This window comes from Flintibacter hominis (assembly GCF_014287965.1).
Classification (GTDB): domain Bacteria; phylum Bacillota; class Clostridia; order Oscillospirales; family Oscillospiraceae; genus Lawsonibacter; species Lawsonibacter aceti.
Genome location: NZ_JACOPO010000001.1, coordinates 1 through 54,651 on the forward strand (window position 1 = coordinate 1; position 54,651 = coordinate 54,651).

A 54,651-nucleotide genomic window follows, 5' to 3' on the forward strand; every position below is an offset into this window, starting at 1 on the left:
TAATCAGTGGGTCCCGGGTTCGAATCCCTGAAGGCGCACCACACGGCCCGTTGGTCAAGCGGTTAAGACGGCGGCCTCTCACGCCGCAAACATGGGTTCGATTCCCGTACGGGTCACCAAGTTTTCTCTACAATTTGATATGGTTTTAGTCACTTCGGTGATTAAAATAGTAGGTGCTGATTAGGGCGAGGGTCCACCCGTTCCCATTTCGAACACGGAAGTTAAGCTCGCTTCTGCCGAAAATACTTGTCTGGAGACGGACCGGGAAGATAGGTAGTGCCTACACAAAGTAGGACAGTTAAATAACTGTCCTGCTTTTTTATTATAGTATTTTGCGGTATCTCAAGTCGGTAAGGACAGTGTCAGGCGAGAGGCTGACCTTAATACCATATCCATCCCAAGTGAAATCGTGTTTTTCATAAAACCGCCGGGCTCTGCTGTTTTCCTGGAGCACATAGAGAAAGCATCCGGGATATCCTTCCCGTTTTAGGCGTGCGAGGATCTCCCTCAGGAGCAGAGAGCCATATCCAGAGTGCCAGTGCGCTGGGTGGACATAGAGAGAAATCAGTTCTCCCCACTGGGCCAGACTGGGTAAGCCTTTGGGCTGAAGCTCCGTCCGCACAGGGCCATATACTCCACAGCACAGGGGATGCTCACCATTGTACAAGATGAGCCCTTGAAGTTTTCCAGTACCGCAGTTATCATGAAAGAAGGGCACCCAGCGGTCATCCAGAATCTCACGGTCCAAGTAGTCTTTGGGAATAAGGCCGTGATAGGCTGCCCTCCAGCCCAATGCGTGAAGGAGAGACATATCTTTGTAATGTGTTTCCGTATGGGCTTCTAAAAAACGCAGTTGCGTCATAGCGGCTCCTCCCTTGTATGGTCTTAATTTGTTAACGAATTGATACGTATCCGCTGTCTTCCACAATCTGCTGGCCCTGTTCAGAGAGAATCCAATCCAGGAAGGCATTCAGATTTGGATTACTCTCCCTAGGATCTGGAGCTCCAATTGGAGCGGCAGTGATGGCAAAAAAGGAGTCGGCGATAGGGTAGCTGCCGTCCCGGATAGACTCCTTAGTTGGGGATACGCCATCCAGGGCCAGCAGACGTATTTGATCGTTGGCCGCCATTTCCGAGGCGTAGAAGCGGAAGGAAAAGCCAATAGAGTTTTTATAGTTCCGATAGCTGGCCACCTGCTGGATAATACCGCCCATGCCGCCCACCCGGTCCTCTTTCTCCGGCTCTATCAGGGGAAGACCATCCATCAGGCGGAGGAGGGCTGACTGGCTGCCGCTGTTTTCCAGCCGCTGGAAGGGGCGGATGGGCTGATTCTTCCCGCCTACCTGATTCCAGTTGGTGATCTGGCCGGTGTAAATACCCTGTATCTGCTCAACCGTCAGTCCCTCCACGGGATTCCTGCTGTTGACAAAAAAGACGAAGGCTTCCCGGCCAATGGGGGTCAGGTGGAGCTCTTTTGCGGCCCGCCTGGCCATCTCCAGCTGCTCCTGGGAGGGGGCGGCGGCGAAGATCAGGTCAGTGCGGCCAGTGATGAGCCGCTCGTAGGCGTTCACAGTGCCGCTGCAGGTGATAGAGCCATAGCCTTCCGAGGTATTGTCGTACAGGGGATATTCCCCCTGGGGATAGACCGCTTGCACAAAGCCGGCATAAACCGGATACAGGGCGGTGGCGCCATCCAGGCGCAGAAGGTCCTCCCGGTGAAAGCGCAGGGTGGACTGCTCCTCCAGGCTGACAGCTTTGGTGCCCTCTGAAAAGGGCTCGTACTGCCAGAGAAGCAGGTCACGGTCGTCCACCGTGGGGACGCTGCTCCGCCAAAGGCCGAAGGCGCAGTAAGCGCCGCAGCCGATGGTAACAGCCGCCAGACACAGTGCAACCCCCTTTCTCCACCGCCGGGGAAAGAGAATGGCAAGTACCGCGCCTGCCAGAAGGCTGGGCAGGAGGACCCAGGACGCCCGCTGGACATAGGTGGGAGCCATGAGGGAAATATAGATCAGAAGAATCGCTAAGAGGAATCCGAGAAAAAGGCCGATGAATATAGCTGCGAATACCCGGCAGATCAGTTCCTTCCAGTTGACCTTCATAAGCCGCGTCTCCTTTCTGTTCCAAATCAGATATGGGTTAGATAGGAATCGACATCAAACTCCTCTAGGACACTGTCTTTCCGCAGGTACAGGGGATGGTGGGGATGTCCCTTTTTTGAGCGTTTTCCGGCAGACCACCAAGAGGCGTGATAGTCGCGGCCCAGCTGGACCATATCCCGGACGCAGAGAGGCAGATAGTCCCGTTTTTCAATGATCGTCCCCCAGGCCGCCCATACAGAGGGTGAGCCGGACCGGTCCAGGGACAGGGCGTATGCGAAGGCCCTCATATTTTCATGATGGAGGGTGTGATTGCAGGTTTGCTCCATGTGGTCCGGGTCTGTGGCCCGCTGGGCGTAAACATTGAACATAATAAAGCTGTCATACCCGTTATGATGGGCGATTCGTTCCACCGATTTCAGGGTGTTGTCCAGGGCATCCGGAGCTGCCGTGGAGGGATTGACACCTACACAGATCAGGGGGCGATCCCCTCTGGTTCCAAGGATGTATCGGTACTCAGAATAAAAATTGGGCACATAGAGCCAGCGGGAGGAGTCATAGTCGGGATTGGGCTCTTGAGCCTCCTCTAAGGCCTGGTCGAAGGAGATGAGCTCCAGCTGGGTGGTCTGGCAGGCAGGTATATGCATGGGGTATCCTCCTTTTTCTCTCTATTTTTATTATAACAGAGAGGCAAATAGAGGACAAGGGAAGAAAAAGTCTCCCAGTCCCTGCAAATATTTTCCTTGACAACGGGATAAAATGTTGCTATGATAGAAATATAAATAGGAATAATTCTTATTAAAAGTAAGGAGGAACTCATATGAACCGCAAAGCATTCAGCCGCATCAACTATGGCCTGTTTATCGTAGGCGCCGAGTTGGACGGCAAGCCTCAGGGCTGTATCGTCAACTCTCTGCACCAGGTCACATCCTCTATGCCCTTCAAGTTTTCCCTGACAGTAAACAAGAGTAACGAGACCTTCAAAGCCATCGAGGCGAAGGGGAGCTTTGCCGCCACGGTACTGGCCAAGGATACCCCAAAGGATCTGGTCAATCTGTTTGGCTATAAGTCCGGCCGGGTAGTGAACAAGTTTGATGGCTTCGACGTAGAGCGGGATGGGGCAGGAAATCCCTATGTGAAGGATCACGCTCTAGCCCGGTTTAGCTGTAAGGTAGTGGAGAAGCTGGATCTGGGCACCTATATGCTCTATATCGCTGAAACGACGGAGGCCGAGGTGCTGGGCGAGGGGCCTGCCCTGACCGTGGACGACTTCAAGAACGACGGGGGCTCTACTCCGCCCACCGCCACTGTGGTCCGAACCCTGGAGGGCAACGAGGGCTGGAGATGCACCATCTGCGGCTATGTGGCGGAGAAGGAAACTCTGCCCGACGGCTATCAGTGCCCTATCTGCCGGGCCAACAAAGACAAATTTGTAAAACTGTAAAAGGATAAAAAGGAGCTGTCCCAGGCGGACAGCTCCTTTTATTATTCATTTGTGGTTCGATTCAGTAGAAGAATGGCCAGGAAGATGGCCCCCATGCCCAGCAGTTTATAGAAGGTGACTGACTCATGGAACAGGCAGATCCCCAACAGGGCGGCCACAAAGGGCTCTACAGTGGCAAGGATGGCGGCTTTCCCCGCCTCGGTGTACCGGAGCCCCTCAGTGTACAGCAGGTAGGGCAGGATACAGCACAGCACCCCGATGCCCAACCCGCCCAGAATAGCCCGCCAGTCCGCCAGCGCCTCCAGATGGCGGGGAAGACCAGACAGGGGCAGAGAGGCCAGGGCGGCAAAGAGAAAGGTGTAGAAAGTGACCGTAGAGGAGGCGTATTGCCTAAGGGCCAGCTTGCCAAAAATTGAATACAGAGCGTAACCAAATCCGGCTCCTAATCCATATAGTATCGTCAGATAGGACACAGACTGCTGGCCCAGCGGGAGCAGCCCGGTGACCAGGACACAGCCTGCAAAGGTCAACGCAAGGGCGGCCACCTTGTGGGACGTGATTCTCTCTCGAAAAAAGAGGGCGGACAGAAGGGTGACGAAGACGGGGGAGGTATACAGCAGCACCGCCGCCACGGACATGGAGCTGGTGGAGATGGCGGAGAAGTAACACCAGTTGAAAAAGACCAGGGAGCAGACACCGGAGCCAAAGAAGTAGTACCAGTGCCGGGGCTGGATTTTCAGCGCTTTACGGTCCGTAGCGGCTAGAAAGAGGCCGTAGAGCAGAGCGGCTACCGCACTGCGGAGAGCCACTCCATCCATAGAGGAGAGACCGGCGGCGGTGAGCAGCTTCAAAAAGACGCCGATACAGCCCCAGAGGGCAGCGGCGGCGATAATGTTCCAGACAGCTTTTTTCTCCATGGGACTTGCCTCGATTCCTATCATTGGCTATACTAGGGACATATTACCAGAACTCCGGGGGAAAAAACAAGATGAAATATCCCAATATCCGCGCCGGTACTTTTCTAGCCCGGCCCAACCGCTTTGTTGCGCAGGTAGAGGTGGAGGGGAACCTCCAGGTCTGCCATGTGAAAAATACCGGCCGGTGCCGGGAGCTGCTAGTCCCTGGATGCCGGGTCTATCTGGTGGACAGTCACAATCCGGTCCGTAAGACCCGCTTTGACCTGGTAGCGGTAGAGAAGGAGGGGCCGGCAGGCCCTCTCCTGATCAATATGGACTCCCAGGCGCCCAACAGAGTATTTGGGGAGTGGGCGGCCGCCGGAGGGCTGGGGTTTGTCCCCACACTGCTTCGACCAGAGATGACATATGGGAATTCTAGAATCGATTATTACTGGGAGTTTTTGAATGGAGGAGAAAAGACCTTCGATTCTACCCGTGGGTTTGTGGAGGTGAAGGGGGTCACCTTAGAGGAGGACCGGATCGCCCGGTTCCCGGACGCCCCCACCCTGCGGGGCGTGAAGCATTTGGAGGCGCTGGTGGCGGCCCGACAGGCGGGATATGGGGCCGCCGTCTGCTTTGTGGTCCAGATGGAGGGGATGCGCTGGATGGAGCCAAACGATGCCACTCACCCCGCCTTTGGGGAGGCTCTGCGCCGGGCGGCCCGGGCGGGGGTGGAGGTGATAGCGCTGGAATGTGGAGTGACTCCGGATACCCTTCGGATCCTGCGGCCTATTCCGGTAAAGCTGTAAAAAACAGGCTGTGGAGTGTCCTCTCCACAGCTTTTTGTATGCTCATTTGAAACAATGGGGGACGTGAGGTGAGGGAGGATTCAGATTTCCCGCCGACCCTCCAGGGCCCGCATTAAAGTCGCGTCGTCCGCATACTCCAGATGGCTGCCCACAGGGATGCCATAGGCCAGCCGGGTCACCTTTACCTGGAACGGCTTGAGCAGACGGGATAGATACATAGCGGTGGCCTCTCCTTCTGTGTCGGGGTTGGTGGCCATGATGACCTCAGCCACACCGCCGGCGGCTACCCGCTCCACCAGGGAGCGGATATGCAGGTCGTCAGGGCCCACCCGATTCATGGGAGAGATGACCCCGTGGAGCACATGATAGACGCCGCCGTACTCCCGGCTGCGCTCCATAGCCACCACGTCCTTGGGATCGGCTACCACGCAGACGGTGGACCGGTCCCGCTTCTGGCTGGCACAGATGGCGCAGGGGCCCTCCCCCTCGGTGAGATTCTGGCATACGGGGCAGCAGTGGATCACCTTTTTGGCCTCCAGGATGGCCTGGGCGAAGGCGGACGCCTCCTCTTCAGGCAGGGACAGGACATGGAAGGCCAGCCGCTGGGCCGACTTTAGACCAATGCCGGGCAGCTTGGCGAAGTGTTCTACCAGATTTTCAAGGGCGGGGGGAAAATACTGCATGACGGAGACCTCCAGGAGAGATAGGGAGCGGGATTAAATTTCTTTTTCAAAGGTGATGACCAGCCGGTAAGCCATAGCGGTTTCCCAGAAGGTGACGGCCTTGACAGTCCAGCTCTCCCGAGCCATTTCATTCATCTGGGCTTCAGCGTCCTCTGGGGTCTTAGCGGTACGGACAGCGTAGGATTTCATAAAAGGGCTCCTCTCATACCCGCAGGGCGGCGATGGCGGCGGGGATATCCTCCTTGCCGTAGACGGCGGAGCCGGCTACCAGTACGTTGGCGCCCGCCTCCACTACCAGAGGAGCGGTCTTGGGGGCAATGCCGCCGTCCACCTCTAGCTCACAGGTGGGATGATACTTCTCGATGATGGCCCGGACCTGGCGGATGGTCTCCAACTGGGACTCCATAAAGGACTGGCCGCCGAAGCCGGGCTCCACAGTCATGACCAGCACCATATCCAACTCCTCAATATAGGGCAGGATGGCGTTGGCAGAGGTGATGGGCCGCAGGGCCACCGCCTTTTTTACCCCACATTCGCCCATGACCTTCAGGGCCTGGGCGATTTGGGTGGGGTGGTCGGCCTCCAAATGGACGGACAACAGGTCGGCTCCGGCCTTGGCGAAGTCCTCGATGTACCGCACCGGCTTGTCGATCATCAGATGGACGTCCAAAAACATGTCTGTACACTGGCGGATGGACTTTACCACCGGGATGCCAATGGTAAGGTTGGGGACAAAGCAGCCGTCCATCACATCCACATGGAGATAGTCCGCGGACGACACTTTTTTGATGTCCCGCTCCAGATTGACAAAATCGGCGGACAGAATAGAGGGAGCGATCTTTACCATGGTTGATGACCTCACTTTCAAACTTCGACGGAGAGACGGGATAGGAGCGGCTGGCGCGATGGGGCAGTTTGTGGCCCGGGCGCATAGGATACAGGGCGGAGAAGGGAGGCCTATGGCTCTCCCGGGTGCCCCGGGGGAGGCGGATCGCTCCAGGCCGATCCCACGGCCAAAACCGTCCGGTTCAGCCCGCTGGCCCGCCGCTTTTCAGATATCCGCCCGCCGGAGGCCCGCCTCCGGCGGGCGGCAGAGAAGACTCAGGTATAGAAGTCGCCGGTATCCACCTCAGACACCTGATAGCCGGCCTGCCGCAGAGCATCCAGGATCTGGGCCTTGTGGTCGTGCCCGAAGGCCTCCAGAGTGACACGCAGCTCCACACCGGACTGGCGGTTGATGTTGACGAACTGGTTGTGCTCCAGCTTAATGATATTGCCGTTGTTTTGGGACAGTACACCGGCCACTCGCATCAGCTCACCGGGGCGGTCGGGAAGCTGGACGGCAAAGGTGAAGATACGGCCCCGGCAGATGAGCCCGTGCTGGACCAGAGAGGCCATGGTGATGACATCCATGTTGCCCCCGGACAGGACGGACACTACATTTTTCTCCTTGCAGTCCAGGTGGCGCAGAGCGGCGACGGTGAGCAGCCCCGCGTTCTCCACCACCATCTTGTGCCGCTCCATCACATCCAAAAAGGCCTCCACCAGCTCGCCGTCGTCGATGGTGAGGATGCGGTCCACATTTTGCTGGATATAGGGGAACACCTTGTCCCCCGGAGTTTTGACGGCCACGCCGTCCGCAATGGTGGTAGCGGAGGGGAGGGTGACGATGTGACCAGCCTCCAGACTGGCCTTCATGGAGGCGGCCCCAGTGGGCTCAACCCCCACGACCTCAACCTGGGGGTTGAGCAGCTTGGCTAGCGTGGCCACGCCGGCGGCCAGCCCGCCGCCGCCGATGGGGACCAGGATCACGTCCACGTCGGGCAGGTCCTGGAAGATCTCATAGGCGATGGTGCCCTGACCAGTGGCCAGTGTCAGATCGTTGAAGGGATGGACATAGGTTAATCCCTGCTCCTCCGCCATCCGGGCGGCCAGCTCGGCTGCGTCGTCAAATACCTCGCCATGGAGAATGACCTGGGCGCCGTAGTCCTTGGTGTTGTTTACCTTTACCAGAGGAGTAGTGGTGGGCATGACGATAGTGGCGGCCACGCCGGCCGCCTGGGCGGCGTAGGCCACGCCCTGGGCATGGTTGCCGGCGGAGGCGGTGACAAGACCACGGGCCTTCTCCTCATCCGTCAGAGTGCTGATCTTAAAATAGGCCCCCCGAAGCTTGTAGGCCCCGGTGACCTGCATATTTTCCGGCTTGAGATAGACGTAGTTGCCGCAGGTCTTGGACAAGTAGGGGGAGTAGATCAGAGGGGTGGGCCGAAGAACACCCTGGAGTGTGCTCCGGGCGTTTTTAAACTGTTCCAGGGTAAGCATAGGAGGTTCTCCTTTTTATCAAATCAATTCTTTAAAATCATACTCAATCTTGGGGGAGAAGTCAATGAGATAGGGCAAAAAAGGAGGGCGATTTTGGGAGAAAGTGCCCTTCGCCTTGACACTGCTCCACTCCCGGTTGTACAATAAGACTATCTATATCCGAGTTTTGCTGCCCCGCCGGGGCGATGGAGGAAATTATGGCCAAGCATATCAAACCCTCGGTACTGCCCATTTATCTGGTGGGCGTGGTCTGGCTGGGCTATGCCCTGCTGTTTCCGCTGAAGTCGGCGGCTTCCTATGGGATCTGCGCGGTCCTCTCTCTGGTCGCCTTTATCGCTGGGAAGGCCGTCTTTCCCGACAAGGCCTTTGAGCTGGCCGGTGAGAAAGAGGACAGGCCCAAGGAGGAGCCTAAAAAGGAGAAGACCACCGGCGACCCGGCTATTGACGCGCTCATCCGGGAGAGGGACAGGGCGCTGTCAGAGATGCGCCGCCTTAACGACGCCATTGTGGACGAAAAGATATCCGCTCAGATCGACCATTTGGAGGATGTCACCGGAAAGATCATCGACCAGGTGGTGTCGCAGCCCAAAAAACTGCCCCAGATCCGCCGATTTATGGACTACTACCTGCCCACGACACTGAAGATCCTGAACGCTTATGATCGGATGGACTCCACCGGCATCGCTGGGGACAATATCAGCACCACCAAAGCCAAGGTGGAGCGCATGATGGACACCATTACCCAGGCCTTTGACAAGCAGCTGGACGCCCTGTTCGGTGAGGAGGCCCTGGACATCTCCACTGATATCACTGTGATGGAGAACCTGCTGGCCCAGGAGGGGCTGGGGGGAATGACTATGGGGGGCTCATCCAAGGAGGACGGTCCCAAGCTGGAGCTGTGAGGAGGAGAATATGAGCGCGGATACCAAGCAGTCCAGGATGAACCGGGCCCTGATTTGGACCTTTCTGTGGGTTTTGTGGCTGGGGGGCGGGCTGCAGAACCGGATGCTGGTCCCCGGCGCCCCCTACTTCTGGCTCAATCTGATCATCACACTGGCTGGGGTGGTTTTCGTCGGGTTTCACTGGTAACCGTTATTTCACCTTCAAGGAGGAAAAAACGGGCGGCAAATGAAAGGAGAGCAGCATGGCCAATTACCGCGAATTTATAAGCAAGCGCGAATGTCTGGTTAACGCTGTACTCTGGTCTGTGATCCCGGCCTTGCAAATCGGGCTTCTGCTGTTTTTTCCTGATAGACTCAGCGGAAACATGTTCTGGTGGTATGTAGCCCTGCTTCTGCTCCAGAGCTTGAGTTGCGCCTTCCATTGGCGGCGCTGGCTGGCCTATGATAAGAGCCCCAGGAACGATTGAGGTATGACTACTTTCATTTTAGGAGGAACCCAATATGAGTGACGAACTGAACCTGACACCCAAGCTGACCCTGGACCCCAGCGGGGCGGCCGCTGCCCAGCCGCCCGCCGCCCCGGAACTGACCTTGGACCCTGCCCCCGCCCCCGGCACTGCCGCTCAACAGGAGGAGCAGGCGGCCCTCCAGGCTCAACGGGACGCCAACGCCGTCAAGCTGGATGAGTCCATGCTCACCGAGGCGGAGCGGAAGATGGTGGATGAGTTCTCCCAGAAGATCGACGTCACCGATTCCAACCTGGTCCTCCAGTACGGGGCCGCGGCCCAGAAGAACATCGCCGCCTTTTCCGAGAGCGCCCTGAACAATGTAAAGACCAAGGACCTGGGCGAGGTGGGCGAGGCGCTGTCCTCCCTGGTGGTGGAGCTTAAGACCTTTGGCGAGCCGGAGAAAAAGGGCATTGCCGGATTCTTCCAGAAGCGGAAGAATGAGCTGGAGGCCATGAAGGCCAGCTACTCCAAGGCGGAGACCAACGTGAACAAGATCGTCAAGGTGCTGGAGAATCACCAGGTGGTCCTGATGAAGGACATCGCCATGTTTGACCAGATGTATGAGCTGAACACCAAATATTACAAAGAGCTGACCATGTATATCATTGCCGGCAAGAAGCGGCTGGAGTATCTTCGGACCCACGACCTGGCCGATTTGAAGAAAAAGGCGGAGGAGAGCGGCGCCCAGGAGGATGCCCAGGCCTACAACGACCTGGCTAACCTGTGTTCCCGCTTTGAAAAGAAGCTTCATGACCTGGAGCTGACACGGATGATCTCCATACAGATGGGACCCCAGACTAGACTGCTCCAGAACAACGACACGTTGATGCTAGAGAAGATCCAGTCCTCTCTGGTCAATACCATCCCCCTGTGGAAGAGCCAGATGGTGCTGGCTCTGGGCTTGGAACACGGGCGACAGGCCACGGCTGCCCAGACAGCTGTCACCGACATGACCAATCAACTGCTCCAGAAAAACGCCGATCTGCTGAAGATGGGCACCATCGAAACCGCCAAGGAGGCGGAGCGGTCTGTGGTTTCCATCGAAACACTGCAGCATACCAACCAGCAGCTTATCTCTACCTTGGATGAGGTGATGAGGATTCAGACCGAGGGCAGCCAGAAGCGGAAAGAGGCGGAGGCGGAGCTGGGCAGGATCGAAGGGGAGCTAAAGCAGAAGCTTCTTGAGCTAAGGGGCTAAGAGGTCCTGACGGAACAAAGAGCGGAGGCGCCGAAGGATCGCGCAGTTTCTGTGGGGCGGATCTCGAATGCGCCCCTACATAAATGACAAGGGGTTCCTATATGAAATTTTTTCAAAAGACCTGGGTAGCCTGGTTGTGCACAGCCGCGATGATCGGGGCGGCGGTGGTCATCGGCCTGAACAAGGAGAGCGCCGCAGTCCCGGAGCCGGGAGAGGTGGGGCTGGATACCAGCCTGTCCACCGCCCAGTTTGCGGATTATATCTGGGACCAGGCCGGCGTGCTCTCCGATAGCCAGGAGCGGGACATCTGCCTGTATAATGCCAACTGGGTCCAGCGATATGACAGTCTCATCGCGCTGGCGGTGGTGGACGGGGTGTCCGGCGATATTGGCGATTACGCCTATTCCTTGGGGGAGGAAATCGAGCTGGCCAGCAGCGACGGCATCCTGGTCATCGATGTGAAAAATACCAATGGCTATTTGGCCGTGGGGCCGGACTATCCCATGACAGACCAGCAGGTCACCAACTATATGGACCAGTCCCTCTATGAGTATGTGGCGGCGGGAGAGTACGGAGAAGGGGTGCTCAACCTCTTTGCCGATGTCAACCAATTTTATGTGGATAACTACGGCCTGGGCTATCTGGACAACGCCAATCACTATGGCGGCGCCCAGAGGACCGGGGGGCTGGTAATGATGCTGGTCATTCTTCTGGCCATCGTGCTGGTGGCGGCCACCTTGATTGACAGCGCGCGCTATACCGCTTATCGTCAGCGATATTACGGAGTGATCAATCCGCCCTATGTGTTCCGGCCTATTCTGTTCTGGCACGGCCCCTCTTACGGCTGGTACCGCCGGCGGTGGCGTCAGCCGCCCCCTCCTCCTCCGCCAAGGGGGCCTAGAGGGCCCGGCGGTGGAGGCTTCAGCGGCTTTTCGGGTCCGGGCGGCGGCTCCAGAGGGAGCGGTTTTTCCAGTGGACCGAGAGGCGGCGGCTTCTCCGGTGGTTCCCGCGGCGGCGGCTTCTCCTCCGGCTCTTTCCGTGGAGGTGGCTTCGGTGGCTCCCGGGGCGGAGGATTTTCTGGTGGCCGCGGTGGAGGCTTTGGCGGAGGCCGAGGCGGCGGGTTCGGCCGTCGATAGAAAAATAGGGGCGTGTCCGTGGGGGTGGACACGCCCTTTTTGTCGCCCCCTGGGGAACGGCTTGGGACATACCTGGCGTTTGGACTTCATATACATCAGAGGAACAAACGATTCAGGAGAGTGATGGTCCATGAGAAAGTGCTCCGCCGACGTCAACCATATCCGCCTCCATGGCGCGGTAGGGGAGGCCCCAGTCTATTCCCATCTCAACCACGGCGTGGAGTTCTATACCTTCCCACTGGTGGTCCGGCGCCTGTCAGGCGCGGAGGATCAGGTGAACGTGGTGGCTCCGTTGGAGCTGCTGGAGTGCTGCGGACCGCTGGAGCGGGAGAGTGAGCTGACGGTGTTGGGGGAAGTACGGACCTTCAACAACCGAACTGGGGTAGGCAGTAGGCTGGTCATCAGTGCCTTTGCCAGAGAGCTGCGGCAGGAGCCGGGAGAGGATGAAAACCGGCTGGAGCTCTCCGGCACCCTATGTAAGACACCAAGCCTGCGGGCCACCCCCCTGGGGCGGACCATCTGTGATATGATCCTGGCGGTCAATCGCCGGTACGGACGGGCGGACTATCTGCCCTGCATCGCCTGGGGCAGTTTAGCCCACCGGTGCGGAGGCATGGAGGTGGGGGACCAGCTGCGGCTGACTGGACGACTTCAGAGCCGAACCTATACCAAGGTCAGCGGAGACCGCTCCGAGGAGCGGGTGGCCTTCGAGGTGTCCATTATGTCGCTGGCGGCGGAGGTGCCCACAGAAAAAGAGGAACATACGGGATAAGGGAAGAGGGCCGCTGCCTGTTTGACAGCGGCCCTCTGATTCATGTAATTATCCCAGATAGGCTTTCTTCACAGCCTCATTGCTCAACAACTCCCTGCCGGAGCCGGAGATAGTCAAGCGGCCAGTCTCCAAAACATAGGCGGTATCCGCGATGTGCAGCGCCATGTTGGCGTTCTGCTCGATGAGAAGGATAGTGACGCCCTGCTTGTTGATCTCCTTGATGATCTCAAAGATCCCCTTGACCACCAGAGGAGCCAGACCCAGGGAGGGCTCATCCATCATCATGATCTTAGGCCGGGACATGAGGGCACGGCCTACGGCCAGCATCTGCTGCTCGCCGCCGGACAGAGTGCCCGCCGCCTGCCAGGAACGCTCCTTCAACCGGGGGAACAGGTCATAGACCCACTTGATGTCGTCCTCCAGGTCGTCATGGCGTAGATAGGCGCCGATTTTCAGATTTTCCAGTACCGTCAAATCGGGGAATACATGGCGCCCCTCTGGAACTAAGGTGATGCCTTTGGACACGATCCGGTCGGGAGAGAGGGCGGTGATATCGTCCCCCTGGAGATGGATGCGGCCCGCCGCTGGCTTTACCAGTCCGGCGATAGCCCGAAGGGTGGTGGATTTCCCGGCCCCGTTCGCACCGATCAGTGTGACGATCTCTCGCTCTGGCACTTGAAAGGTGATTCCCTTCACGGCCTCGATGCCGCCGTAGTTTACCTGCAATTCGTCAATTTTCAGCATCGTCCGCCACCCCCAAATATGCCTCAATCACCCGAGGATTGTTTTGGATCTCCTCCGGTGTGCCCTGGGCGATCAGCTTGCCGAAGTCCAGGACATAGATGCGGTCGGAGATCCGCATGACCAGATCCATGTGATGCTCGATCAGCAATATGGTCAAATCATACCTTGTGTGGATTTGCCGGATAAAGTCTGTCAGTTCGTGGGTCTCCTGAGGATTCATGCCCGCGGCCGGCTCGTCCAGAAGCAGGAGCTTGGGTTCGGTGGCCAAGGCCCGGGCGATCTCTAGCCGCCGTTGTAGTCCATAGGGTAGGGAGCCAGCCACCTCGTCCTGAAGGTGATCCAGATTCTGCTCCTCCAGCAGAGCTATGGCCTCCCGCCGCATCCGTGCCTCCTCCCGCCTGCTCAGACGGAAGGTGGAGGAAAACACGTTGTGCTTGGCCCGCATATGCTTGGCGATCAGCACGTTGTCCAGCACAGAAAGAGAGGAAAACAGCCGGATATTTTGAAATGTCCGGGCCATCCCCATATGGGTGATCTGATCTGGGGTGGGGGCCAGTTTGTGGGTGAACATCCCCTGGTTCTCCCCCTGGTAGGTCTTTTTCATCTTGCCCTGGGGAAAATTCTCCACCATAGGCTGCCCCAGAAAAGAGATCCTTCCGTTGGTGGGCTCGTAGACCCCGGTGATGCAGTTGAAGGCCGTGGTCTTGCCCGCACCATTGGGGCCGATCAGCGCCACGATTTCCCCCTTGTTTACCTCCAGGGACAGGTCATTGACCGCTACCACGCCTCCAAACTGCATGGTGACGTGCTCTAAATTGAGGATACTCTCACTCATTTCGCCACCCCCTTGGCTTTCTTCCGGCGCTTAAACAGATCTGGCAGTTCCTTGTCCCCCATGATGCCTTTCCGGAAGAAGAGGACCACCACCATAATGATGACGGAGAACACCACCAGCCGGAAGCCGTTGCGGAAGATGCCTGGGGCCTCGATGCCCAGGAAAGCGCCGTTGTCTAAGCCGCGCAGCCACCACTCGGAGGCAGCGATGAATAGGGTGGCCCCAATGACCGAGCCGGAGATGGAGCCGATGCCGCCCAGCACCACCATGAGCAGGATTTCATAGGTCATGGCGGACTTGAAGTTATTGGCTTGGGCGATGCCCAGCACCATGGCCATCCCCGCTCCGGCCACGCCGGCGAAGAAGGAGGAAATACAGAAGGAGAGCATCTTGTGGCGGGCCAGGTTGATGCCCATGGCCTCCGCCGCGATCTCATTTTCCCGGATGGCTTTAAAGGCCCGCCCGTAGGAGGAGTTGATAAGCAGGACGATGATCCCGATACACACTGTGGACATCAGGACAGGGATGAAGGTGGACAGGCTGATGGTCACGTCGCCCGCCTGGATCTTAAAGTCCGCAATCCGTATAAAGCTCTTTAGAGGGTTGGAGCCATTGGTCACCGGCCCCAGCTTTCCCCACTGAAAGACCGCGCGGATGACCTCCGCAAAGCCCAATGTGGCGATGGCCAGGTAATCGCTTTTCAGACGCAGCACCGGCAGACCGATCAGCCAGGCCACCAGGGCGGCCCCCAGGCCGGCCAGCAGGACGGCCACGATTACCCCCAGAACGGTGCCGAAGGGGCCCAGAGCGCCGCTCAACGCCTCCGGGATGGAGAAGCGAACCGCCGCGTCATAGTACTGGTACACCGCGTCCCGGCTGTCAGAGGAGATGGTAAAGATGGCGTAAATATAGGTCCCGATGAGCATAAAGCCCGCGTGTCCCAGGGAAAACAGGCCCGTAAAGCCGGTCAACAGGTTTAGGGACACAGCCGCCAGGGCATAGACCGAAGCCTTTTGCAGCACCTTGAGGAGCATTGACATGTAGTCAGTGGGCTGGATCACCTGGTCCAGAACCAGCACTACCGCCAGCATCAATGCCACCAGCGCCAGGGAGATCAGGGTTTGCCTGTTATTTTTTTGCTGTATCATTTAACCCACTCCCTCCCGTTAAACCTTGTCCGTGGCCTTCTCGCCAAACAGGCCTGTCGGCTTGAAGACCAGGATCACGATCAGCAGCACAAAGGTAAAGGCGTCGGAGAAGGTGGACAGCTCCAGAGGGGACTGGATGATGTGAAAGGTGGTCAGAATGGTATCCAGCCCCTTGATTAGAGACTCAAACACGCCGATGATGAATGCGCCGATCACCGCCCCTGGGATAGAGCCGATCCCGCCGAACACTGCGGCTACAAAGGCTTTCAGGCCGGGCATGGCTCCAGAGGTAGGTACCACACCGGGATAGTTGGAGAAATAGAGCATGGACCCGACTGCCGCTAAAAAGGAGCCGATGATAAAGGTGACGGAGATGACATTGTTAATTTTAATCCCCATCAACTGGCTGGTTTCAAAGTCCTTGGCTACCGCCCGCATAGCCATTCCAACCTTGGTGTGGTTGATCAGCTGTACCAGCAGGATGACCAGTATGATAGTCAGCACCGGAGTAATCAGAGTGACCCGCTTGGTGGTAGCCCCAAACAGATTCACCTGGTCGGAGATCCAGGGGATGGTGGGATAGGTTTTATTCAGACCACCGGTGACATATAGGGCCAGGTTCTGCAGCAAATAGCTGACCCCGATGGCGGAGATCATCACGCTCATGCGGGGAGCGGAGCGCAGAGGCTTGTAGGCGATTTTCTCGATGACAAAGCCTAGAGCCACCGTCAGCAGCGCTACCACCGGCACCGCCAGATATAAGGGCAGGGCCGCCGAGAGATAGACCATCATCAGACCCGCCACCATAAACACGTCGCCGTGGGCGAAGTTAATCAGGCGCAGGATACCATACACCATGGTATAGCCGATGGCAATTAATGCATACTGACCGCCTACGGAGATGCCAGACAAAATATAGGGCAGTATAACCGTTGTGAATTGTTCCATGGGATTCCTCCCTCTCCGTATCAAAATGATCCCTCAGGCCGCCGAGAAAGAGGCAAGAGATCTCACGACCTTTCCGCAGCGACCCAAAGCCTTGTGAAACCGCGCCCGGCGGGGTTTTACTGTCCCGCCGGGCGCGGTGTACGATCTGAAAGGATAAGTCGAGCGTTGACTTACACGCCCTGCTCGCCCACCAGATCCCAGGCGCCGGTTTCTGTATTGCAGTGCTTCACATAGGCCAGATCCCGCACCGCGTCGCCGTTTTCATCGTCGAAAGCGATGTGTCCGGTGATGCCGTCATAGGTCACATCCCACAGCGCCGTCATCACATCGGCGGGATTGGTGGAGCCAGCGGCCTTCAGGGCCTCCAGAGCTACATAGTAGGCGTCGTAGCCCATGACGGAAACGGCGGCGATCATGTCGTTGCCGTTGTTATTGGTCAGGTTGGTGGAGTCGGAGTTGATCCACTCCTTAAAAGCTGCGTCAAACTCCGCGTTGCCGCCCTCCTGATAGAAGGTGGTGACGTAGAGATCGATATTGCTTTTGCCCTTGGCGGCCTCGGTGATTACGTTGGAATCCCAGGTGTCGCCGGCCAGCATGGGCATCCCCAGGTCCTGGGTAGCGGCCTGATCCAGAATCAGCGCCGCCGCCTCAATGGAAACAGGGGCGAAGAATACATCGGCGCCAGAGTTCTTGGCGCTGGTCACATAGGAGCTGTAGTCAGAGGTACCCTCGGGGAAAACCTCATACACACAATTTTCCTCACCAAAGGCCTTCATGAAGTAGTTGCACAGACCCACGGAGTAGTCGTCCCCCTGCTTGGCCAGGCAGTAAGCCTTGGTGGCGGAAAACTGGTCCTTGGCGAAGTTAGCCAGGACTGTGCCCTGGAAGGGATCGATGAAGCAGATGCGGAAGTAGTGGTCGTTGCCAATGGTGATCTGGGGGTTGGTGCAGGTCACGCCGATGGCGGGCACACCCGCGTCCCCAAAGGTGTCGGAAGCGGCGATGGACACACCGGAGCCATAGGAGCCCAGCACCACCGAGCAGCCGGCGGAAACCAGAGTCTGGGCGGCGGAGGGCGCCTTGTCGTTAGCGGACTGGTTATCGGCATAGACCAACTCCACAGTATAGGTCTCGCCGCCGATCTCCACAGTGGGAGTCAGGGAGTGGGCGTACTGCATTCCCAGGATTTCCTGCTTTCCGCCGGCGCCGTTGTCGCCGGACTGGGGCTCAAACACACCGATCTTAACCACCTTGTCACCGGAGCTGGTGTTGGAGGCGGAAGAAGTCCCAGTGTTGGAAGAACCGTTGTTGGAGGAATTGTTGTTTCCGCCACAGCCGGCCAGCATGGTCAGCAGAAGGGCGGCGGACAGGGCGCTGGCAAGGATTCTTTTCATGTTCACTACTCCTTTTCATTCCGGGATCAAGCGTTTTACAGATTGTCTGCCCTGTAAAAACACTTGTACGCAGGATATGATGGCATTATACCTTGTCGCACAGAAAAAAGCAATATGGAATGCAGATTATTTTTGAAAAAATTGCAAAAATAGGACGAGCCATTTTCGTTGCTAAGGAAAATAGGAGAAGTATGTTTCGACAGTGGGGCGCATATAGATGAAGGGACCAGACTCATGTGGGAGATGATGATATGAAGGAGAAAAAGTGTAGACCAAAGATATTTTTTGTTCCAAAGAGGTGGGGGATCGGAATGGTCTGCCTCTGTCTAGCGGCGGTAATGTTCTATGTGGTCAATTATCCGGCGGCCGTTGGGACCGCGGCGACTACGCGGCAGTTGCCTATATACTGTGTTCAGAGGGACCAGAAGCTGGTGTCCATCAGCTTCGACGCGGCCTGGGGCAACGAGGACACCCAACAGCTGATTGATATTTTGGAGAAATATAAGGTGAAGGCCACTTTTTTTGTAGTGGGGGAGTGGGTGGATAAATACCCTGAGTCGGTAAAAGCTTTGGCTGATGCTGGACATGAAGTGATGAACCACTCCAATACCCATGCTCACTATCCGCAGTTGTCCGCCGATCAAGTGGTGGCAGATTTGAATGCCTGCAACGATAAAATTGAGGCGGTCACCGGAGTCCGGCCCACCTTGGTACGATTGCCCTATGGGGACTATGATGACAACTCCATCAACGCCGTCCGGTCAATCGGTATGGAGCCTATCCAGTGGGATGTGGACAGCCTGGACTGGAAGGACTTGTCAGCCGCCGATATCACGCAGCGGGTGGTTAGCAAGGTACAGCCGGGCTCCATCGTGCTGTTCCACAACGCGGCCCTTCATACCCCGGAGGCCCTGCCTGGTATCCTGGAAACCCTGATACAGGACGGCTACACCTTTGTCCCGATCTCCCAAATCATTCTGGAGGGGGACTACACCATCGATCACACTGGGCGGCAGTGCCCAGCGTAAAAGAGGCCCGCCCGGTCAAAAGCCGGGCGGGCCTTGTGTTTGCCTTTATGGGCAGAGTTTAGTCTTTCAGCTCGATGAGCAGCTCAATCTCTACGGGGATATTGCCAGGCAGTACGTTGGTTGCGATAGCAGAGCGTGCGGGCCGACCAGCAGGGTCGCCAAATACATCCATCAGGAGCTGGGTAGATCCGTTCATAACGGCGGGCTGCATATGGAAATCCGGGGGGCAGGCCACAAAGCCCAGCTGCTTGACAATCTGTTTAATACGGTTCAGGTCGCCCAGATGATTGTGCAAGACGGACAACAGGTTGATTGTGGCCAGTCTGGCAGCTGCCTGCCCCTCCTCTAAGGTGAGATCAGTGCCCACCTTCCCGCTGTATACGGCACCGCCAGTGGGATCAGTGGGGCCGACACCGGAGGTATAGACCAGGTTAGAGCCAAACAGCTTGATGGGGGAGTAGAGGCCGCCCGGAGGGGGGGCAGGAGGCAGTTCAATGCCCAGTTCCTTTAAACGCTCATAAACATCCATGACAAGATTACTCCTTTCAAAATATGATGAGATCAAGGTCTAAAATCCACACAGATCTGTGTGAACACCTCGGCCGCCTTGGCCAGGTCAGAGATCTCAATGTATTCGTCATTGGTATGGGCCTGCAGGATACTGCCAGGGCCCATAACGATGGCGGGAATACCGATGCGGGTAAATTTGCTGGCGTCGCAGCTGAAATAGCCTCCTTCGATGGTGTGCTCTCCCATGATCGCATCACAGGCGGCTATGGCGGTCCGGACAATGGGGGAGTCCTCCTCTACCTCCATGGCAAAGTCAGTGACAAAAGGTTCTTGGATCTCCACCTCGTACTCGGGGTGGGAGGATAGCAGCGACTCCAGGCAGCCCAATACCTCCTGACGGACGGATTGGTAGGTCTCGCCCGGCAAGACCCGACGGTCAATTTGTATCTCACAGTAATCCGGGACAATATTGATTAGCTTGCCGCCATGAATTAGGGAGATATTAAAGGTGGGAGGCCCCAGAAGGGGATGCTTCTTCTGTTCATAAAGGGGAAACAGCTTTTTCTCCAGCTCACAGATTACATTGGCCATGGCCACGATAGCGTTCCGTCCCTCCCAGGGGCGGGAGCTATGTCCAGCAAGACCCCTGGATACGATCTTGAAGCGGACGTTCCCCTTACAAGCGCGACAGACGTGGACGCTTGTGCCTTCCCCAACCACGGCGGCGTCAAAGGGGATACCATCTTCCAAAAGGCGAAGCACTCCCTTGTAGCTAAACTCTTCCTCTGCGGCGGCAGCAAAGTAGATGTCGGAGTAGGTCTCGATCTTATGCTCCTTGAGCAGACGCATGGCGTACATCATAGCGGCCACGCTGCCCTTGTCGTCCACACTGCCCCGGCCATACAAACGGCCGTTCTGAATCACAGGCTTGAAGGGTTCGATCTCCATCTCGTCCACTGTGACCGTGTCGGTATGCGCTTCAAAGCAGAGGGCGCCCTTGCCGGTACCCTTCAGATGGGCCAGCACATTGAATCGGCCAGGCAGCGCCTCCTGAAGGATATAGGGGATCTGGTACTGGTCAAAATAGCGGCAGATATATTCTACCATATTTTTCTCACCAGTGCCCCCCTTTTCAAACAGGGGATTGACACTTTCGATGCTGACCAGGTCGCAGAGCAGGCTGACCAGCTCATCTTCCTTGGCCAGTCCCTTGATGGTCTGTTCCATGACTGGCTCCTCCCATCAGTCCTTGGAGTCGTTCAGGTAGTCATTGACAGCCGCTTTCACTGCCTCTACATCGCGGTACTTGACAAAGGGGACTTCCTTCTGACCCTGCTCCATCAGCTTCAGATCCCGCATACCGTTGCCGGAGAGAACACACAGAACAGAGTCGGTGGGCTGGATAACGCCCTTAGCTACCAGCTTTCTGGCGCAGGCCACAGAGCAGGCGCTGGCAGGCTCGGCTACCACGGCCTCCTTACTGGCAATCAGGTGCATGGCCTCCAGGATCTCCTCGTCAGTGGCCTCCTCGGCGCATCCGCCGCTCTTGGTCAGAACATCCATGGAAGTGATACCATCGTATACACATACATCGGCGATAGCGAAGGCGACAGTCTGGGGGACACCGGGCCAGATTTCGGGGTTTTTCAGCCCCTTTTGGTATGCGTCAACCAGCGGGGCGCAGCCAGAAGCCTGGGCCCCTACGAAGCGGGGTATTTTGTCGATAAGGCCCAGCTCCAGCATATCCTTACAGCCCTTATAGATTTTGTTCATCAGGGCACCGCCCCCCACAGGGACGACAATCCAGTCGGGCATCTGAAAGTTCAGCTGCTTGCCGATCTCATAGCCCACAGTTTTGTAGCCGTCAGAGGGCAGAGGATTGGTCAGCATGTTGGTGGTCAGGGATTTCCAGCCAAAAAGCGCCTCGCCCTGCTTGGCCATGCTGATACAGTCATCTATTGTATGCTCCATGCGGATCAGATTGGCCCCGTAACCCCGTACCTGCCAGCCACGTTCAGCTACCGCTCCGGGGGGCAGGATGACGAAGCAGGGCATACCGGCCTTGGCAGAGTACGCGGCCATGGCATTTGCGGCGTTGCCAGCCGACCCCAGCGCCACGGCAGGGGTGTTCCTGGCCTTCTCGATGCTCAACGCAACGGTGGCAAACCGGTCCTTATAGGTCCCGGAGGGATTCAATGTCTCATTCTTTAGAAAGAGCTGCTCCACCCCGACGATTGGGCCCAGGTTACTGGCGGTGAGCAGGGGAGTATTGCCCTCGCTCAGGGTGACAGGCGCCTCCACGCCCTCTACAGGTAACAGATCGCGGTAATCCCACACGCCGGAAACACAGCCGCCCCGGATGACCTCTCGATAGTGGCTGGCATTGGCGGCCAGATCGAACTCCGGCTCCAGGAGCCCCCCGCAGCTTTCGCAGACATAGGGCTCAGTGTCCCGCTCAAAGGGTTTGCCGCATACAGAACATACCAAACGATACTTTTTCATAGACAAGATCCTTTCTGTGCCTGGCGGATGACCGCGGAATACAGGTCAACAGCCTTATGCAACTGGTCAATCTCGATATACTCATCCACAATGTGAGCCTGGTCCATAGAGCCAGGGCCGCACAGGAGCGTTTCCGTATAGCCCGCCTTGCAGAAATAGGACATATCACAGCAGCCCTTGAAATAGGTGACCGCCGCCTCCCGGCCAAACGCCTCCTGAAAAGCGTTTTTCAGTACAGTACATACCTGACCGTCAGGCTGGGTGCTGCTGGGAGTGACATTGATGAAGTCGCAGACCTCGTAGGTCACTTGAGTGCCATCGAACAGCCGGTGGAGGATATCCAGAATACTGGCGCGCAGAGTGTCCGCAGTCTCACCGGGGACAGTTCGACAGTCCAGGATGACCTCACTGGTGCCGGGGACAGCGTTCTCTTTCACTCCGGAGTGGAGCATGGTAGCGGTTATGTTTGGAGGTGGGAGAATGCCGCAGTCCAAGGACTGGCGATCCAGGTCAAAGCGCTCGACCTCCAATAGGAAACGGGCCATCTGATTGATGGCGTTGATACCCTCATAGGGCAAGCCGGAGTGGCACTGACGGCCGTTAATAGCCACCTTGAAGCGGGTCACGCCCCGGTGGGCAATACAGGCCTCCAACATGGTAGGCTCGCCGATGATGGCGATTGTCCGGCCGCCAGGAGGCTCATGGGACACATAATACTGGGTGCCCAAACCGTCCACCTCTTCATCCACAACAAAGACAAGCCGAAGTTCGCAGTTACGGGCTTCGCCCATTTCCACAGCCCGGATGGCACTGGCCATCATAGCGGCAATGCCTCCCTTCATGTCGCAGGAACCCCGGCCATACAAACGACCGTTCTGCTCTGTCAAATGAAAGGGATCGCACACCTGCCAGTCTCCACCAGGGGGAACGACGTCCAAATGGCCGGTAAAGATAATCCGGTTATCAGAGCTTCCATAGACAGCCACGACGTTAGAGCGGTTTTCCGCAATATCCTGGAGCTGGGTACGGAAGCCATAGCCCTCCAGCACCCCCGCAATATACTGGGCCAGGGGCTTCTCATTCCCGTTGACAGTTGGGAAGGCCACCATATCCCGCAGAAATTGCTGCGCTAATTCATGATAATGGTCCATGGTTGATCAAATACTCCTTTTCGGCACACCGGCCCTCCTGAACAAAAAGGAGGGCCGGCAGTAAGCTCATAATTAGCCCATAAGGCTTGGAATCCACATGGTCAGCGGAGGGATAAAGGCCACCGCAACCACAATCAAAACACCTGCGATAAAGAAAGGAATCAAATCTTTGACGACCGATTCAATAGAGCATTTGGCAATGTTGCAGGAGATGAACAGGGTGGTGCCCACAGGAGGAGTAAACAGACCCAGGGCCAATGCACACAGGCAGATAATGGCCATCTGAATGGGATCCATCCCCATACTTTGAGCAATAGGAATATAAATGGGCAGGAAGATATACAGATTTGGGACATTGTCCATGACCATGCCGGCCACGCCCAGCAGCAGCACCATCATAATGAGCAGCAGCCAGTTGGGCAGTCCCAGCCCCAGAAGGGCGTTGGACAGCTTGGTGGGCACCTGCTGGCTGATGAGGATGAACTGCATGATCGAGGCACAGGACACCACCATCATGACCACGGTGGTGCCAATAGCGGCATCCGCCAGCGCCTTGTAGATCTTTTTCAGATTCAGAGTCTTGTAGACGAAGATACCCACAAACAAGGAGTAGATGGCGCAGATGGAGGCGGACTCGGTGACGGTAGCAATACCGGTAACTACGCTGCCTACCATGAAAACAGGAAAAACCATAGCGATCAGGGCATCTTTGGTGGCAGCCCAGATCTCCGATTTACTGGCCCGTGCTTCACGGGGATAATTGTTTTTGATACCCATATAGGCAGTAATGGCGAGAAACGCAAGACCGATGATGATGCCTGGAATAGCGCCGGCCATAAAAAGTTTAGCCACGGACAGGTTGGTAATAGCGGAGATGACGATCATGGTACTACTGGGAGGGATGATGATGCCAACCACAGAGCTGGTGGCGTTGATGGCTGCGGAAAAGGGAGGTGGATAGCCGCGGTCATTCATTTCAGGGATCAGGATGGCGCCTACAGAGGAGGCGTCCGCCACAGAGGAGCCAGAGATGCCAGCCAGGATCATGCTGGTGACCACGGACACACAACCCAGACCGGCGGGCAGGTGGCGGACCAGAACACTGGCAAAGTTGATCAGCTTTTTGGCGATACCAGCCTCGACCATCAGAGTGCCGGCCAACACGAAAAAGGGGACGGCCAAGAAGGAGAAGGATTGTGTCTGGGTAAAGAATTTTTGGGCCGCGACAGATAAGCTAGTGCCGTTGGTCAGAAGGTACCAGATCGATGCGGTTCCCATAGAAAAGGCGATGGGTACGCCAATGCAAATCAGCGCAAAAAACATAAGCGCCATAATAAGGATCAAGGTCATTTCGCAGCACCCTCCTTGTCGATCCTTACAATCTCTATCATCACATACTTAAGCAGATTGAAGGCGAGCATGATGCATACACCTACAAAGCCGATGAACATGGAACCATATGTAAAGGCCTTGCTCAGGTGAGTAAGAGCAAGGTACTCATCCACAAGAGAAAGGGAGAGGTCAAAGGCAGACTTAGCCATGACCGCGGAAAAGAAAAACATGGTGCCGTTAATAAAGATCACGGCGATGTGACGGACGATACCCTTGAATTTATCGAAAAATAAAACCAGGGCGGTGTTCTCCTGGCGCCGGGCGATGACAATCATAGCCATACAGACGATCCAGGGGAAGAAAATCGTGGTCAACTCCACAGAAACTACAATGGGCTTCCCAATTGTGCGGAAAATCACGTTTAGGAACACGTCCAAAGTCAGGGCCGCCATCATTAACGCGGCGATCCCTGTCATAATATTACAGAGAAAGTCAACGGCCTTCTCTATCGCTGATAATACTTTCATAGAACCTCCTCTGTTCACCATGTGTACAGGGGCGCTGGAGCAGCGCCCCTGTACACAAGCACACAAATGCAGGGTTAGTTGCGGTTAGCTTTAGCGGATTGCATTTACAGCCTCAACGATACGAGGATCGCAGGTGGCGAGATAGTCGTCGTAAACACCAGCGGTAGCGGTCTTGAAGCCTTCGACATCGGGGGTGGTGATCTCCAGGAAGCAGCCTTCGTCCTTGACCTTCTGCAGATACTCTTCCTCAGCATTGGCGCAGTAAGCGCGGGCGGCTTCCTGGGCCTTAGCGGCACCGTCCATCAGGATCTGCTGAGTCTCGGCATCATAGGACTCGAACTTATCATTGCTCATTACCAGAGCGATGCCATAAGTGTACATATTCACGATAGCCAGGTAGTCCTGAACCTCTGTGAAGCTGTTCTGATAGATGGCGTCAATAGGGTTGAACTGGCCATCGACGACGCCCTGGCTTAGACCCAGGTACAGCTCAGAAAAGGCCAGCGTGGTGGTGGCACAGCCCAAAGCGTCCATGGTCTTCAGGGAAACCTCTTCGTTGGTACAGCGCATATTGATGCCCTTCATGTCCTCCACGGAGTTGATGGGACGGACATTATTGGTGATCTGAACGGTGCCCAAATCGCCCCAGGCTACGATTTTGTAGCCATTGTTTTGGGCGATGTCCTTTAAGGCGTTGCCGAAGTCGCCGTCCAGCAGGGCATGGGCCTCGTCATAGGTGTCCACCAGGAAGGGCAGCCCATAAGCGCCGAAGTTGCCGTCTACGTTAGACATGGCAGTAACGCCGGGAATGGTGAAGTCCATGGAGCCGGTCTTTACCATTTCCACCATCTCCTGCTCGCTGCCCAGGGAGGAGTTGGGGAAGATCTCAACGGTGATACGACCGCCAGAAGCCTCGTTCACATAGTCGGCGAATACGTGGGCCATTTCGCCACGGACAGAGTCTTCCACAGTGTTGAAGCCAAGCTGGAAGGAGTAAGAGGGAAGTTCTTCCTGCTGGGAACCAGAGGAAGTATTGGTGTTTGTGTTCGCGTTGGTGCTGCCGCTGTCTTTACTGCCACAGCCGGCGAACAGGGAGACCATCATGGTCAGGGAGAGCGCGAGAGCAAGTGCCTTTTTCATAAATCTACCTCCATAAAAAATGTGTGATTTACCACACGGGTCAGAGGTCGGCCAAAGCCCCACGCATAAAAGGATCTTGACAATTTCCCATGGGAAATTGTCAAGGCAGATCCCTGCCTTGACCTTATCTGATCACCATTGGTATGTATTTAACAATCCCACGCCGCCGCGGGACTATTAACACAGATACTGGATGGCCAGGGTGACCACTAGCATACCGTCGAAAATCAGGATACCATATGAGATTATCTAGAACGGAGACTACGACCCGCACGGTCTACCTCATGGGCGAGAAACTTCAGAAGCGCTCCACAAAAATATATTTTCATAATGCGGAAATAAATTCTTTATTATGAAACATTTATGTAATATTAATAGCTTGTTTAAAGAAAAAAGTCAAGTAGTGAATTAATTTTTGAAAAGCTTGCATAAAAAAGTTTTAGATATTTGTCTATTCCAGACAAATTAAGGGCTGGAATATTAACAAATTCTTTATTTGCTAAAGAATAAAAAAACCTGGGAGGAAAAGTTCCTCCCAGGAAAACGCTTTATAGAGCTGTACAGCCCATCATACGGCTGATATCGCGGGTCAACCGGAGCAGTTTGGGCAGCAACTGCTCCATAAACTTATCGGTCATTCGGAAAACAGGAGCAGAGATACTGACTGCGGCTACAGGGTGGTCAGACCAGTTGAAAATTGGGGCGGCTACACAGCGTACACCTGGCTCGTGCTCCTCGTCATCCACGGCATAGCCCAACCTACGGACCCGCTCTAGACTGGAGCGGAGTGTGTCCAGATCTGTGATGGTCTTTTCTGTGTAGGTGTGGATCTCGGAGCTGTCCCATACCTTGATGACTTCCTCATCGGGGAGATAGGCCAGTATGCTCTTGCCCACTCCGGTGCAGTACATAGGATTGCGGCAGCCGACATAGGAGGCCATTCGAACCAGAGGGCGGGCGGGCTCCGCCTTATAGATGTAGATCACGTCGCTGTTATCCCGCTCTACCAAATGGACCACTTCCTGGCAGTCGGCGGCCAGCTCGTCCAGCATGGGCTTGGCGGCGGTGAGCAGATTCAACGCAGTGGAAACGCGGCTGCCTACCTCAAACAAGCGGAGTGTCAGCCGGTATTTGCCGCTCTCCTGGTCTTTGCACGCATAGCCGCGTTCAACCAACACGCCCAGCAGCCGGTGGGTCGTGCTGATGTGCAGACCAGTGGTGGCAGCCAGGTCGGACAGGGACATCCCCTGTGGTGCAGTGGAGAGCGCCTCCGTGATATCTAACACACGGGCCACAGACTGGACCGAGCCAGAGGATCCATTCATGTGATCCGCCCCCTTTACAATTATTTTTTCCAGCATAACACAATTTGTCATAGGTCAGCAATAGTTTTTACACAAAATAGAGACAAAAATTTTATGAAAAGAGAGGATTGACATGAGAGGAAAAAAGAGATATAAATGTGTTTGGATATCATAATACGATAAAAATTTTCATAATATGAAAAATGGAGGCCGCTATGAGAGAACAAGTTATCCAGATGGTAGAAGAGGAGAAGATCATCGCCATCGTCCGCGGCATCGATGCGGAAAAGTGTATGAAGGTGGCGGACGCCCTGTATGAAGGTGGAATCCGGCTGATGGAGATCACTTTCGATCAAAAGAATCCAGACTCCTTCCCAGTGACGGCCAACGCCATAGCCGAAATCGGAGCCAAATACCAGGGACGGATGCTGGTAGGCGCCGGTACGGTCACCACACCGGAATTGGTGGAGCTGGCTGCCAAGGCTGGCGCCAAGTACATCATCTCTCCTGACGTCAACGTGGAGGTCATCCGCCGCACACGGGAGTTGGGGCTGGTGTCTATGCCCGGTGCTATGACGCCCAGCGAAGTCATGACGGCGCATAACGCTGGAGCTGACTATGTTAAGCTGTTCCCGGCAGGCGAACTAGGCACCTCCTATGTAAAGGCTATCCGGGCTCCCATCAGCCATGTAAAGCTGCTGGCAGTGGGCGGCATCAATGAAAAGAACGTGGCCGACTATATGGCAGCGGGGATGTGCGGCGCCGGTGTGGGCGGCAATCTGGCCAACAAGAAATGGATCGAGGCCGGAGAGTTTCACAAAATTACCGAAACAGCCCGTGAGCTATTAGCTGCCGCAAAAAGCGTCAAGTGAGCGAGCGAAGAACGTGAATACCGCGGAGCCAATGAAATATCATCACAACGAGGAGGAAACTACAATGAAAAGAATTATCACCTTTGGCGAGATTATGATGCGCCTGAATCCGGAGGGGTACCTCCGTTTTGTCCAGGCGGACAAGTTTGAGGCCACCTATGCTGGCGGTGAGGCCAACGTTGCCGTGTCCTTGTGCAACTATGGCATGGACGCCGCCTTTGTCTCCAAGGTTCCGGCCCATGAGATTGGCCAGGCTGCGGTCAACGAGCTGCGCCGTTACGGTGTGGACACCAGCCTGATGATCCGGGGCGGCGACCGCTTGGGCATCTACTTTGCCGAAAAGGGCGCCTCCCAGCGGGCCTCCAAGGTGATCTATGACCGGGCCAACTCCGCCATTTCTCTGGCTAAGGCCTCTGAGTTTGACTGGGAAAAGATTTTTGCCGGTGCTGACTGGTTCCATTGGACCGGCATCACCCCGGCTCTGGGCGGCGAGCTGCCCGCCATCTGCCTGGAGGCTTGTAAGGCCGCCAAAAAGTTGGGCCTGACCATCAGCTGTGACCTGAACTACCGTAAGAAGCTGTGGACCCGCGAGGAGGCCGGCAAGGTCATGGCTGAACTGGTCCCCTATGTGGACGTGTGCATCGCCAACGAGGAGGACGCTAAGGATGTGTTTGGTATCGCTGCCACTGATACCGACCTGAATACCGGTAAGTTAAGCCACGAAGGATACATCAGTGTGGCCAAGCAGCTGACCGAGCGTTTCGGCTGTAAGAAGGTGGCTATCACCCTCCGGGGCAGCATCTCCGCCTCTGACAATGATTGGGCCGGCATGCTGTACAGCGACGGAAAGGCCTCCTTCTCTCCCACCTACCGGGTTCATATCGTGGACCGTGTGGGCGGCGGCGACAGCTTCGGCGGCGGCCTGATCTATGCCCTTCTGTCCGGTTATGACGACCAGAAAGCGATCAACTTCGCCGTGGCCGCCTCCTGCCTGAAGCACAGCATCGACCACGACTTCAATATGATGTCTGTCAGTGAAGTGGAGTCTCTGGCCGCTGGCAACACCTCTGGCCGTGTCCAGAGATAAGGGGGACATTTCTATGGATATTGTTGAAAAACTGGGTAACGCGGGCGTCGTGCCCGTAGTGGTGTTGGATAAGGCAGAGGACGCGGTTCCCACTGCCAAGGCCCTGCTGGCTGGCGGCGTGGATGTGATGGAGATTACCTTCCGCACCGCCGCTGCCGCGGATTCCATCGCCGCCGTAGCCAAGGAGTGCCCCGAGATGGTAGTGGGCGCCGGCACCGTTATTACTCTGGAGCAGTGCGAAAAGGCCGTGGAGTGCGGTGCCAAGTTCATCGTCTCCCCCGGCTATAGCGACGAAGTGGTAGCCTGGTGTGTGGAAAACGGCGTGGCCATCACTCCCGGCTGTGTCACCCCTACGGAGATCATGGCCGCCATGTCCCATGGCCTGAAAGTGGTCAAATTTTTCCCGGCCAATGTCTACGGCGGCCTGAACGCCATGAAGGCGCTGTCCGGCCCCTTTGGCTCTATGAAGTTTATCCCCACCGGTGGGGTCAATGGGCAGAATCTGGGCGAGTATATTGCCGCTCCCTTTATCCATGCTGTGGGTGGGAGCTGGCTGTGTTCCAAGGGCGACATCGCTGCCCATGCGTTTGACAAGATCACCCGCCTGTGCCAGGAGGCCCGCCAAGCCGTTCTGGGATTTGAGGTGGCCCATATCGGCATCAATACCGCCAGTGACGAGGCATCCATGGATGTGTGCCAGGGGCTGAAGGACGCTTTTGGCTTTGAGATTAAGACGGGCAACAGCTCCAACTTTGCCAGCAGTGCTGTTGAGGTTATGAAGAGTATGTACCTGGGCCAAAACGGTCATATTGCCGTAAAGACCAACAGCATTGCCAGGGCCGCTGTGGAGCTGGAGAAGCATGGCTTCCAACTGGATGAATCCACCGCCAAATATAAGGGTGAAAAGATGATTGCTGTCTATCTGAAGCAGGAGTTTGGTGGCTTTGCTGTCCATCTGCTCCAGAAGTGACCTTCTGAACAAGATGTTTTTCCCATTCCTTTCTTCATGTGGAAGGCCCCCGCTCGATTGCCATTTCGAGCGGGGGCCTTCCATATCATTTCTATATTAAGAGCTTACGGGTGCCTAGCAGGACCGCCTTACTTAACCAAGTAGCCGCCGTCCACAGGAATGACGGCCCCGTTGAGGTAGTCAGAGGCCCGGGAGGCCAGAAATACCACTGTCCCCTTCATATCCTCCGGGGTGCCCCAGCGGTGGGCGGGGATCCGGTCGGTGATCTCACGGTAGCGGGGGTTGCTGACATCGGTGAGTGCCACATTCATATCTGTATCCATATAGCCGGGGGCGATGGCGTTGACCTGGATCCCCTTGGAGGCCAGCTCATTGCACAGGGCTTTGGTCATCTGGGCCACTCCCCCTTTTGAGGCGGCATAGGCGGGGACGGTCATACCGCCAAAGAAGCTGAGCATAGAGGCAATGTTGACAATCTTCCCGCAGGGCTGTTCCTTTTTTAGAAATTCTTTGGCAGCCATTTGACACAGGTCAAAGGGAGCGGTCAGGTTGACATTGAGTACGTCCTTCCAGTCCTGAAGAGGAAATTCGGGGCTGGGGTGGCGGCGCTGTATGCCGGCGGCATTGACCAGAATATCCAGGCCGCCCAGCAGAGCGACGGCTTGGTCAAAGGCCTCCTGCCTGGCCCGGTCGTCGGCCAGGTCCACGGCGATGCCTTTGCACCAATAGCCCTTTGCTTCGAATTGGGCGGCCACCTCGATCACCTTTTTGCTGGTACCAAAGATGACTACAGCGGCGCCGGCCTCCATCAGGCCCTCCGCCATGCCGTGGCCCAGTCCTCTAGTGCCGCCGGTGACAATAGCCTTTTTCCCGGTGAGATCAAATAAGCTGTTCATGGGAAAACCTTCCTTTCTCCGCAGGCCTCTAGGCCCGCGCTATCATCGTGTATCAAAGGGAATAGCCGATCAGTTCAGTCAGTCGGACCTTCACTTCCCGCAACAGATCGGCATACCGATCCTGATTCTGTCTCATACGAGCGTCCGAGCTGGAAATACTGACCGCGTAGGCCGGCCTGCCGGTCACGTCCAGGATGTCAACAGCGACACAGGAGATGCCAGGCTCCCGCTCCTCCCAGTCATAGGATACCCCCGCCAGCCTGCATTCCTCCAGCTGGCGCTCCAGCTCGGGAAGGGAAGACACCGTGTTGGGGGTATAGGTGATGATCTGGGAGCGGGACCAGATGTCCTCCACCTCCTGGCGGGACATATCGGCCATCATGGACTTGCCCACAGCAGTGCTGTACATGGGTAGCTCCATGCCCAGGCAGGAGCCCATGACGACTACGCCAGAGGAGGGAATGACCTTGTCGATATACCGGATATTGGTGTCCGACCGCTCGGCGAAGTGGATGGTTTCGCAAGCCTGCTCGGATAACTGCTGGAGCAACGGGTGGGCCAGCTGGATAACTGTGCTGTGCTGGGGCACCCGCTGTCCCAGTGCGAGCATCTTATAAGTCAACCCGTACCGGCTGGTGTTCTCATTCTGCCTGACATAGCCCAGCTCTGTCAGTGTGCCTAGAATGCGATGGACCGTAGTGACGCTGAGTCCGGTAGCGCCGTGGAGCTCCCGGACGCCCATCTCTCCCTGTGCGGCCAACTGCTCCAGAATGGAGAAGGCGCGAGCAACGGACTGAATGGTATCCTCGGCCATGGAGATTCCTCCTCTTGATTGGTGAATTTCAGATTTGGTTGACCGGATACAGCACCTTTTCCCCAGTGGCAAAGCGTACGGCCTCCTCGGCCACCTTGCGCTTCATCTCCTGGGCGGCCTCCTCGGAGTACCAGGCGATGTGGGGGGTGCACAGGAAATTCTCCAGCTCCAGCAGCTTGCTGGGGCGGGGAAGAGGCTCCTTCGCTGTGACGTCCAAGGCCGCGCCGGCGATCAGGGCGGTGGTCAGGGCGGTGTACAGGTCTTCCTCGTTGACGATACCACCACGGGAGGTGTTGACCAGATAGGCGCCCCGCTTCATTTTTTGGAAGGCGGCCAGGTCGAACAAATCGCGGGTGCAGGGCTGGAGAGGGCAGTGAATGCTGATCATGTCGGACTGCTCGAGCAGGGTGTCAAAGGATACGAGTTCCACTCCGTCAACCTGAGTGCCTGGCTGATACAAGGGATCATAGGCGATGCGCCGGCAGTCGAAGCCACCCATACGCTTGGCGAAAGTACGGCCGATGCGACCCATGCCCACGATACCTACCGTCTGGCCGGGGATGCGATGGATGGGCACCCCGTAGGAGTAGTCCCAGTCGGTGCCCTTGGTGTAGTTAACCATAGTGACAGTCTTACGCACCAGGGACAGCATGAGGGCCATGGCGTGATCTGCTACCTCGTTCATGCCGTAGTCAGGGACGTTGCATACCTGTACCCCCATCTCGGCGGCCGCGACGCAGTCGATATTATCTACCCCCACACCATAACGGACAATCATTTTCAGTTCGGGGCGCAGAGCCTGGATGACCCGGCGGGTCAGGGGAGTATACTGGTTCAGAATAATCTCGGCCCCCTTCAGCTGCTGAATAGCCTCCTCCTCCGTGTGGCACTGATAGAGGGTGAAATCCATACCAGCCTTCTGAAAGACGGCCTCCTCCTGGGCTAGATTCACATGGTCGTTATCGGAAATGACAATCTTCATGTTCCTCTCCTTACCTGCGGCAGTCCACCATGACCTTGACGGTGGGGACCTGGGGATCGTGGATCATATCGAAGACGTTGGCGCAGTCGGACAGGGGCAGGACATGGCTGATGAGCAGCTCCAACTCGTCAGAGATGCGCTGAGTCAGCTCCACGGCCTGGCCAAAGTCCCGTTTGGTGTAAACACGGGTAGCGGTCATGTTCAGTTCACGGAAATGCATATCGGCTAGAGCCACGGGATGGGGGGCCTTATGTACGCCTACCAGACAGATCATGCCGTCCGTGCGGCAGGGAGTAGTCATCTCCAAAGCGGCAGATTCGGCCCCGGTACATTCAAAAACAATGTCGGCCCCGTCTCCATTGGTGGCCTGACGGACATACTGGGTCAAGTTTGCTTCCTTGGAGTTGACCGCGTCAAAGCCCAACTTGGCGGCCATCTCCAGTCTGGCCTGATCAAAGTCGGAGATGATGATGCGGGAGGCTCCGCTGTGCTTGGCTACCACACCCACTAAGGCTCCGATAGGACCGGCTCCCATGATGACAATGCTGTCCATCGGCTTAAAGCCGGCTCGGTGCAGAGTGTGGACAGCCACAGCTAGAGGCTCGATGATTCCCGCTACTTTGCTGGAGACAGAAGCCGGGACCTTGAACAGTACATCAGTGTCACAGCACACATATTCGGCTACACCACCGTCTAGGTCGATGCCGATGATCTTCAGGGTATCGCACACATGGGGCCGGCCATTCCGGCAGGCAAAGCAGTGTCCACAGGAGATCAGAGGGTAGGGAGCAACTCGGTCGCCAACCTGAAAACCATTAGAGTCACCGGAGATATCTTCAATGACGCCAACAAATTCATGGCCTAGGACGAGAGGGGCCTTGGCCCGGGGATGGGTGCCGCTATAGATGCCAATGTCAGAGCCGCAGATACCGCAGTAGTCGATGCGGATCAGGGCCTGGCCCTCCTTGGGAACGGGCTTTTCCACTTCACGGACAGCCACCTTTTTAGGGCCTTCATAGATGAGAGCTTTCACAGTGAGTTTCCTCCTTTTGGTGTTCCAATATACGGAACAATGTTTCGTAAATATATTTTAACACGCAGAAATAGAGAAAGTCAATACAGAACCAAAGAAAAGGACATATACGGGCTATATCCCGCCTGTACGCTCTTGACAATCGGCTGAGGGGGTGATATAGTACCTGTGTTAAAACGGCTGAGAAGGAGAAGAAGCCTGAATCGACCACCCAGAGAGGGGCGCCCTGTGCTGAAAGTGCTCTGTGGAAGCGATGGCTGGTACCACTCCAGAGCTGCCCGGGACGACCGGGCCGGGGCTTTCCCGTTACAGGAGGTCACAAGCGGCAAGTTGTCCCGCTTTGCCTGTTCACGACTCGCAGGACTGGCGGCCTACGGCTGCCTCCCTCCGGCCCGCCTGCGTTGATCGAGACGGCGCGGTGATTCTTGCAAGCAGGGTGGAACCGTGGTGCGTATCAATACGCTTCACCCCTGACACATATCAGGGGCGGAGCGTATTTTTTTGTTCCTTCCCCTAAACGCGAGAAAGGAGCGACTGAAAATGTCCGAAGAAAACATCTATACCTTTGAAAATCCCGAATACCGCCAAACCTACTGGCACACCTGTTCCCATGTGATGGCCCAGGCGGTCAAGCGTCTGTGGCCCGAGGTGAAGCTGGCCATTGGTCCCTCTATCGACGAGGGCTGGTACTACGACATGGACGCCCCCTTCGCCTTTACCCCGGAGCATCTAGGGCAGATCGAGGGGGAGATGCGGAAGATCTGCAAGGAGAAGCTGAAGCTGGAGCGGTTTGAGCTGCCCCGGTCGGAGGCGATTCAATTCATGGAGGAGAAGGGCGAGCCATACAAGGTAGAGCTCATCCATGACCTGCCCGAGGATGCGGTCATCTCCTTCTATAAGCAGGGGGAGTTTACCGACCTGTGCGCCGGCCCCCACCTGGACTCCACCGGCCGCATTAAGGGCAACGCCTTGAAGCTTACCGCCTGCAACGCCGCTTACTGGCGGGGGGACTCCAACCGGGAGACTCTCCAGCGCATCTACGGCATCGCCTTCCCCAAAAAGGACGAGTTGGACGAATATCTGGCCCGGATTGAGGAGGCCAAAAAGCGGGACCACCGGAAGCTGGGCAAGGAGCTGGGCTTGTTCATGCTCCGGGACGAGGGCCCCGGCTTCCCCTTTTTCCTGCCCAAGGGCATGACCTTGAAGAATACCCTGCTGGACTACTGGCGGCAGGTCCACAAGAAGTACGGCTATGTGGAGATTTCCACCCCCATCATGCTCAACCGTCAGCTGTGGGAGAGATCCGGTCACTGGGACCACTACAAGAATAATATGTACACCACGGTCATTGATGACGTGGACTTTGCCGTCAAGCCCATGAATTGCCCCGGTGGTATGCTGGTCTATGCCAACGAGCCCCATTCCTATCGGGAACTGCCCCTGCGGGTAGGGGAGATTGGCCTGGTCCACCGCCACGAACTATCCGGCGCCCTTCACGGCCTGTTCCGCGTCCGCTGCTTCAACCAGGACGACGCCCATGTGTTTATGACCAGGGACCAGATGCAGGACGTGATTCAGGAGACGGTCCGCCTGTTTGACGAGGTCTACTCTGTCTTTGGATTGAGCTATACCATTGAGCTGTCCACTATGCCGGAGGACCACATCGGCACCGTGGAGGAGTGGGAGCGCAACCAGGAGATTTTGAAAAACGCTATCACCGACATGGGCAAGGACTTTGTTATCAACGAGGGGGATGGAGCCTTCTACGGCCCCAAGCTGGACTTCCACCTGGCTGACTCCCTGGGCCGTACCTGGCAGTGCGGCACCATTCAACTGGACAGCCAGCTCCCTGAACGCTTCGAGCTGGAGTACACCGGCGAGGACGGCCAGAAGCACCGCCCTGTCATGATCCACCGAGTGGTGCTGGGCTCTATTGAGCGATTCATCGGCGTTATCACCGAGCACTTTGCCGGGGCTTTCCCCGCCTGGCTCAATCCCGTCCAGGTGAAGGTGCTCCCTGTCACCGACCGGGCCGCACAGTATGCCGATCAGGTGTCCAAGGCCCTAGACCAGGCCGGCTTCCGGGTGGAGGTGGACCACCGCAACGAGAAGATCGGGAAGAAGATTCGGGAGGCCACCATGGAGAAGGTGCCCTATATGCTGGTGGTAGGAGACCGGGACGTGGAGAACAATACCGTGTCTGTCCGGCACCGCACCGGCGAGGACCTGGGGGCCATGTCCCTGACAGATTTCTCTGCTCTGCTGGCCAACGAAGTGGACAACAAGATTATCAAATAAATCGCGCAAAAAACCGCCGGAAACCCGTTTCCGGCGGTTTTTTTGTGCTTTGCGGGACATACTGGAAGGAGAAAAAGCCGGCCTGGCCGCCAAGGAGGAACGCCATGAAAAACGAAAGAGCTATGTATGCTATAAGCTACGGCCTGTTTGTTCTCACCGCCCGTCAGGGGGAGCGGGACAACGGCTGTATCATTAACACCGCCGTCCAGGTGACGGCCCAGCCCAACCGCGTTACCATAGCCGTCAACAAGGGAAACCTAACCCACGACATGATTCAGGAGACCGGAAAATTTAACCTGTCAGTCCTGTCTGAAGAGGCGGACTTCCAGTTGTTCAAGCGATTTGGCTTTCAGTCCGGCCGGGATAGCGACAAATTTGCCGGGACCGAGGACCAGGTCCGGCGGGGGGAGAACGGCCTGCTCTATCTGACACGGGGAACCAACGCCTGGCTGTCCTGCCGGGTCGTGTCCCATCTTGACCTGGGCAGCCACACCCTGTTTTTGGCGGATGTGGAGGATGGAGACCTGCTCAACGACCAGGCCAGCGCCACCTATGCCTATTACCAGGGCCACATCAAGCCTGGTGATTTTACCCACGCCACCGGGGACAAGAAGCGGTGGGTGTGTAGGATATGCGGTTATGTATACGAGGGGGACGAGCTGCCGGCGGACTATATTTGTCCCTGGTGCAAGCACCCAGCCTCGGATTTTGAGCAAGTAAAATAAAAAACCAGGGCCGGAGGGAAACCTCCGGCCCTGGTTTTCGTCTTGAGAAATAAGATGGTTGCGGCAAGACGGATTTCAGGCTAAAATACCTTTAGAGGATTGATTCTTTTGCCGCGTCCAAAAAGGAGGAGCGCCATGGAGGACCATAAGATCATCGACCTGTACTGGGCCCGGTCCCAGCAGGCTATTGTGGAGAGTGACCAGAAATACGGGCCCTACTGCCGCGCCATCGCCCTTGGGATACTGGCCATGCGGGAGGACGCTGAGGAGTGCGTCAACGACACCTGGCTCCGGGCGTGGAACGCTATGCCGCCCCAGCGCCCCTCGGTGCTGTCTGCCTTCTTCGGCAAGCTGACCCGCAACCTGTCCCTGGACCGGTGGCGGCGGGAGCGGGCGGCCAAGCGGGGCGGCGGTCAGGTGGAGGTGGCTCTCCAGGAGCTGGAGGACTGCCTGCCGGACTGTAGGGTGCCAGACCAGGAGCTGGATGCCAGGGAGACAGCCGACCTGATCTCCACCTTTTTGCGGACCCAGCCGGAGCTGGACCGCCGGCTTTTTGTCCGTCGATACTTCCATCTGGAGGCATTGTCTTCGCTGGGAAAGCGGTTTGGACTGACGGAGAGCCAGGTGAAGTCCCGGCTCTACCGGACCCGCCAAAAGCTGAAGCTGTTGTTGGAGCATGAGGGGGTGGCCATATGACATCGGAGTATTTGCTGGACGCCATGGGGCTGCTGGACGACGACATGATCCAGGACGCGGAGGAGGGGGCCAAGCCGGCCTTTCACTGGCGGAGATGGGGGGCGTGGGCCGCCTGTCTGGCTCTGGTAGTGGCTCTTGGTTATGGCGCCTCTCAGTTAGGAGCAGGCCAAGATGGAAGCAGCGCTGATACTGCTGGAGGTATTCCCTCCTCCTCTTCTGGAGAGGCCGGCGCTGCAAACAGTGACAGCACTGCTACCGCACCGGGGGAGAACTGTCAGCAGGGAGAGGGCGCTATCCTGGTATACCGGGATGGCCAGACTTACCATATCGTCCGCTCTGTGGAGAAGCTGCCGGAGGACAGCGAGCTTTTGGGTCTGCTGGAGCGGAACGACGGAGCGTCCCTGTACACGGACAGTGAGGAATATGCGGGCTGTGAAGTCTGGGAGGACGGTAGCGGATTCCTCTATGTCCAGATGCCGGACGGCACCTTCGCCCAGGCGGAGCTGGTACAGCCGTAGATACAGGCAGAACAGTGGGGAGGATTTCGTTTCGAAGTCCTCCCCATAGTTGTTTCATGACAAATGAGACAGTGGATGGGAAAGAAGGGGCTCTTTTGGGCTGCCACCATATCGTCTCCGCCCCAAAGAGCAGAGACGAATGATTTTAAGGAGAGTGAAAGAGAACGGTCTGTTTAGCTGATATAGGAAAAGTATACCGAATGCTGCGTCACGTTCTTTTTATCCTCCTCATTTTTATTGTATCAAGATAGATTTACTGGCCGCTGATCTTCCCTAGAAGATTGGCATAGCTCACAGCGGCCTCTTCCCGCGTCAGGAAGGACTTGGGGCGGGCAATAGAGCCGTCCACCTCGCTCATGACGCCCGCCGCGACGATCCGACGGATTTGACCAGCATACCCTGGCTCTGCCTTCTGCTGGGACAGGTCGTCCAGATAGCGGTCCATATATTTTTTCCAGTCCTCGTAAGACATCTGCTCCCCCTCCTGATAGTTGGGGCGGTAAGCGCCCACGATGTATGTTTTGTCCCGCTTCCGCCGCATGACGGAGCCGCCGTTGGCCTCGCTGCCGGAGCCAGTGTTGCCGTCGATGGTGGTGATATACTGTCCGTCCCAGTCCTCGCAGAGGCCTACGTGCTGGGCATTTTTCTTCCCATCAAAGTTGAAGAAAATGACGTCGCCAGGGCGATAGTCGGACACGGCCTGCGCCCTGTGGTAGGACAGGAGAGTGGGACAGTAGGCCGTTTTTCCCCCGCCGTAGTATAGTTCGGACGCCCCGGCTTCCCGGAAGCACCACCACAGAAAGACGGCGCACCAGGCGTAGCTGCCGCCGGACACCTCTCGGCCGTAGTAGGCTGTGTTGTATTTGACCCGGTTGCTGTCGGCTGGCTGCTCCTTGGTGCCCAGCTCTTTCCGGGCAGTGGATAGGAGCCGTTCCACAGTCATTCTTCTGTACCTCCATCCACCGCGTCCTGGAGCTTCTGACTCTGGGTGCCGAAGTAAAAGGCAATGATAACTGCATAGATGGTCATGAAATCCTGGTCGATACGGGAGGAAATCGCCAGATAGGCAAATACGCCAGTTAGAACCAGGGTGACGATACTTTTGACGGAAAAGAGCACGGACAGACGTTTATAAATGTTGTTCAAGGTTATCTTCCTTCCTGTTTGTCAATATCGTTTTAAGGGACAGGAGCAGCAGCTCGCCGCCGAAAAAACCGAGGATGACGCCTAGGAGCGCCGCGGGATCACTGCCGGTCCTAGACAGGATGCGAAGGGCCCACAGGCTGCTCAGACTGCCGAAGGCGACGCAGTATACCACAGTGACCTTGGCAAACAGATGCGGTACATCCCGGAGCCACTGAAATAGTCCTCTCATGGCCGTCCTCCCTTCAAATCCCGGATATCGTGTTCCGCCTCGGTCATCCGACCCTCCAACTGGTAGGTGCGCTCGACAAGCTTGTTGTGCTCGGCTACCTTGAGTTCCAGCTGTTCGATGCGGTAGTTGGTCAGCTTGTTGGCCACCAGGATGCCGCCAAAGGTACCCACCAGAGTGCCAATCAGGGACATGGACGCGGCAGCTAGGGCTGTATAGTCTATCATGGCGCCACCTCCTGGGACAGCTTTGGGTCCGTAGGTAAAAAGAGGGTGGGATGCCGGATGTGCTGCCAGCGGGGCGATTTTTCCGCTGCCCTGCCTTCCCTGGCCTCTGACCAGCCGGGCCTGTTGTCAATATGTTTGATAGAGATCACCTCCAATCTAACAGGGCACAGGTCCGTTGGAGGACGTTTTGGGACAACTAGACAGGAAAAGTTTTGTGGGAGCGCCAGGAGAGACTAAGAGATTCGGATGGTAAAAATAGGGACACACACAAGGGGCGGAAAATGGAGCTGAAGATGTACGGCAAGCCGGGAGAAAATGAAGCGGGATAGGGGTAACCTCTGTGGGATAATTCATCATTTTTTTGTGAAGAAACCGTAAAAATTGGGGATGATATTGACAAACAACGAGAAGATGTATTTGCATTGTAAGGGAAATCATGGTATACTAACAAACTAATATGGGACCCGTGGCCCATAATTTTATCAGGAAAGCAGAGTTGATACATTTCCAATGTTAGACAGTGCCAGTATCGGGATGATTATTGCGCTAATCATTCTGATCGCCATGTCAGCCTATTTCTCCGCGACGGAGACCGCATTTACCTCACTGAACCGCATCCGCCTAAAAAATAAGGCGGACAACGGCAGCCGCCGGGCCGTCAAGGCCCTTGAGCTGTCAGAGGAGTACGACAAGCTGTTGTCTACTATCCTCATCGGCAACAATATTGTCAACAACGTAGCGACCACCATCGGCGCGGTATTGTTTATCAAGCTGCTTAATGAAGAGAGCGGCCCCGCGGTATCCGCTGCGGTACTGACCATCGTGATCCTCATCTTTGGCGAGGTCACCCCCAAGAGCCTGGCAAAGGAAAATCCGGAGGGCTTTGCCATGTTTTCCGTCTCCCTGCTCCAAATCTTCGTGGTAGTCCTGACTCCTTTGAATTTCCTGTTTACCCAATGGAAACGCCTGATGTCCAAGATCTTTCGCAGCAGACGGGACGACGGCATCACAGAGGAGGAACTGGTGGGCATGGTAGAGCAGGCCAGGACCGAGGGCGGCCTGGACGAGCATGAGGGAGACCTAATTCGTAACGCCATCGAGTTCAATGACCTGGAGGTGTCCGAGATCCTTACCCCTCGGGTAGATTTAGTGGCTGCTGAGGAGGGAAGCACCATGGAGGAGGTGGCCTCCCTCTTCGTGGAGAGCGGCTACTCCCGCATCCCTATCTATCATGAGACTATCGACAACATCGTGGGCGTCGTCCATGAGAAGGACTTTTACGCGGCCCGATACCGGGGAGAAACTATGCTGTCTCACCTCAAATCCCCTGTGTTTTATACCACTGGAAACACCAAAATATCAGAGCTGCTCCGTATCCTGCAGAAGAACAAAGCCCATATGGCCATAGTGGTGGACGAGTACGGCGGGACAGAGGGTATCGCCACATTGGAGGACATCCTGGAGGAACTAGTGGGTGAGATCTGGGATGAGCATGACGAGGTTATTGAGATATTCCAGAAGCAGCCGGACGGCAGCTATCTTATCGCCTGCTCCGCCGATCTGGATGATATGTACGATTTGTTCCAGGTCAAAGGAGCCTGTGAAGCGGCTACCGTGTCCGGCTGGGTCATGGAGCAGGTGGGCCGGGTTCCCGAGGAGGGAGACCACTTTGAGGCTGAGGGCCTGGATGTAACCGTCACCCGGGTTGAGCACCGGCGGGTGCTGGAGATCCAGGTCCGGATGATTGACTCCGGGGAAGAATGAGCAAAAAGGGTGCCGATACCTCTGGTATCGGCACCCTTTTTACATTACCGCTGTCTAGATACAGGGAAAGAGGGAACAAGGCGTTTTATCCGTTTCCGGCGCAGCCGTGCTTGTCCTCCCCGCAGGAATGGCTATGGCAGTTATGCTCCCCATCATGATGGTGGCTGCACATGGTGTCCGGATCATACTCCAACCGGCCGGCCAGCAGGTCGGCCGCCGCTTGGTCAGAGTCACCGGTGACGCCGGGATAGAGCTGAATGCCAGCCTGGGCCAGAGCGGTCCTGGCCCCACCACCAATGCCTCCACAGATCAGGGTGTCCACCCCAAGATTTTGAAGGAATCCAGCCAGGGCTCCGTGGCCGCTGCCAGCGGCGCTGACCACCTGGGATGAGCGGACGGATCCCTCCTCCACAGAGTACACCTTGAACTGTTCACAGTGGCCGAAGTGCTGGAATACTTGGCCGTTTTCGTAAGTGACTGCGAGTTTCATCTTATTGACCTCCCAAGATTTCGCGGAGAGGGGAGTGGGAAAGGCGTTGGCCTCTCGGCAGCCGGGGCGGCCGTCCGGACCGCAGTCCCCGCAAAGGAGCGGCGATGCCTGGGCCAGAGCTGCCAGGGCAGAGGAGACGGCCATCAGGTCCGTTCCTGCTGTCCGATAGTGGGTAAAATAGCCTCGCTTCTCACTGGAGACCAGACCGGCCTGCCTCAATACCTTTAGGTGCTGAGAAACCGCGGCCTGTGAGATGCCCAGCTGACGGGCCAGGGCGCGGACGCAGTAGTCCCGGCGGCCAAGCAGCCGAAGGATCAGCAGCCGGTTGTCGTCGGCCAGAGCCTTCAGCGCGGTGGTCAGTTCCACATCCCGCCCTCCTCTCTGTTCTGTGATGCCCCTATCATAGCACGTTTTTTAAATAAGTCAATACTTAATTAAAAAAGAAAAAAGAGAAACCGCCAAGAGGCGGTTTCTCCCGTAAAATAATCAGTTTTTCAAGCTCTGCATGGGAGCGGGGATACGGCCGCCACGGGCCACGAAGGCGTCAGCGGAGAAGGGGTGGACGGGCTGCACTGGGGCGGACCCCAGCAGCCCGCCAAACTCCACAGTATCCCCAACCCCGCAGCCAGGAGCGGGGATGATGCGGACGGCGGTAGTCTTGGAGTTGACCATACCGATGGCCGCTTCGTCAGCGATAATGGCGGAGATGGTCTGGGCCGGGGTATCCCCAGGGACGGCGATCATGTCCAGCCCCACGGAGCACACACAGGTCATGGCTTCCAGCTTGTCCAGTGTCAGGGCGCCGGACCGGGCGGCGGCAATCATCCCCTCATCCTCGCTGACCGGGATGAAAGCGCCGGACAGACCGCCCACAGAGGAGGAGGCCATGACGCCCCCCTTTTTGACTGCGTCGTTGAGCAGGGCCAGGGCGGCGGTAGTGCCGTGGGTTCCACATACCTCCAGGCCCATCTCCTCCAGGATACGGGCCACAGAGTCGCCCACTGCCGGTGTGGGGGCCAGAGACAGGTCCACAATGCCGAAGGGAGTGTCCAGCCGGCGGCTGGCCTCCTGGGCCACCAACTGACCCATGCGGGTGATGCGGAAGGCGGTCTTTTTGATGGTTTCCGCCACCACGTCGAAGGGCTGACCCCTGACCGACTGAAGGGCGTGATGGACCACGCCTGGGCCGGAAACGCCCACATTGATGACCCTTTCCGGCTCGCCCACCCCATGGAAGGCGCCGGCCATGAAGGGATTGTCCTCTACTGCGTTGCAGAACACCACCAGCTTGGCGCAGCCAAAGCCGCCCCGGTCAGCGGTGCGCTCGGCCAGCTCCTTGATGGTCCGGCCCATCATGGCCACTGCGTCCATGTCGATGCCAGCCTTGGTGGAGCCCACATTGACAGAGGAGCAGACAATGTCGGTGGTAGACAGGGCCTCTGGGATGGAGCGGATTAGGATGCGGTCCGCTTCTGTCATCCCCTTTTGGACCAGGGCGGAAAAACCGCCGATAAAGTTGACTCCCGTAGCCTTAGCGGCCCGGTCCAGAGCAGCGGCGAAGGGGGCGTAATTGTCTGTCCGGGCGGCGGCAGCTACCAGGGCAATGGGAGTGACGGAGATGCGCTTGTTGACGATGGGGATACCGAACTCCTTTTCGATGGCCTCCCCTGTGGCTACCAGCTTTTCGGCATAACGGGTGATCTTGTCATAGATGTTGTCACAGGCCGCCTTCACCTCGCTGTGGGCGCAGGAGAGCAGGGAGATGCCCATGGTAATGGTACGCACATCCAGATGCTGCTGGTCGATCATCTGGATGGTCTGCATAATTTCATGTTGATTGAGCATAGTTGAACTCCTTTTATGGTCCAGCTTGGACCTTTCAATAAAATCACGCCCCGCCTTCGCGCGGATTTCCTCTAGGGCAGACCTGGAGCGAAAAGGGGTCCTACATTCGTTCCGGTCCGTCCGCGCCGCGCCGCCGAACTCTGTTCGGCGCGGAAAGGACAGCGCAGGCCATTAGATCCGATGCATCGCGTTAAAAATATCCTCTCGCTGGATGCGGATGGACAGGCCCTGCCCCTGGCCGGCCTGGTCCAGAAGGTCGGACATCTCACCGATAGAGGCGCTACAGGCGGAGGTGTCCACCAGCATGACCATGGTGAAATATTCCTGGAGTACGGTCTGGGAGATGTCCAGAATGTTGATGCTGTGTTGGGCCAGCAGGGAGCAGACGGAGGCGGTGATGCCCACCCGGTCCTTGCCGATGACAGTGACGATAGCCTTCATGACGAATACTTCCTTTCATAGATACTATGTACGCGGAGAGAGGAGCGATTAGAGTGGAGATGTTTGATCTTCATGTACAACGCCTTACTCTTCACTCAGTTCATCGAGGGTCAACTCAAACCCATCTAAAAAGCGATCCATGAAGTACCGGAGAGCGGGGATCTGGTTTTGGCACAGGGCGGCGTAGGTCTGTTCCTTGGCCTTTTTGAACTCGTTGTTGCCCGCCTTGACCTCCTCCACACATTTGAGGTAGGCGGACAGCTTGTCCGCCGCCTTGACCAGGGCACGAACCTGGGGATCGGGGATGGTGAGGGCCTCGTCATAGGCGGGGCGCAGGTCCTCCGGAAGCATGTTCAGCAGCTTCTGCTCCGCCACCGCCTCCACCTGCTTATAGGCGGACTGGATGTCGGGGTTGTCGTACTTGATGGGGGTGGGCATATCGCCGGTGAGGATCTCACTGGCGTCGTGGTACAGAGCGGCCACCGCCACCTGCCCCGGATCGATCTGGCCCCCAAAGTAGCGGTTTTGGATCACCGCCAGGGCATGTGCCAGGACGGCTACCTGGTGGGAGTGCTCCTGGATGTTTTCCAGCCGGGTATTGCGCATGAGCCCCCAGCGGTTAATGTACCGCATCCGGGAGATCATGGGAAAGAAGTGATGGGACACATCTGGGCCTCCTTAATCAGCGATTTGAAACAAAATTGATTGTAACATAGGCGCCTGGAGATGTAAACTGCTCTTTGAGGGAGAAAGGAAAAAAGAGGCGGCTGCCGCCGCCTCTGCTTAGAGATTTATGGTTTTGCGCCCGAGCCCCTTCGCCGGGCACGGATCCCCAGGAAAATCAGGAGAAGGATCAGCGAGCCCCGGAGCATCCCGATAGCGGCGGCAAAATAACTGGCGTAGTAACGAAGCTCCGGATTTGTGAGGATCCAATACAGATAGCGCATTCCTCCAAACAGCCCCCAGGGGGATACAGAGGTGTGAGGGTTGAATACCAGCAGACTGATGGCCACCGCGGTCCACCCCATCCACAGCCAGGGATGCTTTTTACAAAGCAGCAGAGGCAGGCCCAGCAGCATGAGCCCCGCCCCAATCAGGGATACGAGCCCCATACCGCCCAGCACCAGGCCCAGCAGGCCCACGACCTCCAGGGCAGCTCCCGCCTTCTGGACAGGGGAGAACCCTCTCTGTTCCGCCGCATAAACCACCTGTGGCTCCGGGGGAGCGGGGCGTTCCCCCTCCCGTACCAGCTCGTCCACGCTGATCCCGAACAGATCGGCCAGCCGGATCAGCTTGTCCAGATCAGGTACCGCCTGTCCCGTTTCCCACTTGCTGACGCTCTGCCGGGATACGCCCAACTTCTCCGCCAGGTCCAGCTGGGACAGCCCACTGCCTGTGCGCAGCTCATAAATCTTTTGAGATAGCTCCATCCTGGTTTGCTCCTTCTGATTTTAGGTTTGATACAGGCCTGTTTTATGGTATGATTATAGAGGAACGAGGGACAAACGGCAACCAATCTCCCTTGGAAATTCGCGCAACCGGCGGTTGCGCGACTGGATTTTTTCGAAAGGAGCCCCATTATGGCCAAGAAAAACACCCGAAATACCAAGGGACGCATCATCGAAGCGGCCTGGCGTCTGTTTTACCGCCAGGGCTATGACGACACCACCGTAGAGGAGATCATTGCCGAATCAGGCACCTCCCGGGGGTCCTTCTACCATTATTTTGAAGGGAAGGACGCCTTACTGTCCACGGTGTCCTACCTCTTTGACCAGAAGTATGAGGAACTGATGGCTACCCTGGACCCGGATGGAAACCGCTTTGACCAGCTTATGTACCTGAACCGGGAGCTGTTTGCCATGATTGAAAATTCTGTCTCCCTAGACCTGCTGGCACGGTTATACTCCTCCCAGCTGATCACCCGGGGGGATAAGCATCTGCTGGACCACAACCGTACATATTACAGGCTGCTGCGGCAGATCGTCCTCCAGGGCCAGGAACGCGGGGAGCTGCGGGGAGATGTGACAGTGAACGAGATGGTACGGGTGTACGCCCTGTGCGAGCGGGCCCTGATTTATGACTGGTGCCTGTCAGGTGGGGACTACTCCCTGCTTCAGTATGGAAAGACCATGATGCCCCGTTTTTTCCGGGACTTTCGTGCGGAGGAAGAAAATTTGTAGAATTGTATAAAATTTTAATTCATAAAATGTATAGTAGATAAATAAAGCAATACCAGAGCTTTTATGAAATTCTATGGAAGCATATTCCGGAGTTTATTCTATACTCTGTTCTGTATTTTATTCTGTTCTGACTTGTGGTAGAATACCCATACTGCCCCATGGGGGACATCGCCTTTCCGGGGGGAGCCGGAAGGGCGGCTGTGTGTAGTAAGGGCGTAACTGCCAAAAGGAGAGAGCGTATGACCACTGAACAGATCTGTATTATGGCCACCATCATCGCGTACCTGTGTTTTGTCATCTTTACCGGGGTGATGATCGGCCGACGTTCCAAAAAGAGTGCCGAGGGCTTCTACTTAGGAGGCCGGGGCATTGGCCCTCTGGTCACCGCAATGAGCGCCGAGGCCAGCGACATGAGCAGCTATCTGCTGATGGGCATCCCAGGCCTGGCCTACTTGTCTGGTGTAGCCGATGCCAGCTGGACCGCGATTGGATTGGCTTTCGGTACTTATTTGAACTTCCTTCTGGTGGCGAAGCGGCTGCGCCGGTACAGCGTTCGCTTGGATGCCATCACCATTCCCAGCTTCATCTCCAAGCGGTATGGGGAGAAGAAGCCCGTCATCATGTGCATCTCTGCTCTTGTTATCCTCATTTTCTTTGTCCCCTATGTGGCCTCCGGCCTGGCGGCCATCGGAAAGCTGTTTAACAGCTTGTTTGGCTGGGACTATATGGTGGCCGTGGTCATCGGTGCCATCGTCATTATCAGCTATACCTCTGTAGGTGGCTTCAGCGCCGTGGCCACCATGGACTTGATTCAGTCCATCATCATGACCATAGCCCTGTGCATTATCGTCATCTTTGGCGTGGTCCAGGCGGGCGGTTTTGACGCCGTTATAGACCATGCCAAGACACTGCCCGGCTTCCTGAGCTTTGGCCAGACCTATAACGAGGCCACCGGTCAGGCCGAGCCTTACGGCCTGCTCCGTATCGTATCCATGATGGCCTGGGGCCTGGGCTATTTCGGGATGCCCCATATTCTGGTGCGTTTTATGGCGATCCGGGATGAAAACGAGCTGAAGCTGTCCCGCCGAATCGCCTCCACCTGGGTGGTCATCTCCATGGCTGTGGCTGTGTTCATTGGTATTGTGGGCCACGCCGTCTCCTCCGCCGGGCGTATCCCCTTCCTGGAGGGCAGCGCCACGGAGACCGTCATCGTCCAGCTGTCTAACCTGCTGTCCAAGTATGGCATCTTCCCCGCTGTCGTGGCCGGGTGTATCCTGGCCGGCATCCTGGCGGCCACCATGTCCACAGCCGACAGCCAGCTTCTGGCCGCCTCCTCCGCCTTTTCGGAGAACATCGTCCAGAATGTCTTTGGCGTCAAGCTGACAAATAAGCAGAACATGCTGATTGCCCGGCTCACTGTGGTGGTCATCGCCGTCATCGCCATCTTCCTGGCCGCTGACCCGGACAGCAACGTGTTTAAGATCGTATCCTTTGCCTGGGCCGGCTTCGGCGCTACCTTCGGCCCCGCTATGCTGTGCGCCCTGTTCTGGAGGCGGAGCAACCGGCAGGGCATCATGGCCGGCCTGGTGGTGGGCGCTGTGATGATCTTTGTATGGAAATTCCTCATCGCCCCCATCGGTGGCATCTTCAATATTTATGAGCTGCTACCCGCCTTTATCTGTGCTACCATTGCCATCGTGGTGGTATCCCTGTTGACGCCCGCCCCAGAGAAAGCGGTGCTGGACGCCTTCGATGACTATAATCAGTAACTATAATAAAACTTCCCGCTGCCAAGCAGCGGGAAGTTTTTATGTCAGTTTTCCTGTTCTTTGGGCTCCCCTTCGTTTTCTTGTCCCTCCTCGTCCCGCTTTCGCAACCAGGCGGATACCAGCAGGGTGATGGGGATGGCGGCGCCGAAGAGGATAATCTGAAGGGAGCGAGTGAAGTCCTTGCCCACAAACATCCAGGCGACGGCTCCGCCGTAGACCAGGGGGACAATGCAGCCTAGATACCAGTTGGAAGAGCCTCTGCCCCTTACCCAGGCCTGGATGACTACGGCGGCAAAGGCGAGGGTAAAAATGGCCCAGGAATTCACGACAAAACGCTCCTTTCAGCGGTGAAAAGTTACTCCAGATTCAGCTTGTTTTTCAAGATATAGCTGGTGCCCAGAAACATGAGGACGGTGGGGATTAGCAGCAGAGCGATGCCGGCCCATAGGGATAGGTGGCCGTCCAGATTTAGAGCCCAGTTCATCGGATACAGGGATAGGCGGTCCAGCACGTTCAGAATAAGGCTGCCCACGATGTCCAGTCCCATATAAGCAACCACGCTCATCAGTACCCGGTGGCGATGAAACAGGTGGCCAATCGCCATGGATAGATAGACCGAGGTGAATACCATGGCGAAAAATACCAAGATCATGACTAGAAATTCCACTAGGTAGAGAATGGAGTCAGGCTGTTCCATCAGCCCCTGGACGATCATCTTCCAAAAATCGAGATCAAAGAGATCGCTCCACTTTAAGGGCATCATCAAGAACAGGGCTAGCACTGCCACGACGGTATTGACTACGGTGACCACTAAAGCACACAACAACTTAGACAGTACAAGCTGCCATGGGTGGACTGGTAGGGTGTGCATCAGATATCCCTCGTCCCCCAGCAGACCACGGTAAAACCGGGTGAGTACGAACACGACGGAAGCAACAAACATGGAGAACATTACACCAAAAAATAGGGTGATGGAGATGATGGACATCCACTCCTGAGACACCACCCAGTTGGCTCCGCTATCGCTTGAGAAGGGTAGAGTGAAGCGGTTGATCAGGCCAATGATGAGAGCCGCTGGCCAGATGATGGAAAACTGTTTCCACATGGAGCGAAAGTCATATTTCAAAAGTTTGAACAGCATCAGTACAGGCCTCCTTCCATGGGTTGGGTCCGAAAGATTTCGCGGAACAGGGCGTCCACGCTCTTGCCCTGCCGCTCCCGGATGTCGTCCACTGTGCTGTGGAGCATAATCCTGCCACTTTTCAGAAAGATCACCTCATCCAGCACCTTCTCAATATCGGCGATCAGGTGGGTGGAAATCAGGACAGTGCCATCCTCGTTGTAGTTGGTCAAAATGGTGTGCAGGATAAAGTCACGGGCAGCCGGGTCTACCCCGGCGATGGGCTCATCCAGCAGATAGAGTCGGGCTTTCCGGGCCATGACCAGCACCAACTGGACCTTTTCCTTGGTGCCCTTAGACATGGACTTCAGCTTATCCTTCGGCTCCACGCCTAGACTGCGGCACATGGCGAGAGCCTTGTCATAGTCGAAGTTTTGGTAGAAATCTCGGAACAGGTCGAAAAGATCCACCGCACGCATCCAATTGGCAAAATACATCCGGTCGGGTAGATAGCTAACCATGGCCTTGGTTTCTGGCCCAGGGGCCTGACCGTCGATGGTCAGCCCACCGGTGGTGGGCTGGATCAAGCCGCACAGCAGCTTGATTAGAGTAGTTTTGCCACTGCCGTTGGGGCCAAGCAGGCCCACGATCCTCCCCTGGCCTACCTCTAGGTCCACGCCGGACAGGGCGGCCTTATGTCCATAGGCCTTCGACAGGCCGTGACAGACGATCAGTTTTTCGTTCATTGTGCCTCCTCCTTCAGCATCGCCGTGGCCTCTTGCTGGGAGTAGCCCAGCTCTGCCATGGCGTGATAGTATTGGTTGACGACCACATGGGCCTCCGCCCTCCGTACCGCATCCAGTATAGCGGTGTCTTGGGTGACCAGCCGCCCCGCCGTCCGGTCCGCCTTGGCCAGACCGTCCTGCTCCAGCTGGGCCAGGGCCCGCTGCATAGTGTTGGGGTTGACCCCCGCCTCCGCCGCCAGCTCCCGCACTGGGGGCAGCTTGCTCCCAGGGGGATAGACCCCGGTGATGATGCGCCGGGTCATTTGCTCGGCCAGCTGGAGCCAGATGGGCCGGTCGTCGTTGAGTTTCCATTCCATAGAGGCTCCCTCCTTGTACTATTGTATTAAGTGATTAGTACAATAATACATTCTGAGGGATTTGTCAAGCCCAAAATAAAAAATTTGTGTCTGTTCTGATTTGTTACCTATGTAACGGGTTTGTAGCCGCTTTGAAAGGAAATAGAGATGTTTTTCTGGGAGTAGGCGGTATAATAGTGTATCATGCCTGCATTTTCCCTTAGTCGAAGGCTTGGAAAAAGAGGGTCCAAACAGGACACGCCTTGTTTGATAAGGAGGATTACAATGAAACAATGGAAAAAACTGCTGCCCGCCCTGCTGTCGCTGGCCCTGCTGGTTTCCTGCGGACCGAAAAGGCCGGGCACCGACACCTCGGTCGGGGATGTGTCCGCCCCTGGCACGGCGGACCCCTTTGTATTCACCAGAGACAGCCTGCCCCGGCTGGATGGCTCCACCTCCACAGCGCCCATGGCCCAGGCCATGTGCGCGGTGCTGCTGGGGGAGGGGCGGGAGCAGGTGGCCGACCTGGTCCAGTTCTCCCGGACCACCCAGTCGTACCGAAATTTGATGGCAGGCGCCGCTGATTTGCTGTTGGCCGCCGAGCCGGCCCCAGAGGTGGCCCAGGAGTTGAAACAGGAGGGGGAGTGGCTGCTGACTCCCTTTGCCACGGACGCGCTGGTGTTTGTGGTCAACGAGGACAATCCGGTGGACAGCCTGACTACCGAGCAAGTGAGAAAGATATACACCGGCCAGATCACCAACTGGAAGGAGGTGGGAGGAGAGGACCTGGACATTATCCCCTTCCAGCGCAACAGCGAGGCTGGGAGCCAGACTCTGATGGAGAAGCTGGTTATGGGCGGTCTGGAGATGATGGACGCCCCGGAAGCCTGGGTGCCCGACTCCATGATGGGGCTTCTGGAGGCGGTGCGGGAATATGACAACTCACCCTCCGCCATCGGCTACACCGTGTACTACTACGCCAATGATATGGAGATGGCCAAGGGGCTGAAGGTGCTGACCATCGACGGGGTGTCCCCCTCGGCCGAGGCCATTCAGGCTGGGGAGTACCCATTTTTAAACCCCTACTATGTGGCCATGGCCAAGGACCGGCCCCAGGACGACCCCACCCATATACTGTATGACTGGCTGCTGGGGCCAGATGGCCGGCGGCTGGCGGAGGAGCTGGGCTATGTCCCCGCCTCTGACGCTGGGGAGCCCCTTATCCCGGTAGAGGTGGACTGGTCAAAGCTGGATGAGCAGGAAAAGCCTCTGCCTGATATTGGCGGCCGCTGGTATCAGGAGCGTGTGGAGCAGCTTCGCCCCAGCCAGGAGTATGGTCAGCTCGTCCCCTTCGAGGGGGCGGCGGGCTACTTCTCCTGGCAGGCGGACAACTGGCCGGAAACGCTGATAGGGCTGATGACCACTGGCGGCAAGGTGGTCATGGACCCGGTGTGTAGCGAGATCAGCCGGCTGTATTATACAGATGATGCCGGGGACAGCCAGACCCTTCCAGTGTGGGAGCTGGAGAAGGGGGACCCGGAGCGGGGCAGCCCCGGTAACGGCGCCCTTATCGCCCTGGCAGCGCAGGACGGGAGCTGGGTCACTGAATTTAGGTACTGGGGTGTTAAGGGAACTCCGGTGGGTATTTTCGCGGGGGATGGGCACAAGCTCTATCTGCTGCGTCAGGAGGATGGAACAGAGAAGGCCTCCTGGTCATGGGACCAGCTTGGCATCGCCCGCCCGGAGAGCTTCCCCTGGTTTACCGGCGATGCATATGAAACCGCCCAGTGGTACGATGGCGGATTTTTCCTGGGCTGCTGGGGAGAGAACTGGGATAAAGCCCTTTTTTTGGACCCGGAAACGGGAGAAGTGACCGCTCTGGCTGCTCAGGATTGGTATGATAGGATACAGAAGCGATATCAGGACACTCTCTGGTGGGACAGCAAAACAGACGGCCAGGGCCAGGTCACTCTCACCTATGGGACGGACAGCTTTACCTTCCCCTCCCCCCTGCCGGAGGAGGAATTTCCCTATGTGACCGGCGGGGACCGGGTGATCTTCAACGATACCCAGGGGGACCGGTGCGCTGTGTCCCTGCTGAACGGACAGGAGGTCCTGCCCGCCCAGGACGGCCAGGTAGAGGCCCTCCAGGGGGATGAGGCCAGCTGGCTGGCGGTGCGGAAGGACCAGGGCAGACAGTGGAACATCTACGACTGGAAAGGAGAGCTGTCCTGCACCCTGGAGGGGGAGGAGGACAGCTGGCTCTCCCTGTCCGGTCCCCTGCTGGAGCTGCGCTGCCGGAACTATACGGCCTATTATGAGCCGGAGAGCGGTACCTGTGTGTTCCGTACCTGGTTCTCCCTGGGGGACCGGGGCGGAGAGGCCCAGGAGCCCGCCGGCTGAGAATTGTAAATAATTTTTGAACCCTATTGCATTTTCCGCCTGACTGCGCTATCATATGGTTAGCACTCGGATATAACGAGTGCTAACCATTTTGTTTTCAAAAAATTTTTCATATACGGAGGCAGAAAATCATGGCAAAGAAGCAGTTTAAGGCCGAATCCAAGCGGCTGCTGGACCTGATGGTCAACTCCATCTATACCCATAAGGAGATCTTTCTCCGGGAGCTGATCTCCAACGCCAGCGACGCCGAGGACAAGCTGGCTTACAAATCGCTGACTGACGACACAGTAGAAGTAAAGCGGAAGGACCTGAAGATTACCATCGTCCCGGACAAGCAGATGCGCACCCTGACCATTTCGGACAACGGCATCGGGATGTCCAAGGAGGATTTGGAATCCAACCTGGGCACCATCGCCCGCAGCGGCTCCGGCCAGTTCAAGGCCGGACTGGCCGAAGACGACAAGGCCGCGGACAAGATCGACGTTATCGGCCAGTTCGGCGTGGGCTTTTACTCCGCCTTCATGGTGGCCGATCAGGTCACCGTTATCTCCCGTGCCTGGGGGAGCGAGGAGGCCTGGATGTGGCAGTCTGACGGGGCCGACGGCTATACTGTGACCCAGTGCGAGAAGGATGCCCCCGGTACAGATATCATCATGCATATCAAGGCCAGCGGCGAGGATGAGAACTACGATCAGTATTTGGAAACTTATAAATTACAGGAGATTATCAAGAAATACTCCGACTATATCCGCTATCCCATTGTCATGGAGGTAGAGGACTATAGGAGGAAGGACAAGCCCGCTGACGCCCCCGAGGACTACAAACCGGAATGGGAGACCGTCAAGGAGTGGAAAACTCTCAACTCCATGGTCCCCCTGTGGCAGCGGCAGAAGTCCAAGGTGAAGCCGGAGGAGTACAACGCCTTCTATAAGGAGAAATTCGGCGACTGGCAGGACCCCCTGGCCGTCATCCACACCAGTGCTGAGGGGGCTGTGACCTATAAGGCCATGCTCTATATCCCCGCCCAGACGCCCTACGACTTCTATACAAGGGAGTATCAGAAGGGGCTCCAGCTCTATTCCTCCGGCGTGCTCATCATGGACAAGTGCGCCGACCTGCTGCCCGACCACTTCCGCTTCGTGCGGGGCGTAGTGGACTCCGCCGATTTTTCCCTGAACATCAGCCGGGAGGTGCTGCAGCACACCCGTCAGCTAAAGGTTATCGCCACCGCCCTGGAGAAAAAGATCAAGTCCGAGCTGCTGAAGATGCAGAAGGAAGACCGGGAGAAGTATGAGAAGTTCTGGGCCGCCTTCGGCGCCCAGCTAAAATACGGAGTGGTGGCGGAATACGGCGCTCACAAGGAGATGCTTCAGGATCTGCTGCTGTTCTGGTCCTCCAAGGAGGGGAAGAACACCACCCTGGCCGCCTATCAGGACCGCATGCCTGAGGACCAGCCTTACTACTACTACGCCTGCGGCGAGAGCGTGGACAAGATCGCCAAGCTGCCCCAGGTGGAGCGCATCCTGGACAAGGGTTATGAGATCCTGTACTGCACCGAGGACGTGGATGACTTTGTCATGAAGGCCCTGGGTGAGGTGAACGGCAAGCAGTTCAAATCTGTCAGCGATGAGGACGCCCTCCCCCAGACGGAGGAGGAGAAGAAGGCGGCCGAAGAGAAGGCCGAAGCGGGTAAGGATGTGCTGGAGGCGGTGAAGGAGGCCCTGGGCGACCAGGTGAA

General features: G+C 56.8%; 60 protein-coding genes, 1 tRNA gene, 1 rRNA gene and 1 pseudogene (1 of these 63 only partly in view). 24 read left to right on the forward strand and 39 right to left on the reverse strand.

Features of this window, described 5'->3' with window-relative positions; all coding sequences use genetic code 11:
- Positions 1–44 precede the first annotated feature (44 nt).
- Together H8S11_RS00005 and rrf are read left to right on the forward strand one after the other, a co-directional pair.
- Positions 45–119 (forward strand) — tRNA-Glu (locus H8S11_RS00005).
- Positions 120–169: 50 nt separating this feature from the next.
- Positions 170–285 (forward strand): 5S ribosomal RNA (gene rrf, locus H8S11_RS00010).
- A 37-nt stretch (positions 286–322) separates the two neighbouring features.
- Here rrf and H8S11_RS00015 read toward each other — a convergent pair.
- The 3 genes from H8S11_RS00015 to H8S11_RS00025 are packed head-to-tail and all read right to left on the reverse strand — an operon-like array spanning position 323 to position 2,743.
- Positions 323–862: a GNAT family N-acetyltransferase gene (locus H8S11_RS00015; RefSeq protein WP_186851766.1), complete on the reverse strand. Its 540-nt coding sequence runs from the start codon at positions 860–862 to the stop codon at positions 323–325.
- Positions 863–893: 31 nt separating this feature from the next.
- Positions 894–2,099, reverse strand: a complete 1,206-nt coding sequence (locus H8S11_RS00020) for a substrate-binding domain-containing protein (protein WP_186851767.1) — start codon at positions 2,097–2,099, stop codon at positions 894–896.
- 26 nt (positions 2,100–2,125) lie between these two features.
- On the reverse strand, positions 2,126–2,743 hold the full coding sequence (locus H8S11_RS00025) for a DUF1643 domain-containing protein (protein WP_186851768.1): 618 nt from the start codon (positions 2,741–2,743) through the stop codon (positions 2,126–2,128).
- Between the two features lie 173 nt (positions 2,744–2,916).
- On the opposite strand from H8S11_RS00025, the gene H8S11_RS00030 reads away from it, so the two are divergent.
- Positions 2,917–3,540, forward strand: a complete 624-nt coding sequence (locus tag H8S11_RS00030) for a flavin reductase (protein WP_147573050.1) — start codon at positions 2,917–2,919, stop codon at positions 3,538–3,540.
- 41 nt (positions 3,541–3,581) lie between these two features.
- Here the strand turns inward: H8S11_RS00030 and H8S11_RS00035 are convergent, their stop codons facing one another.
- The gene (locus H8S11_RS00035; protein ID WP_186851769.1) at positions 3,582–4,457 is read right to left on the reverse strand and encodes a DMT family transporter; all 876 of its coding nucleotides are present in this window, start codon (positions 4,455–4,457) and stop codon (positions 3,582–3,584) included.
- 71 nt (positions 4,458–4,528) lie between these two features.
- Here H8S11_RS00035 and sfsA point away from each other — a divergent pair, with 71 nt between their 5' ends.
- Positions 4,529–5,245: a DNA/RNA nuclease SfsA gene (gene sfsA / locus H8S11_RS00040; RefSeq protein ID WP_186851770.1), complete on the forward strand. Its 717-nt coding sequence runs from the start codon at positions 4,529–4,531 to the stop codon at positions 5,243–5,245.
- Between the two features lie 80 nt (positions 5,246–5,325).
- Here the strand turns inward: sfsA and recR are convergent, their stop codons facing one another.
- The 4 genes from recR to ilvA all read right to left on the reverse strand — a co-directional run bounded on the left by recR (position 5,326) and on the right by ilvA (position 8,250).
- Positions 5,326–5,928, reverse strand: a complete 603-nt coding sequence (gene recR, locus H8S11_RS00045) for a recombination mediator RecR (protein WP_147573054.1) — start codon at positions 5,926–5,928, stop codon at positions 5,326–5,328.
- A 33-nt stretch (positions 5,929–5,961) separates the two neighbouring features.
- Positions 5,962–6,117 (reverse strand): hypothetical protein, encoded by a 156-nt coding sequence (locus tag H8S11_RS00050; protein ID WP_186851771.1) that lies wholly within the window; start codon positions 6,115–6,117, stop codon positions 5,962–5,964.
- 13 nt (positions 6,118–6,130) lie between these two features.
- Positions 6,131–6,775: a ribulose-phosphate 3-epimerase gene (gene rpe, locus H8S11_RS00055; protein ID WP_186851772.1), complete on the reverse strand. Its 645-nt coding sequence runs from the start codon at positions 6,773–6,775 to the stop codon at positions 6,131–6,133.
- Positions 6,776–7,029: 254 nt separating this feature from the next.
- The gene (gene ilvA / locus H8S11_RS00060) at positions 7,030–8,250 is read right to left on the reverse strand and encodes a threonine ammonia-lyase (protein ID WP_147573057.1); all 1,221 of its coding nucleotides are present in this window, start codon (positions 8,248–8,250) and stop codon (positions 7,030–7,032) included.
- Positions 8,251–8,447: 197 nt separating this feature from the next.
- On the opposite strand from ilvA, the gene H8S11_RS00065 reads away from it, so the two are divergent.
- From H8S11_RS00065 to H8S11_RS00090, 6 genes are all read left to right on the forward strand, one after another.
- On the forward strand, positions 8,448–9,152 hold the full coding sequence (locus H8S11_RS00065) for a 5-bromo-4-chloroindolyl phosphate hydrolysis family protein (RefSeq protein WP_240288540.1): 705 nt from the start codon (positions 8,448–8,450) through the stop codon (positions 9,150–9,152).
- Between the two features lie 10 nt (positions 9,153–9,162).
- Positions 9,163–9,339, forward strand: a complete 177-nt coding sequence (locus H8S11_RS00070; RefSeq protein ID WP_186851773.1) for a hypothetical protein — start codon at positions 9,163–9,165, stop codon at positions 9,337–9,339.
- A gap of 55 nt (positions 9,340–9,394) precedes the next feature.
- Complete coding sequence (locus H8S11_RS00075; RefSeq protein WP_186851774.1) at positions 9,395–9,619, forward strand: hypothetical protein; 225 nt, start codon at positions 9,395–9,397, stop codon at positions 9,617–9,619.
- 34 nt (positions 9,620–9,653) lie between these two features.
- The gene (locus H8S11_RS00080) at positions 9,654–10,859 is read left to right on the forward strand and encodes a toxic anion resistance protein (RefSeq protein WP_147573063.1); all 1,206 of its coding nucleotides are present in this window, start codon (positions 9,654–9,656) and stop codon (positions 10,857–10,859) included.
- 101 nt (positions 10,860–10,960) lie between these two features.
- The gene (locus H8S11_RS00085; RefSeq protein ID WP_186851775.1) at positions 10,961–11,995 is read left to right on the forward strand and encodes a TPM domain-containing protein; all 1,035 of its coding nucleotides are present in this window, start codon (positions 10,961–10,963) and stop codon (positions 11,993–11,995) included.
- Between the two features lie 130 nt (positions 11,996–12,125).
- Entirely contained in the window at positions 12,126–12,767 is a 642-nt protein-coding gene (locus H8S11_RS00090; protein WP_147573067.1) for a single-stranded DNA-binding protein, read from the forward strand.
- A 48-nt stretch (positions 12,768–12,815) separates the two neighbouring features.
- On the opposite strand, the gene H8S11_RS00095 is transcribed toward H8S11_RS00090, so the two are convergent.
- The 5 genes from H8S11_RS00095 to H8S11_RS00115 form a co-directional block, all read right to left on the reverse strand.
- A complete protein-coding gene (locus H8S11_RS00095; protein WP_147573069.1) occupies positions 12,816–13,511 on the reverse strand; it encodes an ABC transporter ATP-binding protein in 696 nt (231 codons plus the stop codon).
- Positions 13,498–14,346, reverse strand: a complete 849-nt coding sequence (locus H8S11_RS00100) for an ABC transporter ATP-binding protein (protein ID WP_186851776.1) — start codon at positions 14,344–14,346, stop codon at positions 13,498–13,500. Before H8S11_RS00100 ends, H8S11_RS00095 begins: the two co-directional genes overlap by 14 nt.
- Positions 14,343–15,494 carry a branched-chain amino acid ABC transporter permease gene (locus tag H8S11_RS00105; protein ID WP_147573073.1) on the reverse strand — a complete coding sequence of 384 codons (1,152 nt, stop codon included), beginning with the start codon at positions 15,492–15,494 and terminating at the stop codon, positions 14,343–14,345. Before H8S11_RS00105 ends, H8S11_RS00100 begins: the two co-directional genes overlap by 4 nt.
- Before the next feature lie 18 nt (positions 15,495–15,512).
- Entirely contained in the window at positions 15,513–16,442 is a 930-nt protein-coding gene (locus H8S11_RS00110) for a branched-chain amino acid ABC transporter permease (RefSeq protein ID WP_186851777.1), read from the reverse strand.
- Positions 16,443–16,612: 170 nt separating this feature from the next.
- On the reverse strand, positions 16,613–17,836 hold the full coding sequence (locus tag H8S11_RS00115) for an ABC transporter substrate-binding protein (RefSeq protein WP_147573077.1): 1,224 nt from the start codon (positions 17,834–17,836) through the stop codon (positions 16,613–16,615).
- A gap of 311 nt (positions 17,837–18,147) precedes the next feature.
- Between H8S11_RS00115 and H8S11_RS00120 the strand changes: the two genes are divergently transcribed.
- On the forward strand, positions 18,148–18,864 hold the full coding sequence (locus H8S11_RS00120; protein ID WP_186851778.1) for a polysaccharide deacetylase family protein: 717 nt from the start codon (positions 18,148–18,150) through the stop codon (positions 18,862–18,864).
- A 58-nt stretch (positions 18,865–18,922) separates the two neighbouring features.
- Here the strand turns inward: H8S11_RS00120 and H8S11_RS00125 are convergent, their stop codons facing one another.
- The 8 genes from H8S11_RS00125 to H8S11_RS00160 form a co-directional block, all read right to left on the reverse strand.
- A complete protein-coding gene (locus H8S11_RS00125) occupies positions 18,923–19,393 on the reverse strand; it encodes a RidA family protein (RefSeq protein ID WP_186851779.1) in 471 nt (156 codons plus the stop codon).
- Between the two features lie 32 nt (positions 19,394–19,425).
- Positions 19,426–20,601 carry a M20 family metallopeptidase gene (locus H8S11_RS00130; RefSeq protein WP_186851780.1) on the reverse strand — a complete coding sequence of 392 codons (1,176 nt, stop codon included), beginning with the start codon at positions 20,599–20,601 and terminating at the stop codon, positions 19,426–19,428.
- Between the two features lie 15 nt (positions 20,602–20,616).
- Positions 20,617–21,876 carry a threonine synthase gene (gene thrC, locus H8S11_RS00135; RefSeq protein WP_186851781.1) on the reverse strand — a complete coding sequence of 420 codons (1,260 nt, stop codon included), beginning with the start codon at positions 21,874–21,876 and terminating at the stop codon, positions 20,617–20,619.
- Entirely contained in the window at positions 21,873–23,027 is a 1,155-nt protein-coding gene (locus H8S11_RS00140) for a M20 family metallopeptidase (RefSeq protein WP_186851782.1), read from the reverse strand. The genes thrC and H8S11_RS00140 overlap by 4 nt, the downstream gene beginning before the upstream one ends.
- Before the next feature lie 72 nt (positions 23,028–23,099).
- Positions 23,100–24,377, reverse strand: coding sequence for a TRAP transporter large permease (locus H8S11_RS00145; RefSeq protein ID WP_207721872.1), 1,278 nt, complete (start codon positions 24,375–24,377; stop codon positions 23,100–23,102).
- Positions 24,374–24,886 carry a TRAP transporter small permease gene (locus tag H8S11_RS00150; protein WP_186851783.1) on the reverse strand — a complete coding sequence of 171 codons (513 nt, stop codon included), beginning with the start codon at positions 24,884–24,886 and terminating at the stop codon, positions 24,374–24,376. Before H8S11_RS00150 ends, H8S11_RS00145 begins: the two co-directional genes overlap by 4 nt.
- A 90-nt stretch (positions 24,887–24,976) precedes the next feature.
- Positions 24,977–26,026 carry a TRAP transporter substrate-binding protein gene (locus H8S11_RS00155; protein ID WP_186851784.1) on the reverse strand — a complete coding sequence of 350 codons (1,050 nt, stop codon included), beginning with the start codon at positions 26,024–26,026 and terminating at the stop codon, positions 24,977–24,979.
- Between the two features lie 548 nt (positions 26,027–26,574).
- The gene (locus H8S11_RS00160) at positions 26,575–27,351 is read right to left on the reverse strand and encodes an IclR family transcriptional regulator (RefSeq protein WP_186851785.1); all 777 of its coding nucleotides are present in this window, start codon (positions 27,349–27,351) and stop codon (positions 26,575–26,577) included.
- 194 nt (positions 27,352–27,545) lie between these two features.
- Between H8S11_RS00160 and H8S11_RS00165 the strand changes: the two genes are divergently transcribed.
- The 3 genes from H8S11_RS00165 (at position 27,546) to H8S11_RS00175 (ending at position 30,259) form a co-directional block, all read left to right on the forward strand.
- A complete protein-coding gene (locus H8S11_RS00165) occupies positions 27,546–28,202 on the forward strand; it encodes a bifunctional 4-hydroxy-2-oxoglutarate aldolase/2-dehydro-3-deoxy-phosphogluconate aldolase (RefSeq protein ID WP_147573083.1) in 657 nt (218 codons plus the stop codon).
- Between the two features lie 64 nt (positions 28,203–28,266).
- Positions 28,267–29,289: a sugar kinase gene (locus H8S11_RS00170; protein ID WP_147573085.1), complete on the forward strand. Its 1,023-nt coding sequence runs from the start codon at positions 28,267–28,269 to the stop codon at positions 29,287–29,289.
- 13 nt (positions 29,290–29,302) lie between these two features.
- Entirely contained in the window at positions 29,303–30,259 is a 957-nt protein-coding gene (locus H8S11_RS00175) for a bifunctional 4-hydroxy-2-oxoglutarate aldolase/2-dehydro-3-deoxy-phosphogluconate aldolase (protein WP_186851786.1), read from the forward strand.
- Positions 30,260–30,387: 128 nt separating this feature from the next.
- Here the strand turns inward: H8S11_RS00175 and H8S11_RS00180 are convergent, their stop codons facing one another.
- Genes H8S11_RS00180 through H8S11_RS00195 form a run of 4 tightly spaced genes read right to left on the reverse strand, consistent with a single transcriptional unit; the run spans position 30,388 to position 33,984 of the window.
- A complete protein-coding gene (locus tag H8S11_RS00180; RefSeq protein WP_186851787.1) occupies positions 30,388–31,155 on the reverse strand; it encodes an SDR family NAD(P)-dependent oxidoreductase in 768 nt (255 codons plus the stop codon).
- Positions 31,156–31,207: 52 nt separating this feature from the next.
- Entirely contained in the window at positions 31,208–31,969 is a 762-nt protein-coding gene (locus H8S11_RS00185; RefSeq protein ID WP_186851788.1) for an IclR family transcriptional regulator, read from the reverse strand.
- A gap of 28 nt (positions 31,970–31,997) precedes the next feature.
- Positions 31,998–32,951: a C-terminal binding protein gene (locus tag H8S11_RS00190; protein ID WP_186851789.1), complete on the reverse strand. Its 954-nt coding sequence runs from the start codon at positions 32,949–32,951 to the stop codon at positions 31,998–32,000.
- 10 nt (positions 32,952–32,961) lie between these two features.
- On the reverse strand, positions 32,962–33,984 hold the full coding sequence (locus H8S11_RS00195; RefSeq protein WP_186851790.1) for a zinc-dependent alcohol dehydrogenase: 1,023 nt from the start codon (positions 33,982–33,984) through the stop codon (positions 32,962–32,964).
- Between the two features lie 228 nt (positions 33,985–34,212).
- On the opposite strand from H8S11_RS00195, the gene H8S11_RS00200 reads away from it, so the two are divergent.
- From H8S11_RS00200 to H8S11_RS00220, 5 genes are all read left to right on the forward strand, one after another.
- A complete protein-coding gene (locus H8S11_RS00200) occupies positions 34,213–34,389 on the forward strand; it encodes a hypothetical protein (protein ID WP_186851791.1) in 177 nt (58 codons plus the stop codon).
- 135 nt (positions 34,390–34,524) lie between these two features.
- Positions 34,525–36,282 carry a threonine--tRNA ligase gene (thrS, locus tag H8S11_RS00205; RefSeq protein ID WP_186851792.1) on the forward strand — a complete coding sequence of 586 codons (1,758 nt, stop codon included), beginning with the start codon at positions 34,525–34,527 and terminating at the stop codon, positions 36,280–36,282.
- A 104-nt stretch (positions 36,283–36,386) separates the two neighbouring features.
- The gene (locus H8S11_RS00210) at positions 36,387–37,007 is read left to right on the forward strand and encodes a flavin reductase (protein WP_147573092.1); all 621 of its coding nucleotides are present in this window, start codon (positions 36,387–36,389) and stop codon (positions 37,005–37,007) included.
- 135 nt (positions 37,008–37,142) lie between these two features.
- Entirely contained in the window at positions 37,143–37,703 is a 561-nt protein-coding gene (locus H8S11_RS00215; RefSeq protein ID WP_147573094.1) for an RNA polymerase sigma factor, read from the forward strand.
- Positions 37,700–38,221 carry a hypothetical protein gene (locus H8S11_RS00220; RefSeq protein WP_186851793.1) on the forward strand — a complete coding sequence of 174 codons (522 nt, stop codon included), beginning with the start codon at positions 37,700–37,702 and terminating at the stop codon, positions 38,219–38,221. The genes H8S11_RS00215 and H8S11_RS00220 overlap by 4 nt, the downstream gene beginning before the upstream one ends.
- Positions 38,222–38,474: 253 nt before the next feature.
- On the opposite strand, the gene H8S11_RS00225 is transcribed toward H8S11_RS00220, so the two are convergent.
- The 4 genes from H8S11_RS00225 to H8S11_RS00240 are packed head-to-tail and all read right to left on the reverse strand — an operon-like array spanning position 38,475 to position 39,820.
- The gene (locus H8S11_RS00225) at positions 38,475–39,164 is read right to left on the reverse strand and encodes a CHAP domain-containing protein (RefSeq protein WP_186851794.1); all 690 of its coding nucleotides are present in this window, start codon (positions 39,162–39,164) and stop codon (positions 38,475–38,477) included.
- On the reverse strand, positions 39,161–39,367 hold the full coding sequence (locus H8S11_RS00230; RefSeq protein WP_147573100.1) for a hypothetical protein: 207 nt from the start codon (positions 39,365–39,367) through the stop codon (positions 39,161–39,163). Before H8S11_RS00230 ends, H8S11_RS00225 begins: the two co-directional genes overlap by 4 nt.
- Positions 39,351–39,596, reverse strand: coding sequence for a hypothetical protein (locus H8S11_RS00235; RefSeq protein ID WP_147573102.1), 246 nt, complete (start codon positions 39,594–39,596; stop codon positions 39,351–39,353). Before H8S11_RS00235 ends, H8S11_RS00230 begins: the two co-directional genes overlap by 17 nt.
- A complete protein-coding gene (locus tag H8S11_RS00240; protein ID WP_186851795.1) occupies positions 39,593–39,820 on the reverse strand; it encodes a hypothetical protein in 228 nt (75 codons plus the stop codon). Before H8S11_RS00240 ends, H8S11_RS00235 begins: the two co-directional genes overlap by 4 nt.
- A 534-nt stretch (positions 39,821–40,354) precedes the next feature.
- Here H8S11_RS00240 and H8S11_RS00245 point away from each other — a divergent pair.
- On the forward strand, positions 40,355–41,584 hold the full coding sequence (locus H8S11_RS00245; RefSeq protein WP_243200880.1) for an HlyC/CorC family transporter: 1,230 nt from the start codon (positions 40,355–40,357) through the stop codon (positions 41,582–41,584).
- Between the two features lie 85 nt (positions 41,585–41,669).
- On the opposite strand, the gene H8S11_RS13805 is transcribed toward H8S11_RS00245, so the two are convergent.
- The 6 genes and pseudogenes from H8S11_RS13805 to H8S11_RS00270 form a co-directional block, all read right to left on the reverse strand.
- Positions 41,670–42,074, reverse strand: a complete 405-nt coding sequence (locus H8S11_RS13805; protein ID WP_243200898.1) for a NifB/NifX family molybdenum-iron cluster-binding protein — start codon at positions 42,072–42,074, stop codon at positions 41,670–41,672.
- A gap of 153 nt (positions 42,075–42,227) precedes the next feature.
- Positions 42,228–42,440, reverse strand: a pseudogene (locus tag H8S11_RS14025) (ArsR/SmtB family transcription factor); the annotation flags it as partial.
- A 120-nt stretch (positions 42,441–42,560) separates the two neighbouring features.
- A complete protein-coding gene (locus H8S11_RS00255; RefSeq protein WP_186851796.1) occupies positions 42,561–43,919 on the reverse strand; it encodes a PFL family protein in 1,359 nt (452 codons plus the stop codon).
- A 171-nt stretch (positions 43,920–44,090) separates the two neighbouring features.
- Positions 44,091–44,360: an ACT domain-containing protein gene (locus H8S11_RS00260; protein ID WP_147573110.1), complete on the reverse strand. Its 270-nt coding sequence runs from the start codon at positions 44,358–44,360 to the stop codon at positions 44,091–44,093.
- Between the two features lie 84 nt (positions 44,361–44,444).
- Positions 44,445–45,026 carry a 5'-deoxynucleotidase gene (yfbR, locus tag H8S11_RS00265; RefSeq protein ID WP_186851797.1) on the reverse strand — a complete coding sequence of 194 codons (582 nt, stop codon included), beginning with the start codon at positions 45,024–45,026 and terminating at the stop codon, positions 44,445–44,447.
- Positions 45,027–45,151: 125 nt separating this feature from the next.
- Positions 45,152–45,790 carry a helix-turn-helix domain-containing protein gene (locus H8S11_RS00270; RefSeq protein WP_186851798.1) on the reverse strand — a complete coding sequence of 213 codons (639 nt, stop codon included), beginning with the start codon at positions 45,788–45,790 and terminating at the stop codon, positions 45,152–45,154.
- 150 nt (positions 45,791–45,940) lie between these two features.
- Here H8S11_RS00270 and H8S11_RS00275 point away from each other — a divergent pair, with 150 nt between their 5' ends.
- The gene (locus H8S11_RS00275; RefSeq protein ID WP_147573113.1) at positions 45,941–46,540 is read left to right on the forward strand and encodes a TetR/AcrR family transcriptional regulator; all 600 of its coding nucleotides are present in this window, start codon (positions 45,941–45,943) and stop codon (positions 46,538–46,540) included.
- A 239-nt stretch (positions 46,541–46,779) separates the two neighbouring features.
- Positions 46,780–48,309 (forward strand): sodium/proline symporter, encoded by a 1,530-nt coding sequence (locus H8S11_RS00280; protein ID WP_186851799.1) that lies wholly within the window; start codon positions 46,780–46,782, stop codon positions 48,307–48,309.
- Positions 48,310–48,353: 44 nt separating this feature from the next.
- Here the strand turns inward: H8S11_RS00280 and H8S11_RS00285 are convergent, their stop codons facing one another.
- The 4 genes from H8S11_RS00285 to H8S11_RS00300 are packed head-to-tail and all read right to left on the reverse strand — an operon-like array spanning position 48,354 to position 50,531.
- The gene (locus H8S11_RS00285; protein ID WP_186851800.1) at positions 48,354–48,635 is read right to left on the reverse strand and encodes a hypothetical protein; all 282 of its coding nucleotides are present in this window, start codon (positions 48,633–48,635) and stop codon (positions 48,354–48,356) included.
- Between the two features lie 29 nt (positions 48,636–48,664).
- Positions 48,665–49,450, reverse strand: coding sequence for a hypothetical protein (locus H8S11_RS00290; RefSeq protein ID WP_147573119.1), 786 nt, complete (start codon positions 49,448–49,450; stop codon positions 48,665–48,667).
- The gene (locus tag H8S11_RS00295) at positions 49,450–50,175 is read right to left on the reverse strand and encodes an ABC transporter ATP-binding protein (protein ID WP_186851801.1); all 726 of its coding nucleotides are present in this window, start codon (positions 50,173–50,175) and stop codon (positions 49,450–49,452) included. Before H8S11_RS00295 ends, H8S11_RS00290 begins: the two co-directional genes overlap by 1 nt.
- The gene (locus H8S11_RS00300) at positions 50,172–50,531 is read right to left on the reverse strand and encodes a GntR family transcriptional regulator (protein ID WP_186851802.1); all 360 of its coding nucleotides are present in this window, start codon (positions 50,529–50,531) and stop codon (positions 50,172–50,174) included. Before H8S11_RS00300 ends, H8S11_RS00295 begins: the two co-directional genes overlap by 4 nt.
- A 264-nt stretch (positions 50,532–50,795) precedes the next feature.
- Between H8S11_RS00300 and H8S11_RS00305 the strand changes: the two genes are divergently transcribed.
- Both H8S11_RS00305 and htpG read left to right on the forward strand, forming a co-directional pair.
- The gene (locus tag H8S11_RS00305; protein WP_186851803.1) at positions 50,796–52,913 is read left to right on the forward strand and encodes a PstS family phosphate ABC transporter substrate-binding protein; all 2,118 of its coding nucleotides are present in this window, start codon (positions 50,796–50,798) and stop codon (positions 52,911–52,913) included.
- Positions 52,914–53,044: 131 nt separating this feature from the next.
- On the forward strand, positions 53,045–54,651 hold the 5' portion of the coding sequence (gene htpG / locus H8S11_RS00310; RefSeq protein WP_186851804.1) for a molecular chaperone HtpG. It continues 310 nt past the right edge of the window; the window shows 1,607 of its 1,917 coding nt (coding positions 1–1,607); the start codon lies at positions 53,045–53,047; the stop codon falls past the right edge of the window.

Bases quoted from the DNA above. Each gene is read 5' to 3' on its own strand.
- H8S11_RS00015 (WP_186851766.1), bottom strand. From the start codon at position 862: ATGACGCAACTGCGTTTTTTAGAAGCCCATACGGAAACACATTACAAA.
- H8S11_RS00020 (WP_186851767.1), bottom strand. From the start codon at position 2,099: ATGAAGGTCAACTGGAAGGAACTGATCTGCCGGGTATTCGCAGCTATA.
- H8S11_RS00025 (WP_186851768.1), bottom strand. From the start codon at position 2,743: ATGCATATACCTGCCTGCCAGACCACCCAGCTGGAGCTCATCTCCTTC.
- H8S11_RS00030 (WP_147573050.1), top strand. From the start codon at position 2,917: ATGAACCGCAAAGCATTCAGCCGCATCAACTATGGCCTGTTTATCGTA.
- H8S11_RS00035 (WP_186851769.1), bottom strand. From the start codon at position 4,457: ATGGAGAAAAAAGCTGTCTGGAACATTATCGCCGCCGCTGCCCTCTGG.
- sfsA (WP_186851770.1), top strand. From the start codon at position 4,529: ATGAAATATCCCAATATCCGCGCCGGTACTTTTCTAGCCCGGCCCAAC.
- recR (WP_147573054.1), bottom strand. From the start codon at position 5,928: ATGCAGTATTTTCCCCCCGCCCTTGAAAATCTGGTAGAACACTTCGCC.
- H8S11_RS00050 (WP_186851771.1), bottom strand. From the start codon at position 6,117: ATGAAATCCTACGCTGTCCGTACCGCTAAGACCCCAGAGGACGCTGAA.
- rpe (WP_186851772.1), bottom strand. From the start codon at position 6,775: ATGGTAAAGATCGCTCCCTCTATTCTGTCCGCCGATTTTGTCAATCTG.
- ilvA (WP_147573057.1), bottom strand. From the start codon at position 8,250: ATGCTTACCCTGGAACAGTTTAAAAACGCCCGGAGCACACTCCAGGGT.
- H8S11_RS00065 (WP_240288540.1), top strand. From the start codon at position 8,448: ATGGCCAAGCATATCAAACCCTCGGTACTGCCCATTTATCTGGTGGGC.
- H8S11_RS00070 (WP_186851773.1), top strand. From the start codon at position 9,163: ATGAGCGCGGATACCAAGCAGTCCAGGATGAACCGGGCCCTGATTTGG.
- H8S11_RS00075 (WP_186851774.1), top strand. From the start codon at position 9,395: ATGGCCAATTACCGCGAATTTATAAGCAAGCGCGAATGTCTGGTTAAC.
- H8S11_RS00080 (WP_147573063.1), top strand. From the start codon at position 9,654: ATGAGTGACGAACTGAACCTGACACCCAAGCTGACCCTGGACCCCAGC.
- H8S11_RS00085 (WP_186851775.1), top strand. From the start codon at position 10,961: ATGAAATTTTTTCAAAAGACCTGGGTAGCCTGGTTGTGCACAGCCGCG.
- H8S11_RS00090 (WP_147573067.1), top strand. From the start codon at position 12,126: ATGAGAAAGTGCTCCGCCGACGTCAACCATATCCGCCTCCATGGCGCG.
- H8S11_RS00095 (WP_147573069.1), bottom strand. From the start codon at position 13,511: ATGCTGAAAATTGACGAATTGCAGGTAAACTACGGCGGCATCGAGGCC.
- H8S11_RS00100 (WP_186851776.1), bottom strand. From the start codon at position 14,346: ATGAGTGAGAGTATCCTCAATTTAGAGCACGTCACCATGCAGTTTGGA.
- H8S11_RS00105 (WP_147573073.1), bottom strand. From the start codon at position 15,494: ATGATACAGCAAAAAAATAACAGGCAAACCCTGATCTCCCTGGCGCTG.
- H8S11_RS00110 (WP_186851777.1), bottom strand. From the start codon at position 16,442: ATGGAACAATTCACAACGGTTATACTGCCCTATATTTTGTCTGGCATC.
- H8S11_RS00115 (WP_147573077.1), bottom strand. From the start codon at position 17,836: ATGAAAAGAATCCTTGCCAGCGCCCTGTCCGCCGCCCTTCTGCTGACC.
- H8S11_RS00120 (WP_186851778.1), top strand. From the start codon at position 18,148: ATGGTCTGCCTCTGTCTAGCGGCGGTAATGTTCTATGTGGTCAATTAT.
- H8S11_RS00125 (WP_186851779.1), bottom strand. From the start codon at position 19,393: ATGGATGTTTATGAGCGTTTAAAGGAACTGGGCATTGAACTGCCTCCT.
- H8S11_RS00130 (WP_186851780.1), bottom strand. From the start codon at position 20,601: ATGGAACAGACCATCAAGGGACTGGCCAAGGAAGATGAGCTGGTCAGC.
- thrC (WP_186851781.1), bottom strand. From the start codon at position 21,876: ATGAAAAAGTATCGTTTGGTATGTTCTGTATGCGGCAAACCCTTTGAG.
- H8S11_RS00140 (WP_186851782.1), bottom strand. From the start codon at position 23,027: ATGGACCATTATCATGAATTAGCGCAGCAATTTCTGCGGGATATGGTG.
- H8S11_RS00145 (WP_207721872.1), bottom strand. From the start codon at position 24,377: ATGACCTTGATCCTTATTATGGCGCTTATGTTTTTTGCGCTGATTTGC.
- H8S11_RS00150 (WP_186851783.1), bottom strand. From the start codon at position 24,886: ATGAAAGTATTATCAGCGATAGAGAAGGCCGTTGACTTTCTCTGTAAT.
- H8S11_RS00155 (WP_186851784.1), bottom strand. From the start codon at position 26,026: ATGAAAAAGGCACTTGCTCTCGCGCTCTCCCTGACCATGATGGTCTCC.
- H8S11_RS00160 (WP_186851785.1), bottom strand. From the start codon at position 27,351: ATGAATGGATCCTCTGGCTCGGTCCAGTCTGTGGCCCGTGTGTTAGAT.
- H8S11_RS00165 (WP_147573083.1), top strand. From the start codon at position 27,546: ATGAGAGAACAAGTTATCCAGATGGTAGAAGAGGAGAAGATCATCGCC.
- H8S11_RS00170 (WP_147573085.1), top strand. From the start codon at position 28,267: ATGAAAAGAATTATCACCTTTGGCGAGATTATGATGCGCCTGAATCCG.
- H8S11_RS00175 (WP_186851786.1), top strand. From the start codon at position 29,303: ATGGATATTGTTGAAAAACTGGGTAACGCGGGCGTCGTGCCCGTAGTG.
- H8S11_RS00180 (WP_186851787.1), bottom strand. From the start codon at position 31,155: ATGAACAGCTTATTTGATCTCACCGGGAAAAAGGCTATTGTCACCGGC.
- H8S11_RS00185 (WP_186851788.1), bottom strand. From the start codon at position 31,969: ATGGCCGAGGATACCATTCAGTCCGTTGCTCGCGCCTTCTCCATTCTG.
- H8S11_RS00190 (WP_186851789.1), bottom strand. From the start codon at position 32,951: ATGAAGATTGTCATTTCCGATAACGACCATGTGAATCTAGCCCAGGAG.
- thrS (WP_186851792.1), top strand. From the start codon at position 34,525: ATGTCCGAAGAAAACATCTATACCTTTGAAAATCCCGAATACCGCCAA.
- H8S11_RS00210 (WP_147573092.1), top strand. From the start codon at position 36,387: ATGAAAAACGAAAGAGCTATGTATGCTATAAGCTACGGCCTGTTTGTT.
- H8S11_RS00215 (WP_147573094.1), top strand. From the start codon at position 37,143: ATGGAGGACCATAAGATCATCGACCTGTACTGGGCCCGGTCCCAGCAG.
- H8S11_RS00220 (WP_186851793.1), top strand. From the start codon at position 37,700: ATGACATCGGAGTATTTGCTGGACGCCATGGGGCTGCTGGACGACGAC.
- H8S11_RS00225 (WP_186851794.1), bottom strand. From the start codon at position 39,164: ATGACTGTGGAACGGCTCCTATCCACTGCCCGGAAAGAGCTGGGCACC.
- H8S11_RS00235 (WP_147573102.1), bottom strand. From the start codon at position 39,596: ATGAGAGGACTATTTCAGTGGCTCCGGGATGTACCGCATCTGTTTGCC.
- H8S11_RS00240 (WP_186851795.1), bottom strand. From the start codon at position 39,820: ATGATAGACTATACAGCCCTAGCTGCCGCGTCCATGTCCCTGATTGGC.
- H8S11_RS00245 (WP_243200880.1), top strand. From the start codon at position 40,355: ATGATTATTGCGCTAATCATTCTGATCGCCATGTCAGCCTATTTCTCC.
- H8S11_RS13805 (WP_243200898.1), bottom strand. From the start codon at position 42,074: ATGAAACTCGCAGTCACTTACGAAAACGGCCAAGTATTCCAGCACTTC.
- H8S11_RS00255 (WP_186851796.1), bottom strand. From the start codon at position 43,919: ATGCTCAATCAACATGAAATTATGCAGACCATCCAGATGATCGACCAG.
- H8S11_RS00260 (WP_147573110.1), bottom strand. From the start codon at position 44,360: ATGAAGGCTATCGTCACTGTCATCGGCAAGGACCGGGTGGGCATCACC.
- H8S11_RS00270 (WP_186851798.1), bottom strand. From the start codon at position 45,790: ATGGAGCTATCTCAAAAGATTTATGAGCTGCGCACAGGCAGTGGGCTG.
- H8S11_RS00275 (WP_147573113.1), top strand. From the start codon at position 45,941: ATGGCCAAGAAAAACACCCGAAATACCAAGGGACGCATCATCGAAGCG.
- H8S11_RS00280 (WP_186851799.1), top strand. From the start codon at position 46,780: ATGACCACTGAACAGATCTGTATTATGGCCACCATCATCGCGTACCTG.
- H8S11_RS00290 (WP_147573119.1), bottom strand. From the start codon at position 49,450: ATGCTGTTCAAACTTTTGAAATATGACTTTCGCTCCATGTGGAAACAG.
- H8S11_RS00295 (WP_186851801.1), bottom strand. From the start codon at position 50,175: ATGAACGAAAAACTGATCGTCTGTCACGGCCTGTCGAAGGCCTATGGA.
- H8S11_RS00300 (WP_186851802.1), bottom strand. From the start codon at position 50,531: ATGGAATGGAAACTCAACGACGACCGGCCCATCTGGCTCCAGCTGGCC.
- H8S11_RS00305 (WP_186851803.1), top strand. From the start codon at position 50,796: ATGAAACAATGGAAAAAACTGCTGCCCGCCCTGCTGTCGCTGGCCCTG.